The following is a 57671-nucleotide window of genomic DNA, read 5'->3' on the forward strand; positions in this document are numbered from 1 at the left end:
AAATGGATGTCCATCGCGCCACCTCCGCATCCTCGGACCGCCCCGAAGGGCAGGCTATATGCCGGTATTGCGGCAATCCGCGGCGGGTCACCGGGGGTCTTGTGAGCGGTCTGATCGCGCGGGCGGCGACCGGCACTTCCCGAGGCGGTTGCGTTGTGCGAACATGCGGTGTCGGTTTTCAGTCTCGGCCCGGGTCTTCCGCGCCACGGAAGGACCCATGACCAGCAACGACGACCGCGACTGGCGCACCCGACAGTTCGGCGAGCAGACGCACCGGCAGCAGGCCTATCCGCAGCACGGGTATCAGGACCACGGCTACCCCAACCGGGGCTACCAGGGCCAGGGATATCAGGAAACGCGGTATCAGGACCAGGCGCATCAGGACCAGGCGTACGGCCAGACATCGTGGGTCGAGCAGCAGCAGGCGACACCCGAGCACAAAGAACCGCCGACGCCTCCCGCACCGCCGGCGCAACGCGTGTGGCCCTGGGTCCTGCTTGCGGTGGCAGCATTCGTGATCGGCGCAGTACTCGGCGCCGCCGGCATGTCGAGCAGCAAGAAGTCGGCGTCCAACACCCAGACCGTGACGGTTCAGGCACAGCCGACCACCGAGACGCAGACGACGACCATCACCGCGAGCACCACGACCACCACGTCATCAGGAACAAGCAGCAGCGCAACGAGTTCCGCCGCCTCGGGACCGCGCACCAGCTTCGGCGACGGCACGTGGATGGTCGGCTCGGGGATCGAGCCCGGCACCTATTCCACCGATGGCGGCGACGGCTGCTACTGGGCTCGGCTCGGCGGGCTCTCCGGTGCCACCGACGACATTCTGGCCAACGACAACGCGTCCGGCCCGGCAACGGTCACCATCTCCGGTACGGATGCCGCGTTCCAGAGCCAGGACTGCGGGACCTGGACTCTCATCCGCTGACGGCGGCGCGGAACTCCGGCGATTCAAAGAACGGCGCCACCCGTCGGCGCAGCATCCCGTCCAGGTGACCACGCTCGTCCAGGCGGGAAATCACCAGCGGCGCAAAGCGGATCGCTTCCTCGATGAGATCGTCCCGCTCCACCCCGAGTTCGGACAGCAGTTCCACCAGCGCGGTGTCGCCGTACTTGTCGAAGACATGGTCGATGCCCTCGTCCAACAGCGCGCCGAAGTACTCAGTATGCCGGAAGTCGCGCCAGAACTCGAAGATGACCACGACGATGTCTTCGATATCGCCCTCGGAGACCAGGTCATTGAAAATGCCGACGGCACTGTCGCTGTGCTTGCGCCACAGTTCATTCGCCGTTCCGAGCACCAGATCGTCAGTGCTGGAACGATTTCCCTTCACCACGAACTTCGCGCCCGTGCGGGTCACGCGCTCGACGACACTGTCGATCGTCGGTCGCAGCGACTGCACGGCGCGGGAGGTGCCGCGGCGCAACTTCTCCGGCAGTCCCGAAGCTTCGTCGACGTCGCCCGACTCGATGGCGGAATCAACCGCGCGCTGCATGATCTCGACGCAGATGTCGATGGTGACCGGGCTGTCGAGGATCCGGCCGATGAGGCGATGCGTGATGTCGAGGTCGGCTATCGCGCCGGCCAGCTCACCGAATCGGCGCTCATCGATCACGTCGCCCATCCGGGTCTCATCGTTGACCGTGTGGGCATGCAGCCGGGCGGCAACCTCCCCCACCAGCTCGGGGATGGCACCCTCGACCGGTACCTGGATCGCGTACTTGTGCGCGACATCCTTGACCAGCTGCCGATCCATCGACTCGGTCAGCGTCATCGTGGCCGGGCCGGCGAGATAACTGTCGACCTCATCGATGACGAGCTGCTCGAACTCCCGGGAATCCAGGAGTTGCCGCTTATGGAACTCGACCTGCGCATCGAGCAGGCGCTGGGCGAGATCTGAATGCGTGTCGTCCGGCATGCGCTCCAGCCTGGCGTATTGCCGGGAGCCCCGCAAACCTCGCGGCTTGTCGGACCTGCCTTGCCGGTGGCCGCTGGTCGCGCCCGCCGGCCGTTCGGCTCATTGCGCCGGCCGGTGCCCGCGCAAACCCCACCTCATACGGCATTTCCGCACCTGTTTCAGGGTTGGAAATGCCGTACTGGGTGGGGTTTAGGCGTTCCGCGGAACGCGGGAACTACTTGGCGACGGCTTCGCGCTCGTCCCAGACGTCCATCAGGTGGGTGAGGATGTCGGTGGCCATGCCCAGGCCGCCGAGGTGCGATTCACCGGGCATCACGTGCAGCTCGGCATCCGGGAGCAGGTTCACCATGTGCTCGCCGTGTGCGAACGGGACGATGTGGTCTTTGTCGCCGTGCCACCAGCGGACCGGGACCGTGACGTCGCTGACCTTGAAGCCCCAGTCGCGTGCGAACACGATGGCGTCGGCGAACGGCGCCTCCATGCGCCGCGATCCGCCGTGCAGCAGGTCGTCGAGGAACATCGCACGAAATTCGGGGCGCGCCAACAGCTCTCGGTCGCCCTGCGGCGACAGTCGACCGTAGACACTGATCGCGGGCTCGGCGACTGGACGGGCGACGCTCAGCAACGAGCTCACGACCTTGCCGATCGGCGCGCCGGCCACCTGCAGCATCGGAGCTGTCCACAGCGCGAGCCGCGGGAAGCCGCCCTCTGCCGCTTCAGAACCGACCAGCGGCGCGACACCGCCCAGCACGCCGGCCACCATCACCCGCTCCGGCGCCGCATGGGCGACCGCCAATGTGTACGGGCCGCCGCCGGACAAACCGATCACGGCGAACTTGTCGATGCCGAGCGTGTCGGCCACCGTGAGCAGATCCGGCGCGAAGTCTTTGATCGACTCGTAGCGATATGGGGTCGACGCGCCCACGCCAGGACGATCGACACCGATGATGCGGAGCTGATGATCTTCGCCGAATTGCCTTGCCTCGGTCGGGATTTGACGACGGGCACCCGGAGTGCCATGCAGCCAGAAGACAGCCCGCCCCTTAGCGGATCCGAACTCAGCGAACCCGATGCGCCGGCCGTCGCCGACGGACACCGAACCCTCGATCTTGGGGCGGTCGATATCGATCATGAGATAAGCGTGACACAGAATTAACTCCATCGGATTTGACAACCGTCCAAACGAGCTTTGACCGATACACCCCAATTCGACCGATGCCGTGCCACGCATCGTCGGTCGGCTGCCCCACGTCCCGTCCAGCACCCGGTGCGGTGGCGGAAGTGTGCGCGGCAGGCGCGGCGAGCACCTCGGATTCGATACGCAGTAACGCAAGACGTGCTCGGAGTAGCTTGGACGCGATGGCCGCATTCTTTGTCTGGGACTCCAGCATCATGACAACACGTCGCCGGCCGTGCAGCGTGGACGACGCCCGACAGCTAGCACTACACCAAAATTCGTTCCACTCCAACAGAATTGATCAAGCGTGAGGAGACGAACCGTGACCACCACCATCGCCGAAATGATCGTTGCGGGTTTGGCCGACTTGGAAGTGACCCATGTCTGGGGCGTCGTGGGCGATGCGCTCAATCCGATAACCGACGCGATTCGACGTGACGACCGAATTGAGTGGATGGGCGTCCGGCATGAGGAAGTGGCGGCGTTCGCGGCCGGCGCACAGTCGCAACTGACCGGCACCATCGGCGTCTGCATGGGCACCGTCGGGCCGGGGTCGATTCATCTGCTGAATGGGCTGTACGACGCCAAGAAGTCGCATGCGCCAGTACTCGCGATCTGCGGTCAGGTGCCCAGCCCGGAAATCGGCAGCGACTTCTTTCAAGAAGTAGACAACAACGTGGTGTTTCGCGACGTGGCAGAGTTCTGCGCCACGGTGACATCGGCCGAGCAGATGCCGCAGCTGCTGGAAGAAGCTGTGAATGCGGCCGTGTCGCGCCAAGGAGTGGCGGTGCTGACCGTTCCGGGCGACGTCGGCGGACTCAAGCTGCCCAATAGCACTGCGCATCCACACTTCGTTGCCCGCGACCGCACGATCATTCCGGGCCAGGCAGAGGTGACGGAGACCGTCGACATCATCAATGCCGCCGACAAGGTCACTCTCCTGGTCGGGATGGGCGCGCGCGAAGCACGCGCTGAGGTCCTGCAGCTCGCCCAAACATTGCAAGCACCAATGGTGTTGACGCTCAAGGCGAAAGAAGGACTCGAACACGACAACCCCTATGAAATCGGCCAAACGGGCTTGTTGGGCAACCCGGCCGCGAACCTCGCTCTTGAACGATGTGACGTGCTGTTCATGGTGGGTACCGATTTCCCGTATCGCGACTGGTACCCGAGCGGCAAGACGGTGATCCAACTCGATACCCGGATCGAACACATCGGTCGACGCACGTCCGTAGGGACCGCCCTCGTCGGGCACTGCGCGCCCGCGTTGCGGGAGCTGCTGCCGAAGTTGCGTACCAACTCGGACGACAAGCACCTGAGCAAGTCTCAGAAGGAATACCAACTGTGGCGTACCGCGCAGCAGCGGCTCACCGATCCGACGCACGATCGGAAGCTGGTCGGGCGTATCCGCAAGCACCTCGACAACCCGGATGAGTTGATCCGGCCGGAGTCGGTGGCCGCATCGGTCGATCGCCACGCCGCGGACGATGCGATCTTCACTTCCGACACCGGGATGTCCACGGTGTGGCTCGCGCGGTTCGTCACCATGAGTGGCACGCGCCGGCTGATCGGTTCATTCAACTTGGGGTCCATGGCCAACGCGATGCCGCAGGCGCTCGGGGCCCAGGCGCTCGACCGTGGGCGGCAGGTCGTAGCCTTCTGCGGCGACGGCGGGTTGATGATGCTGCTCGGCGACCTGCGCACCGCGGTTACCTATGACCTGCCGGTCACGTTTGTGGTGTTCAACAATGGCCGGCTCGGCATGGTCAAGCTTGAACAGGAGCAGGGTGGGCTACCCGAGTTCGGCACCCAGCTCGACAATCCCGACCTCGCCGCGGTCGCCAGCGCCATGGGTCTGGAATCGTTTCGGATCACCGACCCGGATGACGTTGACGAGAAGATCAAAGAGGCACTTACCCAACGCAAGCCGGTCCTGCTGGACATCCTCACCAATCCGGAAGAAATCTCGCTCCCACCCGCACCGACGGTCGACCAGGCATGGGGCTTTGCGATCGCCAAGGCCAAGGAGACGCTGAGCAGCCGCGAGTAGTCCGCTGGTTGTCGGACTACAGCGCTAGCTTGATCAGCTCGGCCGCAGAATGCTCCCGCATCCGGCCGGACCGAGCAGATTGGACGGCTGGGTCATGAAAAAGACACTCGGATGGATCATCGCGTTCTTGGTCCTGTTCACGATCCTGATGCTCGGCGGTAAGACCGCCATGGACATCGTCGTGTGGTTCATACTCGTCGTGGCCGGGTTTTGCGCGATCATGTTCGCGCTGGGCGCGCTGATGTGGATCGGCAAGGCCACGCGTGTAGTCGGCCATGTGATGGACCGCAATGATCCGCGATCACCGAACTACCAAGGCGGCCAACGTGGCTGACACCGACACGGTGAAACGTAAGTCATTTGCCGGTTCCGCTGCTGGACGAACTCGACCAGCCTTACTCAAACTTCGGCAATCTCAGGGCCTATGTTCTAATGCGGGTGGGACATCGAAATCAGGTTGGTCAGATTGGATGCCAGCCCAAAGCTTCCGTTCGTCCACTGCTTGAGCTCACACCGACCCGGTGGACCTAGTGCTGGAGTCCGTTCCATCAGCGAACGGAGCTTGGTCCGCGCTGCCAAATCTACTGATGGAGGCAATGAGGTCAGACCATCGGGTTGCCGAATTCATCAGCAGATCCCAGCGCTTTTGTCGATTGCTCTAACAATTGCGCTATCCAAGCCGTCATCTCCGCGCCACCCATGATGGAGTCATCGACAAACGCCATCTCACGGAGCAACCGCTGTGTGCTGTCACGAATCAGGTCGCGGCGATCAACTGTGCCATTGGCGACGGCCTTTAGGTACAGCTCGACGAATGTCGAAACCAGTAACGGGTTGGTGCCGATAGTGTTTGCCCGCTCGGTGAGCTGATTGAAATCCGACTCCAGCAGCTGATCGACGGCCGACGGCGCGCCTTGCAGTTGGACAGCGCGCCACCATTGACGCCCCCACGTGTGCCTTGTCAGGTCCGACCCGATCCAGCGTTCACGGTTCCACCGACCGGACTTGCCCACCCACTTCCATCTCCAGTGCGTCACGTCGGGTAGCAATGCGATCGCGCACCACGACCAGACCTCACGCGAACCGGCCTCTGACCAATTCATCGGCATCAGACCTGGAAGCTGGCGGAACACCGCCGCGTCGAACTCTGCTCTCGCACGATCGCCTGGGTCCGTGCCCTGCTGAAAGCCGTGCCGCACTTTGAATCCGAACCCGGCGGCAGTCTCTACAACCGTGTTCCGGAGCACTTGAATCTCGGTCTTGCCAGCTCGCTGACCGATCCCGCTGAACGCGTAGCTATCGGTTGAGAGATCCTTCTCGGGTCCAGTGTCATCTCCCAGAACCTCCAGCCTCGTCTCCGCCTTCGACCGGTCCAAGCGCGGCCAAATCAGGGGTTCAGTCACGGTCAGAACACCCGCCCTGCGGCCAGCCCGCGCGCCATCCCCTGGAACACGCTGCTTCGACGACCGATCTGGTTCGGTTCACTAAGGTCACCGAGGTCGACATCACCGGTTTGTTCGATCAGGGAGAAGAGAACATCTCCAACAGTGCCGGTCTCAAAGTCGCCGCCAGCGAGATCTCCCAGCGACTTCATCGCATACGCGAGTTCGAGAACCACTTGCATCACACCGGAACTCAGCTCGTCCAACAATGCCTGCTGCTCGCGATTCGGCTTCTCGGACTCTATCGCCTTAATGAGGGGCTTGTCTTTTTCGTTGACCAGTACCTGGAACGTTGAGCTGAAATCAGCGTCAAGATCGGTACTGGTCTCCACATGCCAAGACGCGCGGCTGTCATATGGTCTCGCGTCGAAATCGACCACAGCCATCGGAAACATTGATCCTTCGCCTTCAAGGACCACCGATATGACGTCGGTATAGAGAATCGAACCCCGCCGATGCGGAGTCCCCGGTGCTGGACGATCGATGTCGGCAAGCAGGATCAGTGACGTCGACAATCTGATCGTCCCGCCGATCTCGTTCCCGGGGAGTGTGACGGACACTTCGTTCCGAGGTTCCAAGACTTGTTTTGTCAGCACCCGGCGCCGAATCTTCGAGCTGTCGCTCATCCAGGTCACTACGAGGCCGAGTTCCGATTGCTCAGGGAGACCGCACCGCTGACGAACTGAGTCCAGATTCATCGTGACGCCGCGAGATACGTTGAGATCGGTCCCTGACACCCAGTTGTCTACCACCGCACCTAAAGGAGTCGATTCACCACGCATGTCCAATGTCCACGGCTGCATTTCGATTGCATCCGAGTCCGGTACCAGATACGGAGCGACGAAAGACTTCGCCATCCCTACCCTCCATCCCGAACAGTCACCCGCACCGAGACATCATCGAGTGCGCGGGCCCGCGCGGTCCACCGTCCGGGCCTCATATGGGCGGAGTCCAGCACCGGGCCATCGATACGGTCGTTCGCGTTCCCATCGAAGTACCAATAGAGCACTGCGGTCTCGGCGGCACCCGCAGGCGCATCGAACGGATTCTCCTTCCGCCCGCTCGCGAGGATGACCGACGCTTCCGCTGTGAGGAGCAGCCCCTCGGGAACCGACTCGGCAATCTCGACCTCGCAGTCCACGTAGGCGATCTGGTCCGATACGACAACATGCGACTGCCGTCTCACTTCGTAGGCGGAAGCACGCTTTCTCCCAGGTCCGGAGCCGGCCGATTTCCCCTTCGCCGGCGTCGGACGCGTGCCTGCGGCGCCGGCGACGAATGCGCCCAAAGAACTCGATAGCCTACCCAGCCCTTGGACTGCCTTAGATCTGGTGCCACTCGTTGCCTCGACCTGTTGGCGACACTGGTCGCCCAACCACGTCTTGGATCGCTGGACAATCCCTTTGGCCGGCCCGACCAATGCTCCAGTCTCCCAACCGTCGTGGGTCGGCGGCTCCGCCTGCGCGAAGAACTCATCGACCGTCGCCGATGCCACGAAGGCCCCGACATACCCGATATTGGTAGTCGACATCGGCTCGCCCGGGAAGTAGTCGACGATCAGCTCCGCCTGCCGCATTCTTGCTATATGCCGGTACGGCGCCTCGATTGGGGCCGTCGCCTGCATGCTCTCCCACACCGAATTGCGATCACCGTACATACTCGGCATGGTTCTCTCGATAGAGAGGTGGCCAAGGAAACCGTACTTCTTCATATGACTCGCCATCGTGAAGTCAGTACCTTCTGCAGCCCGCAGGTTGACGAGCGCGCTCTCAAAGCTCGAGAACACCGGCATGTCTTTCAGTTCAGGGAACTCATACTCGACGCCGTTCACCTCGAGTTCGAAATCGATGCCTGCTTGATTCGGCGTACCGACCAGCTTCGGCCATAGATACCAATAGATGTGCGCGCGCAACCGAGCAGCGAGGAGCTCGACATCGCCATCGATTTCGTCGAGCTCCAAATTCGGAAGAATCACCGTGACATCGGTGCCAGTGATTCCGTCACGAAACCCTGGCAACCCGAGCTGGTCTGCGATCTGGGCAGCCGCATCGCCTGTAACCGGATCCGGAATATCATCGTTGATGGCTCCCCACCAATGCCGACCGGTGAACCTGCGACCCGTGCCATCAGTTTCAATACCCCCCAACGCAGCACCCATCAGACGGCGGCTGGACTCGTCGCCGTCTGTGTTCAATGTGTCAACGAGAATCGCACCGGCCTCGCTGATGCGGTAGAAGATCCCCTTGCCGAAGCCGTATGTGCCTCCGCCCAGATCCTTGTCTCGAGGTTCACCGACATTGCGTATGAACTGGACGAAGTTGGCGACCTGATCTGGCTTGTCCGGTTCATCTGACCTAAGCGGACCACCCAGTCCACTCGTGCCCCTATCGGAGACGGTCAGGATCCAAGAATCAGAGTGAAGGCCTGCGAGCAATCCGCGCTCTTGGTCGGAATCGCTCGATGCTCCGATCCAATGTCGCCACTGGATCGCGTCGCTTCCAAGCTTGCGAAGGCTGATCTTGAATAGGATCCGGTCGCCGGTGCGCGCATCCCAGCTGTTCTGGACGGCCTCTCTGACGAGGATCGCAAATTCCGGCAGGCTCGGTCTTCCAAGTGCCCTCTTGATGCCCTCCGCTGTGCCTCCGCCTTCAGGAGGGAAAGGCTGCGACCACCATCTGATCGCCTCACTCGACATTGCGTACTCCTTGGCAATCGCCCACGGCCGAAAACTTGAGATACGGCCTCAACTCCGCAAGGTCGAGGTCATAGCGCACTGACGATACGGCCGGCTCCGCGCCTTCGCGAAGATCAGACCTGTCAATGCGCGGGAAATCCGAATTGACTGAGCCGATGAGCGTCGATTGAATCGTGAATCGCGTCGCGTCGACGTCAGTGTCAGACACACCTAACAACGCGGCCCGGTCTCGAATTTCTGGCGCACCTTCGGCTACGCTCAAAATCTCCCCGAGTAGCTCAGCCACCGTCTTTCCCGAAGAGTTCTCGACGATCTGCCGGATGACCAGGTGCAGGGGCTTGTCATCTGAAAGCGCGAGTTGATCCAGGCCATGAATCGTCAAGGCTGTCGAGTCCTCGCCGACCGACTTCACCTCGATCGATGCGCCCGGTAGCTCGAAGTCGTGGGGCTTCCTGTTAGGGCCAGTCCACCAATCCGGCCGGAAGCCCTTGACGTTCTCAACCAGTTCTTGCAGGACTGATAGCTCGCCGAACGCAGCCAGTCGTTCCTGATACGTCAGAGCCCTCGACTCCGCCAGCGTTGCAAAGAGTCGACGCCACGCAGCCACTGCCGCCGCAGCAGCAGCCGCGGCGTCCTTGGCGCGCCCGACGGCCTCCACCACATCAGCTATCACCTTGTCGAACTGGCCGTTCAGCACCTCGACGCGGCAATGGATATCCAGGTACAGCCCCTCAATTGTGTCCTTGCGGCCGCCACTGAATCGAAAGTTCCTCGCGTATACGGCAAGCGGGCTTCGTGTATTGGTCGCAAGCTCCTCCACGCTCTTTGGCACCAGCAGGTGATGGTCGCCCTTCTCGTCCACCGCGAGCGCAAGATGTCTGCCACCGGCTCGCACGGGGAGGTTCTTCGCCCGCCAGCTCTCGTCGACCTCCGTCCCCGATCGCCCGATATCTGCCCAGTCGATATCTCCTATGCCAAATCGCCCGGCCACCGCTATGACTCCCACATTTCGTCGTGGGTATCGATTTCCTCAGCGTGGTCAGCCAGCTCGACCGATAGGTGCGTCGACTTCACCGAATCGACACCAGCGACCGAGTCTGCGGCCCTTGGAAATACGAGCGCCAATCCCATAACCGGACCAACTGCATCCATATTCTCGCGTACTTTTGCACTTCGATCCGAGCCCGGCTCACTTTCGGGATCGATCGGATACAGGACAAGCAAACCCTTCGATCGCGTCTGCTCATTCTCTATGCGCCGAAGTTTCAGGCTCGCCTCAGTAAGTTTCCGAGCCTCCGCAACACTCAAACCCTCGATGTCGACGACAAGGTCTTCCTTACTCATCAGGGTCTTAATGTCGGCGATCGATCCACTGTCTCGGTATGGCGCACGCTGCACGGTCTTGATTTTCGCACTTCCAACCTCACGGAGGCCGCCTGTGCCCGACATCAAAGCAATATTCCACGATGTCAACTGCGCTTCGTCAAGCGCGTTCTGCTGCTCGATATACTTGAGGATCATCTTGATGTTCATATCCGCCTGGTCCGGCAGAACGGAGAAATTCTCGAGGAATGTGCGCACACTCGATACTGTTACATTCTTGAACAGGCGGCCACCATTCGGCAGGGTGCTCTGCCCCATTCTAGACGAGTCGGCAAGCAACCGTTCGGCTGCCATCCAATTGTTTTCCAGCCAATCTTTATCATAGCGCTTGAAGAACCGCGTCTGCAATCGCGCGCCGGCGTACGACGTGCGTTGCGGTAGCGCCGCACCCATCTTTGCGGTCACCCGCAGCGTCGGGTGTGTCCGTATCTTCACCGCCGCCTCTTGGGGTGTGATGTTCTGAAGCTCGTATACGGCCATATCCTGGCGCATCTCATGTTCCACGAGAGCTAGATGCCTGAAAGCGTGCTCCAAGCTCTTTGTAGTCCAGATCCGCGGAAGATCTTCGTAGCCGACTCTGAATCCGAACCAGCGCCCCATCTGGAGCAGCGTGTCATATGTGTTCGTAGGACGAATAAAGAGGCTCGAAACCAGACCTTCAAGGGTAATTCCCCTAGAGAGCGTATTCCCGCCGATCGCGATGATAGTGTTAGTCGTCCCATTTTCGTAGTTTAACCGCTCGTCACTACGATAATTGTCGACTATAATCTTGATATCCGCGATCACTTCAGGAATTTTTTCAAGAATCGCATCGAAGCTTTCAGCTCGACGTCCCCAATCTTCGGCCGGGACTCTTGACGTCTCATCAAACCACTGCGAACGCAATTCACCGATAATTCCAGCATCCATTACAGACCCCGATACCGCCTCACTCAGCATCTCGATCTCGCGATCGATGACCGGAACATATTTATCGTGAACCGCCGTCTGGAATGAGGTATGGATCAGCATCGAGCTATCACCAGCGTCGCCGCGCACCCACCGGGCGGCTGTCGCCAGCACGAACCATCTAAGCGCTAGACGAAGTCCATCGGTAACCACAGGAACGAAGCCATCGACTTCCCTTTTCGACATCGGCCGAAGCTTGAACTCATCCTCATCTGGGATGCTGCGCACCATGTCGTAGCCGTCGACATCAGCCTGGCCTACCCCCGGGTCATCACGACCGAAAAGCATTTCCGGCCCGAAGTACCCTTTCGGCTGCGGCAGAGGGTAAATAAAGTCGCGCGGATATAGGTCGTCTTCATCCGATGGGTCGATGAAGACATTCGCGAAAGGAGTGGCCGTATAGCCTATGTATGTTCCGCGTGGCATCAGAGCGAGAATATCTCGGATCAACGGGTTAATTGTTGCCGTTTCCACCGAGGCCTGGTCCGCCTCGTCATCGATCACGAGTACAGATGCAGCCTTAAGCGCGTTACGCGCCTCCGGGCGGCCTAGCCACTTCAAGAGCTTTTTCAGAACTGCCGCATTCTTCTTGACGACCAGTAGTGAGGTCTTGTCGTGTGCAGTAAGGAACTGCACTGCGTCCTGTTTGTGCGGACCGGTCTTCGCGTCGACTCCGACCTTCGTAAGGTCGAAGTCGCCACCGAGGCCGGTGATGGTGAACCAACGCTCGGAGTTCCCCTCGACCAGGTCTTCGTTCAGTCGCTCCTGCGTCTGCTCACGCAATGCATTATGAATGCCGGCGAGGACAATTATCATTCGGTAGTTCCGATCGGCCAATTTTGCCGCAACCGCCGTGAAGTTCGTTGTCTTGCCGCTCTGAATGAAACCCACGACAAGTCCTCTTGCGGACCGCGGAGGCCCCGACGGCGCCGGAGTCAACCTTACGATCGTGTCCGACGCGCTGTTGAGCGAAGGAATCAGCGATTCGCGCCCCTTTGTGATCAACTTCTGACGGAACTGAGCCCACCGCGGGTCTGAGGGCAACGCCCCTTGATACCAGGACTCTTCATGGCGCGGCTTCAATACTGGACCGCCGGTCTGCACTTCGGCAACATTGGAGTTGAACCGGGCTGCCAACTGCTCAGCGGTCTCCTCGTCGATCATCCCGGCCCCGACAAGGTAGTCCGCAGCATTCTCTGCACCACCGTGCTGCATCGCCCAATTAGCAAACACCTCGAACAGATTTTCGAGATCCCTGGTCATACTCCCCCTTCAGTGAACCTAGTTGGCGTAAGAGCTGGTCTGGCCATACAGAAAATTACGCTTTGACTGAAATCCTGGCGGGCCGGCCTGAGCGTTCAGCCGGAATAACTCTCTCGAGGAGAACACGATCGGACGTTGCTCCATGATGAATCGCAGCCAGTTCGACAGAGCGGTCCGGCGAACCCACGAGCCTTGTCACAGAGTCCGCGCCGAAGCCATCACCGACTACCGTCGCCCGCAACCGCTTTGCCGTCGCCCGGGTTGGAGCGCCCCACGCCCCAACCCGGGTTTCGAAGAACTGATCGCTCAGTTCCGGAGCTGCGCCCACCAGCCACGCCAGCACATGCGCCCCTAGTCGCGGTGGGATCGCGTTGCCGATCTGCTGGGAGATGTCGCTCCCGCTCCATGGGTAGTCGATAGGAAAGGTTTGCAATCGACCGGCCTCCGAGTGGCCAAAACGTCGCTCGCCGCCTCCGCCCATCTTCACCCTGTTCCGAGACACCTTGCCGGTCACCGTGAACGCGGGTTGATCGTGGCGACGACGGCATCGAGTACTCGCATCTCCACCTAGGGAGTAGTTCGAGATCACCGTGAACGGTTCATTCCAGGCAAGCGCTTCACCCATGCTGATCCACTTAGGTCGGCCAGTCGAGGGATCCAAACGCGGTCGTGCTCCTGCCGACGTCACGCTGTACTTCTGATGCGTCGGTTGCGGGAGGTTGACATTCATACCGTCTACTTGCCAGCGCGCCGCGAGGACCGCTCGACGGCGCGTCTGCGGGACTCCGTATTCCTCGGTTCGCAGCACAGCAACATCTGCCCCATACCCTTTGCTCTCGAGCACCCGCGCCATCGCCTCCCATACCGGCTTTACCGCTGGCACTTGCTCTAGCAGAATCGCCTCAAACGGTCGCCCGGCATCCAGCGCGAGAAGCGCCCAGATCAAGGGCTGCAGCACTAGTCCGGTGCGCGGATCGTCGTGCTGCTGCACCTCCTCGTTGACCTCATTGACCCGGCCGTCGCCCAACATCTCGACCAGCTCGATCACGCGTGCCAGAGCCCGGCGACCATGACCCTTTCCTGCAACAGTGAACGTCTGGCAGGGCGGCCCCCCGGCCAACACGTTTATCGATTCGGTGAAATCGGTTGGCTTCCATTCGGTTACATCACACAAGATGGAACTGAGGCCCGCCGCTTCCCGGGTTTCTACCGCGGACTCATCGAACTCGATGCCGATCGAGGGAACGCCCAGCCAATGGGCCGCGACATCCAAGCCGCCAGGACCAGCAAACAGGTCCACGATCATCGGAGACTCCAATGGCGGCAGCTGCCCAGTCCTGTCGTCGGTCATGGAATGCACATTAGCCGGCACCGCCGACACGATGTGGGCAGCGCGCCGGCCATATTCGGACAAAATCTCGGTCAGTCCACGCGAGCAGACCTCGCCTCCGGACGAGCGACGCTAGCGTGGTGAGCGTGACATCGTGGGCGAGCTCGGAGGGATCCCGACGATCCATGCAATCGAATCGACGTCGCGATACGCAGCCCGAGGTCCGAGTGCGCCGACTCCTGCACGCCGCAGGCCTTCGCTACCGAGTGGACTTCGCGCCCCTCGGCGGGCGGCGCCGCGCCGACATAGTGTTCACCCGCCGTCAAATCGCCGTGTTCATCGACGGGTGCTACTGGCATGGATGTCCCGAGCACGCAACTCTTCCCAAACGCAATGCCGACTACTGGCTGCCCAAGCTGAAGCGCAACATTGAACGCGATCGGGAGACCGACGCGTCGCTTCGAGCAGCGGGATGGCAGGTGCTGCGCTTCTGGGAACACGAGGACCCTGATGCAGTCAGCAGTTCGATCATCGACTCAATCCGCAATCAATAGTCGCCCGAGTAGGGCCCGCCGCACTGCGCTTCGCGCCGTACCCGCGTATCAGCATCCATTGGTCAGCGCCAGACCCGAGGCTCGCATGACTCGGTGCGTCACCGCCTCGGCCACCTCAGCAGCGGAACCGACGATCCGTACCCGCTCCCGGGCCCGCGTGACCGCCGTGTAGAGCAGCTCCCGGGTCAGCAACACTGATCCTTCCTCCGGGAGCACTACGGTGACGGCGTCGTACTGGCTTCCCTGGCTCCGGTGGATTGTCATGGCATAGACGGTCTGCACGTCCGAGATGGCGGTCGGGTGCATGAGGATCGGATCGCCGCCACGTCCGAAGGCCGCCATCAGCGATTCTCCCTGCGCCACAATCACGCCCGTGTCGCCGTTGTAGATCCGCGCCTCGTGATCGTTCTGCGTGACCATCAGCGGCTGGCCGGCATACGGATGCGCCGGATCGAGGCGAACACCGATGCTCTCCCCCACCCATTCCATGGCCCGCTGCGCCCATTGCTCGACGCCGTACGGCCCCTCACGGTGCGCACACAGCAGTCGGTGCCGCTCCAACCCGGCCAACGCTGCTGCAACGTTGCCTTCTAACGCAGCCGCAGTCACCTCACCTGACGACTCAACCACGTCGTCACGCAGCCCCGCCAAATCATCGGGCGCACACAGCGTTACCTGATCGGACTCGGCAATGATCCGCAGCACCTCATCGGCGTCCCCAACCCGAATGGCCTCGGCAACCGCCGCAATGTCGCCGCCGAACCGCCGACCGCGCGTCAGCCGGATCACGCCCGCACCCAGTCGCGATCGCTCCCCATCTGTTAAGGCTTCCGCGCCCGATGCCGACAGATCCGCAGAAACCAGTTCCTCCACAACTGGATTCACCGATCCGACCAGTGGCCGCGCGACCAGGTCGGCCAGCACCGCACCCGCATCAACCGACGTCAGCTGATCCGGATCGCCGACCAGGATCAGCCGCGTATCTGCGCGCACCGCCTCCAGCAGCCGGCACATCAAGGTCAGCGACACCATCGATGTCTCGTCGACGACGATGACGTCGTACGGCAGCCGGTTGTGCGCGTCATGCGCAAACCTGTTCTTGGACCCCGGTTTCCAGCCCAGCAGCCGGTGCAGTGTCATCGCCGATAGCTTCGGCAGTCCCAGCTCCGCGGCCTGCTCAGCGACCGCCTCCTCGAGACGCGCTGCCGCCTTTCCGGTCGGCGCCGCCAGGCCGATCCGCAGTCCTGCACCCTCGGATTGCAGCAACAGCGCCAGCACCCGGGCGACGGTATGCGTCTTACCGGTACCCGGCCCGCCCGCGATCACCGTCGTCCACATCGACGCGGCCAGCGCCGCCGCAATACGCTGCCGATCGGGTGCCACGGCGCCCGCGAACAACGCATCGAGATCCGCTGCCGATACCCCCACCGCCGGGAACGATGAACCTCGCGCATCGAGGATGTGCCGAATCGACTGCTCCTGCAGGTAGTACCGCTCCAGATAGAGCAGCCACCCGTCATCGGTCTGCACGAGCCGCAGCGGCCGCAGCTCACCGCGATCCGATCCGTTCACGAGCACGCTGTCCGATACCGCCGCGACGATCTCGTCCACCGTCGGCCAGGGCAGCTCGTCGATATCGCCCTCGAAATCCTCGATACCGATCTCGCGCAGGCGATTCAGATCCAGGCATACCGAGCCGGCCCGCACCGCGCGCACCGTGAAGGCCGCCGCCAGGTCCACGGTCGGATCGCTCGAGTCGGCCAATGACGAGAGCCGGAGCGCCACATGGATATCCGATGCGGCGAGGATTCCCGCCTCGTTGAATTCGCGAAGCGCGCCGCTCGCGCGCTGCACCACCAGACTCATCCGAACAACTCCATCTGTCCGGCGTCCGGGTCGGGGGCCACGGTCACGCCCGCAAGCAGGTCCGACAGTTCGACGATCAACGCGGCCGGCGGTTCCCAGTCGAACACTCCGCAGCCGTCCGGCGTATCCGGCCCCGCCATCCCGCGTACGAACAGATAGCGGACGCCACCCAGATGCACCGCCGGATCGTAGTCGGGCAACCGCCACCGCAAGAAACGATGCAGCGCAACGCAGTACAGCAACGCTTGCAAGGGATAGTGCGAGCGGAGCATCTCGCCGGCCATGGCGTCACGATCGAAGTTCCGTACGGTCAAATCGCCGGCGACGATCCGGTTGGTCTTGTAGTCCACCACCACGTACTGGCCGTCAACCCGCAGCACCGAGTCGATGCTTCCGGTCAGGTAGCCGCGCAACGCCGTCGGCTCCAACTCGCGGAGCAGCGACGGATACGACGCCAGCGAATCGCCACCGGGTAGCAGCCGTGACAGCAGACCCGCGATGTCATGCAGCGTCACTTCGGCAACCGTCTCGTCGCCACCCGCAAGCGGCAGCTCGAACTCTAACTCCGCCAGATGATCTCGCGGGGCCACCTCGGCAAGCGTGAACCCGCCACAGGGCGTGCGCATCGCCAGCCCCAGGGCGTGTGCCAGCGCGTCCGGGTCGATGTCGAACAATCGCTCCGCGACCGCCTCCCGGCACTGGGCGCGCAGTTCGGCATCCAGATCGGCCGCGGCGGTGTCCACGAACTCCAGCACTTCATGCACCAGCGTTCCGAATGCGGCGCCCGCGGGCAGCCCATTCATCGGCGACGGTAAGGCATCGTCCTCCCCGGCGTCGACAGCCGGTATCTCCGAATCCGATTCGTCATCCTTGACGTCTTCCTCGGCTTCGCTGCGTACGCCGGGCGTCTCGTGTGCGGCGGCCGTCAACGCCGAATACGACGTCCGACGCCACTCCATGTCGAGCGTCCGTCGCAGCCGCGCGACCGCCAACTCCTCGACGACCACGTCCGAGTCTTCATGCGCCTCGACCTGATCCGTGACGTCGACCTTCTCTACCGACACGAATTCCGGCGTCCACGCCTCAAGCCTCTCGGCGACCTCCGCGTCCGACGGCACCTTCGTGCTGTTCGGCAATGTTGGGTCGTCGTGCTTGCGGCCGAACAGCATTCGGTGCAGCGGTGCGGCCGGCGTCGAGAACGCCGGCGCCCACCAGACGACCACCTGGCTGCAGGCCCGGGTCAGCGCGACGTACAGCAAGCGCAGCTCTTCGCCCATTCCCTCGTTGTGATGCTGCGATTGCCGTTGCGCATATCCGGGCGCGTCCTTGCCGCCGACGTCCAGCATCCGCTTCCCGCTCGAGTCATGGAACAGCAGCACGTCCTCGTTGGGGTTCTTCGGAGCGTCCCAACCGAACGGCACGTAGACGATGGGAAATTCGAGCCCCTTACTGCGGTGCACCGTGGCGATCTGTACCGCCGCCGCGTCGCTGTCCAGGCGGCGGCTGCGTTCCTTGGCGTCGCCGATGACCGGGTTCTTGATGCGCGCGGTGAGCCAGCGCGACAACGCGGCCAGGCCCAGCCCGTCACTGGCGGCGACCGCGTTGAGCAGCTGGCCGATGTGCCGCAGGTCGGTCAGAATTCGCTCGCCGCCGGTCTTTTCCAGCAGCCGCGCCTCCAGCGACCGCTGCACAGACACCCGTTCGGTGACGGCCGCCAATCCCGACGTGACAAACAGGGCGGCCAGGTCCCGCAGCTCCGACGCCACCTCGGCGACCGCATCGTCGCCACCGGAATCCAGATCGCCGACGGTCAAACCCCACAACGACGTCAGCGCGGCCAGTCGTGCCCGATCGGGCCGCCGCGGCTGTTCCAGAGCCTCGAGAAGCCAGAGCCATTCGTGCGCGGCATGGGTTTCCCACACGCTGGCGCCACCCGCGAGGACTGACGGAACACCGCATCGATCGAGCGCATTGCGCACCATTTCGGCCTGCACACCTGTACGAACGAGCACCGCGATATCGCCGGCGCCCACCACACGACCGTCGAATATCGGTGCGCTGCCGAGGAATCGGACGATGTCTCGCGCGACATCGTTGGCCACCGTCCGTCGTTGCGCGCCGATCGCCGGGTATCCCGACTTGTTCTTCGGGCCCGCATGATTGCGATCGCGGTATCGCAGCCGCAATGCCGGACGCCCGTCGATCCGCGACTTCTGTTGGTGCGCCTGCACCGAGTGCGCGACGATCTGCGAATGGCCCAGCGCCAGGCCGCCGTACACCTGGTCGAGGGCCCCGACGAGTCCGGAATCGCTGCGCCAGTTGGTATCGAGTACCCGATGGTCGTCCGCGACAGCCACAGCATCGAGATAGCTGAGTACCTCGGCGCCGCGGAACGCATAGATCGCCTGCTTGGGATCGCCTACCAGCACCATCGGCAATTGACCGTGAAAGAGCGTCCGGAAGATGCGCCACTGCACCGGATCGGTGTCCTGGAACTCATCGACCAGCACCACCCGGAACTGCCGTCGGATTCGCCCGGCGGCCACCGGCCCCTGCTCCGGGTCGCGCAATGCGTTGTCCAGCAAGGTCAGCAGATCGTCGTAGTCGCGCACCCCTTGCCGCAGCTTGCGTTTCGCGACCTCCTTGCGCGCCGCCTTGGCGAATGTGACGCGATGCCATTCGGGCGTCTCGGCGTCGAATTCGGCGACCAGACCGGCCTGCCGGTCCCCGATCACCGCGACGGCCAGCTTGTGCGCCAACACTGGTTTGATCGGCGGATTGTCGGTGCCGCTGTACGCGCTCAGGTACAGGTCATCGACGACCTCGCTGATCAGGTCGGTCGCGGATTCGACCACGGTGTAGTCATTGTCGGTATCCCCGGCCACACCCAGCCCGTCCAGCATCCGTTGGCAGAAGCCGTGGGTGGTGACGATGGTGGCGGAATCGAAGTCCGAGAGCGCCCGCTGCAGCCGCCCGCGCCGCGCCGCGACTTCCTGTGCCGTGCCGGTCGCCAGATAACGAACGAGCTCGTCGTCGGACGACTCGGGATCGGCCAAACCCGCGGCGGTGGAGACGATTCGGGCGTGCGTACGATCACGCAGTTCCTGCGTCGCGGCGCGACTGAAAGTCACGAGCAAAAGCTGCGACACGTCGGCCAGACCTTCGGCGATATACCGCGTCGCCAGACCGACGATCGCATAGGTCTTGCCGGTTCCGGCGCTGGCCTCGAGCACCGTTGTACCGGTCGGCAATTCACCGGTCAGGTCGAATGCGAGTGGTGTGATCACGGGCGCCCCAACGATTCCGCGTCCAACAGCGGCGCCCACACCCGGTAGGCGAGAACGCCGAAGCGGGTCGTGTCGTCCGACCATCGACGTTCGTCCAGCCAGGGTTCGTCAGCCGTCAGAGTCGTGAACGGCAGCTTCGTCCCGCCCAGCACGTAGCTGAAGAAGCGGTCGTCCCACTCGCCGAACATGTCCGACCACGTCTTCGCGGCCCCGTCGAGCGCCTCGTCCTCCGGACTGCCGCCGTGCCGCCGGTTCGCGTACTCGGCAGCGGTGGCCACCGGTATCGGCATCGGTTGCCGCAGGCCGCGATCGCGCAGGTCGATCAGCTGAGCCAGCAGCTCGGCCGCATTCTCCGGCGCGATCAGTTCCGAACGCCAGGCCGGTGTGGTCCGATACGGGCCGCGACCGAGCGTCACCGCCTTCCACTCCCGGTCGGCGTGGGTCGCCTTGAGCGCCAACAACTTCACCCACGCATCCAGCCGATGCTTGGCGCCCAGACGCGAATAGATCGTCCGCACGACCACCCCGTCTCGAACGTCGGTCACCGTGCCCGTCAGCCGACGCCCGTCGAAATCGACAGACACGTCGAATGATTCGGCCTCCGTCGCGTAGTACCGCTGCGCCGCATCGACCAGATGGTCGACGGCGCGCGTGACCTCCGTCAAGACCTTCTGGCCCAGCTGGAACGGCGGCAATGTGCCCCGCCGCCACTCCGCACCCCGGAACTCCGCAAGATCGTGACCGGCGAGCCGAGTCGCCAGCATGCGATCGCCGAGACTCCACTTCTGCAGCCCATCGAGCTCGATGCTCAACGCGTCGATGATGTCCTCGTCGAGGTCGGTGATACGGATTCCCAAGCGCTGCCGCAGGAGTCCCTGCGCCGGCTGCACCAAGAAGGCCGCCAGCTCGGCCAGGTTGATATCGCCCGCGTCCGCCGCCGGCAGGCTGATCTGCGCCACCGGCCGCTCGGGCACCTTGTCGCCGAGGTCGGACAAGGCACCCTGATAGGCGGCGGTGTCGAAGCTGAAGGGCGCCTTCGCGTCGAAGTTACTGGGGTGAAACGGCTGCAGCGGGTGATGGCGCGCCACGTCGCCCGCCTCGACGCCGGCCGTGGCCGCGACAGCATCGATGATCTCCGCCAACGGAATCGCGGGCGCCTTGCGAGCGCCGGTCACCGGATCGGTTCCGCTGTAGCAGCAGATCAGCTTCTCGGTCGCCGCCATCACCGCGTCCAGCAGCAGCTGCCGATCCTCTGAGCGCAGATCGCGTTCGCCGACAAGCGGGTTCCGGGCGAGCACATTGTCGCCGTCCACCGCGCCTGCCCGCGGGAACACATCGTCATCGAGCCCGATGAGCGCCACCACCCGATGCGGCACCGATCGCATCGGAACCATGGTGCACACCGTCAGCTCGCCGGTACGGAAGTTGGATCGGGTCGGCCGCGGCGCCAACCGCTGCGCCAGCATCGCCCGCACATCGGCGAGGCGCAGCTCCGCCGTCGGATCCGCCATCGTCAGAGCGCCCAGCTCGCGCTGCGCCTGGGCCAGCTGCCAGGCGTCCGCCATCGGTACGTCGGTCAGCCACTCCAGTCCGCGTGCGAGCGTCTGTTGCCACTGCTCCGCGGTCGCGGGTCCCTGCAGATCCCGCACGATCGCGGCGAGCCGATCGGCGAATTCGGCGAATTTCCCAGCCAATTCGATGTCATCGCCGCCGACATCGTCGAGTGGCAAGGCCCGGCCGAGCCACTGTGATCGCGTCTCGTCGGCCGCGACGCCCAGGAGAATCCGATCGATCGCGGTGGCGAAGGTGTTCTGCTCGAATCCGTCCAACCCGAACGCCGCGCGTTGCCGCTGTCCCAGGCCCCAGCGCGCGCCGGCCGCATCGGTCCACTCGGCCAAGCGTTCCAGATCCTCGTCCGAGAGCCCGAACCGGCAGCGAACCGGCGGCGCGGCAAGAAGATCGAGCACCTGGCTTGCCGTCACCCGGGCATCCGCCAACTCGACCAGCGTGCCGACCACCGCCAGCACCGGATTCGTCTGACGCAGACCACGATCGGCGAGCCGCACCCGCAGCTGATGTCCCGGGTGCCCGAGGACTCCTTGGCCGAACGCCGCCCGGATCAACGGCGCGAACGTTTCGATATCGGGACACATCACGACCACGTCGCGCGGCTGCAGCGTCGGATCGTCGGCGAACGCATGCAGGAGCGCCTCCCGCAGCACCTCGACCTGCCGGGCCGGTCCGTGGCACGCATGCACCTGCACCGAACCATCAAGCCGAGCAACAGCTTTCGGCGGCTCGTTGCCTCTGATCGCCCCCTGCAGGCCGCCCAGTAAGGATTGCGGCAGCTGCGCGCCGCCGTGGTGCTCGGACCGCTCCCCGAACCGCGACTGCAACTCGCGTACGTCCCGTGCGAGACTCGCCAGCAACGGATTGTTGGCGGCCTTCACCGACTGATCGTCGTGCCGTCTCGTGACCGGCTCATGGTCGCCCAATGCCTCCCACAACGCCGGGCTGGGATGCGGGAGCCAGAGATGCACGTCCCGATGTTCCCCGAGCGCCCGCAGGACGCGCAGCTGGTCAACGGTCAGCCGGGTCGGCCCGAATACCGAAAGCCGTTGCGGCAGATCGACACAATCAGGTTCGCCGGCAACCCGTTCGCACGCCTGTTGCAGACGTTCGGGAACGCTCGGCACCCCTGCCCGTTCGGCGACCGCCCGCCACAGCCGCGGCTGCCACATCAGGTCCTCCGGCAGCGGTTCGCCGGCGCCATCGTCATCGATGCCCGCGGCCCAGTTCAGGACCAATTGCGGACGTTGACTGGCATACCCGCGGAAGAGGTCGGCCACATGCGCCGCGACGGCCCAGCGTCGGCCCCTGCGTTCCTCATCGGCAACGCCGGCACCGGCCGAATCGTTCTCGGCACCGAGGTGGCGTGCCAGCATCGCCGCCCACGGCTCGCGGATCGACGCATCGATCGCCGCCAGCACCGTTGCGATCAGCCGGTCCCGCTGCCAGGGGTCGGCATCGACGGCGATTCCAGTCGCCTCCCCGACCACACGATCGACCAGCGCCGCCGGACTCGGAAACTCGATGTTCGCCGCTACCCCGTCGCCGTGCCCGGCCGCGCCCAGCACGGACGACAACCGCTGGCCCAACCAGCGCTCGACCCCCTTGGCCGGCACCGCCACCACATCAGGGTCGAACGGGTCGCCGGGCGACGATCGCAGGACCTGCGCCAACGCATCTGCAAGCGTGTCGGCCCGCTCGGCCCGGTGCACCGTCAACATCGCGTCCGATCCTATCGACCGTGCCCGACATCGCGGTGCGACATGCGACAATCGATCGGTGACCTCGGTGGTGCCCGCTCGACACCTGTTGCGTGCCAAAGACTTAGTCGACGCACGCTATTCCGAGCCGATCTCTGTCGATGACATGGCCGCCGCGGCGATGCTGTCGCGAGCGCATTTCTCCCGCGAGTTCAGCAAGACATTCGGCGAATCGCCCCGCGACTACCTGCAGACTCGGCGCCTGGAACGCGCCGCGGCGCTGCTGCGCAACACCGACTACTCGATCGCGGACGTCTGCATCGCGGTCGGGCTGCGCAGCGTCGGCTCGTTCACCACCAGCTTCAAACGCACCTACGGCAAGACGCCGGCAGAGTATCGCGCGTCCATGCCGCCGGCGTCCCGCCGCGCGCGGATCCCTACCTGCATGATTCGGCAGGCAACGCGCCCGATGCCCGATTCCCGGATCTAGAACGACGATCCACAGGACAGCACATGGGGAGAAGACGGCTCCCCGACCTGCGGCCTAGCGTCAGACGCGACACATCCGACCGCCGCAGAAAGGCACCGTCATGAAGATCGCCACCACCCAGCTCTGGGTCCACGACCAGGACGCCGCGCTGGAGTTCTACACCAAGAAGCTGGGTTTCGAAGTCCGCGAGGACGTCCGGCTCGAGGAGATGCCGGGATTCCGCTGGCTCACCGTCGCGCCACCCGGGCAGGACGATATCTCGATCGTGCTGATGTCGATCCCCGGTGAGCCGATGCTCACCCCGGACGGTCAGAAGGAGATCCTCAATCTGGTTGGCAAGGGCTTCGCCGGCGCCGTGTTTCTCACCACCGATGACGTGTACGCCGACTACGACCGGCTCGCCGCCGCGGGCGTCGAGTTCACCGACAAGCCGGAGCAGCGTCCCTACGGCATCGACTGCGGTCTCCGCGATCCCTCGGGCAACACGCTGCGCCTGACACAGCTCACGGACTTCTGACCATGTGCCGCTGCAGATCCGACGTCACCGATACCGGCGCCCGAGCACCGATCGGCCGTGCACGTCAGACCGATTGGGTGTCCTTGACCGCCTGGGGGATGCTGCCGCGGCTCGGTGGGACCGGACTGCGCACGGCGAGGCACATGCCGGCGGCGACGATGCACAGCCCGGCGGCGATGAAGAACGCCATGTCGTAGTTGCCCTGTTGGTCGCGCAGCCATCCGGCGCCCGCCGCCGCGATGGCTGCGCCGATCTGATGGGATGCGAACGCCCACCCGAACACGATCGGGGTGCGATCGCCGAAGTAGTTGCGGCACAGCGCGATCGTCGGCGGCACCGTGGCCACCCAATCGAGGCCGTAGAAGATGATGAACACCCACGTCGACGGACCGGCGTGGGCCGACAGCAGCGACGGCAGCAGTGCCAGCGACGCCGCGCGGCCGGTGTAGTAGATGCCGAGCAGCAGCCGCGGGTCGAACCGGTCGGTGAACCAGCCCGACGCGATCGTGCCCGCGACGTCGAAGATGCCGACGGTGGCGAGCAGACCCGCGGCCATCGTGGTCGGCATGCCGTGGTCATGGGCCGCCGGAATGAAATGGGTGCCGATCAGGCCGTTGGTCGTCATCCCGCAGATCGCGAAACTCCCAGCCAGCAGCCAGAAAGCCGGCGTACGCAGGCCGAGCGCCAGCCCGTCGAAAGCAGCCCGGAAACCCGCGGTGGCCGCGGCCGGGGCGTCGTCAATGTCAGCGCCATAGGGTCCGACTCCCTTATCGGCCGGACGGTTTCGCATGAACGCCAGTACCAGCGGCACCGTGGCGATCGACGCGATCGCCACCAGGCCGGCGGCCCAGCGCCAGCCGTAGTGCGTGGTGACGGCGGCGACCACCGGCAGGAAGATCAGTTGGCCGGTCGAGCTCGAGGCAGTGAGCACACCGGTCACCAATCCGCGACGGGCGACGAACCACCGGGTCGCGACGATCGCCACGAAGCCCATCGAGATCGAACCGGTGCCGATGCCCACGAGCACTCCCCACAACAGCACCAACTGCCATGACGCCGTCATGAAGATCGACAGGAACGTGCCACCGGCGATCAGCACCATGGCGCCGGCCAGGATCGGCCGCACGCCGAACTTGTCCATGAGCGCCGCCGCGAACGGCGCGGTCACTCCGAACAGCGTCATATTGACCGACATCGCCAGCCCGATCACCGCATGCGACCAGCCGAATTCCATATGCAGCGGATCCATGAACACGCCTGGCACCGAACGGAATCCTGCCGCCGCCAGCACCGCGACGAATGCAGTGGCGGCGACGATCCATGCCGGGTGGATGCGTCGGCCCGGCGCGACGGAAGTCGTCATGCGGTCCAGCGTCGCGGAGATCGGCCATGACGACAATTGGCAGGAATGCCAATATATGTCAAAATCATGCCATGACGCATTACGTGGCTGTGCTGGTGTTGGAGCAGCTCATCGGTTTCGACGCGACCATCCCGTCGCTGGTCTTCGGCCAGGCCGACGACCGGTACGAGGTCGTGACCTGCGGCCTGACCGGTGCGCCGGTCGAATGCACCGGCGGATACGCGATGACGCCGCAGGCCGGTCCCGAAGCGCTGGCCGAGGCCGACACCGTGATCGTGCCGGGCACCCGCTACCCCGCCGCCCGCGAACGCGGCGAGCTGACACCGGAACTGGCCGAAGCCTGGTCGACCATCCGGCCCGGCACCCGCATCGTGTCCATCTGTACGGGCGCCTTCGTCCTCGGGGCCGCCGGCGTCCTCGACGGGCGGCCCGCCACCACCCACTGGGCCAAGGCCGACGACTTCCGCCGGCTCTACCCATCGGTCCTGCTCGACGAGTCGGTGCTGTTCGTCGACGATGGCGACGTGCTGACCTCCGCCGGTCTGGCGTCGGGAATCGACCTGTGCCTGCACATGATTCGAGCCGATCACGGCACGATGCTGGCCAACGCGGTCGCGAAGTACTGCGTGGTGCCGCCGTGGCGCGAAGGCGGCCAGGCCCAGTTCATCGAGCGTGCCGTTCCCGAACCCCGGGACGAGTCGACGTCGACCACCCGACAGTGGGCGCTGGCCAACCTCACCGAGCCGCTGTCGGTGCAGCAGTTGGCCGGACATGCCCGGATGAGTGTTCGCACCTTCAATCGCCGGTTCCGCGAGGAGACCGGGCTGCCGCCTGGCGACTGGGTCCGCCAGCAGCGGCTCGCAGCAGCGCGCGAACTGCTTGAGTCACAAGATTTCTCGGTCGACGAGGTGGCCCGGCGAGCCGGTCTGGGCACCGCCGCCAACCTCCGGCATCACATGCGCCGCGGACTCGGCATGAGTCCCCTGCACTACCGGAAGACCTTCCAGGGCACCTGATACTTCGGGTGCCTGGCGTCAGCTCAGCTGCGACCGACCGCGCTCGATGACCGATGCCGCGTCCTTGGCGACCGATTTTCCGGCCGCACTGGCGAGCCATACCTTGGCGGTGTCGGCCTCGGTCTGCACCTGCGGCACCAGATGGTGGTCACGCACCCGGTTGTAGGAGCCGAGCAGACTCGCCACAGCCGCGCGATTGTTGGAGGCGATGTCGGCCGCCAGCTGTTTCGCCGCGGGCAGCAGCTGCTCATGCTCGACCACCTCGGTCACCAGGCCATGCTCGTATGCGGACTGCGCGGTGACGAAGTTGCCGCTCAACGACATTCGCTTGGCGAACGCGAACCCGACCATCTCCGGCAGCCGCACGGTCAGGCCCCACAGCGGCATCATGCCGACCCGGGCATGGGTGTCCGCGAACCGGGCTCGGTCGGACGCGATCAGGATGTCGCAACCCATCGCGAGTTCAAGACCGCCGGTGACCGCGACGCCATTGATCGCGCCGATGATCGGCTTGCTGATCGGCGTCCACGGGTGACCGGTCGGAACCTCGTCGAGGTCCATGTTGCCCCAGCCGCCATCGGCACCGATGACCTTGAGGTCGACACCCGCGCAGAACGCGGGATCGGCGCCGGTCAGGATGACCGCGGCGACATCGTCGTCGGCGTCTGCCGCGGCGATCGCCGACTGCAGCCCACGAATCAAGTCCGGGTTCAATGCATTTCGCGATTCCGGCCGGTTGAGGGTGATGATGAGCGTCGCGTCGTCGCGCTCGGTGAGAACCAGATCGTCTGCCATGGGCGCAGTGTACGCCTGCCGACGGACGGTCATCCGGCTTTACTGCGACGACCGTCGAACACCGTGTTCTTGCACGAACACCGTGTTCATCGCTTGACGAATATTGTTGTCCCCCATCTGGTTATCGGCTGTCGGACCCTCGATCTAGCGTTCCTCGCAACATCGATCGAAGGGGGCATACCGTGTGCGACATCCATCCCGAGTGCGACGGTCCGGACGGCATGATCGGCCATGCGCTGGAACACATCGGCCGCGGCAGCTGGGGCATCACCGGAGTGCTGGGCGACCGCTGGGCCGAGCCGTTCGCGTACACGGCCGGACTCACCTCACTGGGCCACACCGAGCTGGTGATCACCGGGATCGAGCCGGTGGGTGCTGCCCACATCCTCAACGTCGTCGCCGAGCAGCTCGTGCACGGCGACGACGTCGGGATCGGGTCCCAGGTGCTGGTCGAGTCGTTCGACGCGCATCCGCTACACCTGCTCGAGGTGCGGGACGTCTGGCCGTTGGTGGTGTGCCGGGCGATCTACTCGGAATTCGAAGCGATGCAGGTGGTGTGGTCCGACCATGACGGGCGGTTTCCGTGGCACGGCGAGTATGCGTACGGGCCTTCCCGGCAACCGCTGCTCGGCCCGCCGCCACGCAGTCACGGCGCGGCGGCCTGACACCCGGACGGTTGCCGTCAGCCGTTTCGCAAACCTGGCGCCGGTGAGTCCAATGGGGCTAGCGTGACGATGTGCTGCCGGTAATCGACCTCGCTGAACTCGATACCGCGGCCGGCCGCGACCGGCTGCGGGACGTGACCCATGAGGTGGGTTTCTTCTACCTCGTGGGTCACGGGATCGAGCCGAATTTGATTGCGCGCCTTCTGCAGGTGACTCGCGAATTCTTCGCCCTGCCGGACGCTGCCAAGGACGCCGTGCGCATGATCCGCAGCCCGCATTTCCGCGGCTACAACCGACTCGGCGGCGAGCTGACCAATGGGCAGACCGATTGGCGCGAGCAGATCGATATCGGGATCGATCGGGATCCGGTCGCCGGGGCCGAGGACTACATGCGGCTGCAGGGTCCCAACCAATGGCCGGCCGAACTACCCGAATTGCGTTCGGTCGTCACCGAGTTCGGCGACGCAATGTCTGCGGTGTCACTGACGCTCCTGCAGCGATGGGCACAGTCGCTCGGCTCGCCGGCGGACTTCTTCGACGCGGCGTTCGGGCACTCCCCGGCAACGCTGATCAAGCTGATCCGCTATCCCGCGCGCCGTGCCGACTCACCGCGTGGCGATCAGGGTGTTGGCGCGCATAAGGATTCGGGTGTGCTGACGCTGCTCCTGGTCGAGCCGGGCTCCGCCGGCCTGCAGGTCGAGGCGGCGGACGGCGGCTGGATCGATGCGCCGCCGGTCGACGGCGCGTTCATCGTGAACATCGGCGAAATGCTGGAGGTGGCCACCAACGGGTACCTGCGGGCGACGCGACATCGGGTTATGACGCCGGTCGGCGCGCCGGAGCGAATTTCCATCCCGTACTTCTTCAGCCCGGCACTCGATGCGGTCATTCCCACGATCCAGCTGCCGTCAGAGCTGCAGCCCAAGGCCCGCGGCGTCGAACGCGACCCGGCGAATCCGCTCTACAACACCTACGGCGAGAACACCTGGAAGAGCCGGACCCGCGCACACCCGGACGTCTTCGAACGCTGGTATTCGGACGAAGCGCGCACAAATGGAAAGCAAGCTTGACAGGCGCTAATGTAAAGCCTACTTTCCATCAGTGTGCGGAACGACGTTCGAAGCCTGCGTACCGCCAGCGGACTGTCCCAGGCCGAACTCGGCGCAGCCCTGGGAGTCTCGCGCCAGACGATCAATGCGATCGAGGCCGGGCGCTACAGCCCATCGCTCGCTCTGGCGATCGGTATCGCACGCCACTTCGGCACCGCGGTAGAGGAGGTTTTCCATGTCGAGTGCTAAGCAACGCAATATCGCACGCCGCAACTTCAGCAAGTGGGCCACGCCTGCGCTCGGAGTCGTCATCGGACTGGCCTACCTGGGAGTCATGCTCGCACGCGGCAAACCGGCGCTCGGCTTCGTCATGCTCGGAATCATGCTCGTCTACGTCGCGGCCATGCTCTTGCTCAGCCGCAGGACGGAGACCGGCGCCCTGCTCCGCGGTACCGCGAACGACGAGCGGCAGCGAGACATCAATGCTCGCGCCCTGGCGATCACCGCGCAGGTGCTGGTCGTCACCATTCTTGGCGGCGTCTTCTACAGCCTCGCGGCCGGCAGCTCCGCGGCCGCGATCTGGTGCGGACTCGCCGCGGTCGGTGGAGCCACGTTCGTCATGGCGATCATTGCGCTCAGCCGGCGCGGATAGCCCGATAGCAGCATGCCGAAACCGTTTGGCACACAGAAAATTTCGGCTGACCGTGCATGAATCCCGCTGAGCGAAGCATTCGAAAAGTGCGCGCTGAGGGATTCGAACCCCCGACCGCTGGTGTGTAAGACCAGAGCTCTAACCACTGAGCTAAGCGCGCGAGTGCCTCAAGAATCTAGCGCGGCCAGTGCTTTCTCCCAAAGTCCCTGGTCACGAAGCTCGCCGGGCTGCATCATCTCCGAGAAGCGGATCTGGCCGACCCGGTCGATCACGAAGGTTCCGCGGTTGGGGTAGCCCTTGTCCTCGTTGAGGACGCCGTATTCGCGAGCCACCGCACCATGCGGCCAGAAGTCGGACAGGATCGGAAACAGGTAGCCCTGCGCGGACGACCACACCTTGTGCGTCGGCGACGATCCGACCGACACGGCGATGAACTCGACGTCATCGTTCTGGAATCGCGGCAGGGAGTCGCGGACGGCGCCCAGCTCCCCTTCGCAATTGCCGGTGAATGCCAACGGGAAGAACACCAGCAACACGTTCTTGACGCCGCGGAACTGTGACAGCGTCACCAACCGATTGTTCTGATCGCGCAGGGAGAAGTCAGGCGCCACCTGGCCAACCGGTAGGGGGCCGACCGGCGGCGAGCCGGCCTGCCGCGTCATCGCTTGGCCGAACGGGACTTCGGTTGCACCAGACGCGATCCCGACCAGTCGCCGAGGTTCACGGTCGAGGTCTGGGTCAGTCCGGCGGTCGGCGCGGCCTCGGCGATCTCGCTCGGGTCGACGTATCCGTCGCTGCCCGTCTTCGGGGAGAACACCCACACACAGCCATCGTCGGCGAGCGGCACGATTGCATCCATCAACGCATCCACCAGGTCGCCATCGCCGTCACGCCACCAGAGCACGACGACATCGATGACCTCGTCGGAGTCGTCATCGAGCATCTCGCCACCGATGGCGTCCTCGATATCCGCCCGCAGGTCGTCGTCGGTGTCCTCGTCCCAGCCCACTTCCTGCACCAGCGTGCCGGATTCCAGGCCCAGCTTCTGGGCGCGATTACCTTCCGCGGCAACCAACGGTGGATCCTCCTAAGATCACGTCCGCGTCCGCGGACTCGAGTTCAATGACTGGGTTCTTCTCGCATCGCGAAATGCTGCCCACCAGCGAACAGGGTCGGGGCCCAACTTGCAACCCCTGTGGCGCGATTTCACGATCGTCACGATATCGGCCTGGTCGCCGTGGTCGACGGTGCCGACGTGGTGGATGGTGCCGATGTGGTGGATGGGCTGCTCGACGTCGGTTGACCGGACACCGTCGGCGCAGCCGATGTCAGTTCGGCGAGCGAGGGCAGGCTCGGCATCGTCGTCACCGAACCTGTGGGCGTCACGAACGCCTGGCACAGCGTCGAGACGCGGCGGCGCGAATCTGTCCACTCACTGGCCGGCTTGGCCAGGCGGAACCGGTCTTTGTTCTTGATCCCCGTCTCGAGCGTCGCGGTCTTGTCCAGAAAGTTGTCGATCTCATCGCGCACCTGCTGCGGGATGGTGACGTTCAGCTTGGCCCGGATCGCCGACACTCCGGAGTCGAACTGGCCGACCGCGATCAGGTCCGCGCCGCCGAGCCGGTCGTAGCTCTGCACCTGGTTCAGCTTCGTGACGAACTGGTTGTAGCCGTTCACCATCGGGACCACCGAGTAGAACCACTGCGAGCACAGCGTGCCCGACGCCGACACGGCCTGCGATCGGGCCACGGACGCCGACAACGACGCCTCCTGCAGCTGCGAATGAGCGATATCGCTGCTGCGCTGCGCGGCTGAATCGTCAGCTCCAGAACTGCACGCCGCGATCACCAGACCAGTGAGTACAGCACCGCTGACGGCATACGCCGCGCGCCTGTCCCACCGCATCCACTCGCGATTCATCCCGGTGATCATGCCCTATGCGATCCGGCCGGGGCCAGACGCCACGGCCGGTGACCGGCAGGCTTCCGCGACGCCGCGACGGCCGCCCACCGACGACTCAATGACCACAGAGCGGTACTCGCGTCACCCTGGCGCGGTGAGATGAGGCACGATAAAGGAGCAATCGTGGTCCGGGTCATCCGCCCGGCCGCCATCGCGCGCCCGCACCCATGGGCGACAGCAGTGACCGTCCCGTCGGCCACCCCCGACCGGGAGAGCCAAGGAGAGATGCGCGTTGACAACACCAGCAACCAGCCAGCCGAACGATCGAGTGCGGGTCATCCGCGAGGGCGTCGCCTCGTACCTGCCTGACGTCGACCCCGACGAGACCACCGAGTGGCTCGACTCCTTCGATTCACTGTTGGAACATGCGGGTCCCGCCCGCGCCCGCTATCTGATGCTGCGGCTGCTCGAACGCGCCGGCGAGAAGCATGTCTCCATCCCCGCGCTGACATCGACCGACTACGTCAACACCATCCCCACCGAGAACGAGCCCTGGTTCCCCGGCGACGAGGAGACCGAGCGTCGCTACCGCGCGTTCATCCGTTGGAACGCGGCGATCATGGTGCACCGCGCCCAGCGACCCGGAATCGGTGTCGGCGGACATATTTCGACGTATGCATCGTCCGCCTCGCTGTACGAGGTCGGCTTCAACCACTTCTTCCGCGGCCAGGATCACCCCGGCGGCGGCGACCAGATCTTCATCCAGGGTCACGCCTCCCCCGGCATCTACGCCCGCGCCTACCTCGAAGGCCGCATCGACGAGCACCGGATGGATGGTTTTCGTCAGGAGCAATCACATGCGGGCTTCGGCGGCGGCCTCCCGTCGTACCCGCACCCCCGGCTGATGCCCGAGTTCTGGCAGTTCCCAACGGTTTCCATGGGGCTGGGCCCGATGAACGCCATCTATCAGGCACGGTTCAATCACTACCTGAAGGACCGCGGCATCAAGGACACCAGCGACCAACATGTCTGGGCGTTCCTCGGCGACGGTGAGATGGACGAGCCGGAATCGCGTGGCCTGCTGCAGGTGGCCGCGACCGAGGGTCTCGACAATCTCACCTTCGTCATCAACTGCAACCTGCAACGGCTCGACGGCCCGGTCCGTGGAAACGGCAAGATCATCCAGGAGCTCGAGTCGTTCTTCCGCGGTGCCGGCTGGAACGTCATCAAGGTGGTGTGGGGACGCGAGTGGGATGCGCTGCTGCACAAGGACCGTGACGGTGCGCTCGTCAACCTGATGAACAGCACTCCGGATGGCGACTATCAAACCTATAAGGCCAACGACGGCGCCTTCGTCCGCGATCACTTCTTCGGCCGCGATCCGCGGACCAAAGAACTGGTCCGCGACATGTCGGACGACGACATCTGGAACCTCAAGCGCGGCGGTCACGACTATCGCAAGGTGTACGCGGCCTACGCCGCGGCGATGGCGCACAAGGGCCAGCCGACGGTGATTCTCGCGAAGACCATCAAGGGCTACACGCTCGGTAAGCATTTCGAGGGCCGTAACGCGACCCACCAGATGAAGAAGTTGACGCTGGAAGATCTCAAGGATTTCCGCGACTCGTGCCGCCTCCCGATCTCGGACGCCGAGTTGGAGAAGGATCCGTACCTGCCCCCGTACTACCACCCCGGCAAGGAATCTCCGGAGATCGAGTACCTGCTTGCCCGACGTGAGGCACTGGGCGGCTTCCTCCCGGCCCGACGCACCGTCGCCAAGACGCTGCAGCCGGTCACCGGCCCGGTGATCGCGGCCACCGCAAAGGGATCCGGCAAGCAGCAGGTCGCCACCACGATGGCGCTCGTCCGCATCTTCAAGGAACTGTTGCGCGACAAGGAGATCGGCAAGCGCATCGTGCCGATCATCCCCGACGAGGCCCGCACCTTCGGCATGGACTCGTGGTTCCCCTCGCTGAAGATCTACAACCGCAACGGGCAGCTGTACACCTCCGTCGACGCCGATCTGATGTTGGCGTACAAGGAGAGCGAGGCCGGCCAGATACTGCACGAGGGCATCAACGAGGCCGGTTCGACCGCGTCGTTCACGGCCGTCGGTACCTCATACGCCACGCATGACGAGCCCATGATCCCGCTGTACATCTTCTACTCGATGTTCGGTTTCCAACGCACGGGCGATGGCCTGTGGGCGGCGGGCGACCAGATGGCACGCGGCTTCGTGATCGGCGCGACCGCAGGTCGCACGACGCTTACCGGCGAGGGCCTGCAACACGCGGACGGTCAGTCCCCGCAGCTGGCGGCCACGAATCCGGCTGCGGTGACCTACGATCCGGCGTTCGCGTACGAGCTCGCGCACATCGTCGTCTCCGGGCTCAAGCGGATGTACGGCGACGATCCGGAGAACATCTTCTTCTACATCACCGTCTACAACGAGCCGATTCATCAGCCGGCACAACCGGATTCGCTGGATGTCGAGGGGCTGCTCAAGGGCCTGTACCTCTACCAGCCGGCCCCGGCGGGCAAGCAGTACCCGGCCAATATTCTCGTGTCCGGCGTCACGATGCCCGATGGCCTCAAGGCGGCGCAGCTGCTTGCCGACGAATGGAACGTCGGAGCCAACGTGTACTCCGTGACGAGTTGGGGCGAATTGGCCCGGGACGGCATCGAGCACGAGAAGGCCGACCTGCAGCACCCCGGCGTCGATCATGGTCAGCCGTATCTGGCTACGGCCCTGGCGAATTCGTCCGGTCCGTTCGTCGCCGCGTCGGACTACATGCGCGGCGTCTCCGAACAGATTCGCCCGTGGGTGCCCGGCACGTACATCACTCTCGGCACCGACGGATTCGGGTTCTCCGACACCCGCCCGGCCGCACGGCGGTTCTTCAATGTCGACGCCGAATCGATCGTGGTGGGTGTGCTTTCGGCGCTGGCCCGCGACGGAAACATCGACGTGTCGGTGGCCGCCGAGGCCGCGGCCAAGTACCGGATCGACGACGTGCTGGCGGCGCCGAAGCAGGTCAGCGACCCCGGCGTCGCGTAGACCGCGGTCCCAGGGCCGCTCAGATCGGCGGCCCCGGGACCGCGGCTAGTCCTTGTGGCGCGCAGGCGAATCCGGACGTCGTCGCATGGCCTCGTCGAGCTGCCGCGCAATGCGCAGCAGCGTCTTGATATCGCGTTCCGGCAGCGCGGCGAAATCGTCGGGCGCCGGATCCTCGACGCTGGAAATGGTCGCCATCATCGCGCGGCCGGCGGGGGTCAACGACACCATGCGCGACCGGCGGTCCGCCGGGTCGACGTCGCGGCGGACCAGTCCGCGGTCGGCGAGATCGTTGATGGCCACGGTAGCGGCCGGCCGATCCATCGCGGCCGCATCGGCGACCTGTGACAGCGACATCGGCGCGTCGACCAATGACAGCCGCCGAATGATGCGAATCTTGCTGAACGGCAGCCCGGTTCGATTCATCGTCGCGCGGCGCCAGGCATCACGATTGTCGATCACATAGCGCGCCAGCAGATGCCACGCCTCGTCGGCGGGATCCTCCTGCTCAGGCATCGCGCCCTCCTCCGCTGCCGGCCGTCACCAACGGTCTACCGGCAGGCTCGGCGAGCAGATGACCGATCGACTCGCGGGTGTGCTGCGCCCACCCGGTGGTGGACGCCATGCCGATCAGCCCGATCAGGACCGCCAGCGCGACAGTCACCCACCACAGTGGCCGAGCGTAGTCGGTGAAGTCGCCGTGCCCGGCGACCGCGCGGCCCGCCACCGCTCCACAGAGGGCGACGCCGATACTCACGCCCAGCTGGCGGCTGGTCGACGCGACCGCGGACGCCGCGCCGGCGCGATCGCGCGGCATCCCGCCGACCGCCGAGGTGGTGATCGGCGCGTTGACCATGCCGAAACCCGCACCGAACGCGAAGAAGGTGATCAACAGCTGCCATATCGGCGAATCGTCCTTCATCAGCACCAGCCCGACCGCCCCCACCGTCATCAGTACCGATGAGCACAGCAGCGACGGCCTGGTGCCGTACCGGCCGACCAGGCGGCCGGACAGCGGCGAGAGCACCAGCGCCGCAACGGCAATCGGCAGATACATCAGACCCGCATCGATCGCCGACCAGCCGCGTTGGTTCTGCATGTAAATCGACATCATGAAGAGGAACGCGCCGTAGGACGAGAAAGCGCACACGGCGATCGCCGTGGCCGACGAGAACGGCACCGACCGGAAAAATCGCAGGTCGATGAACGGGTCGGACACCCGATGCTCGTACCAGATGAACACCGCCATGGCGACGACCGCGATCGTGAACGCCGCCACCGGCATCGGGGTGCCCCAACCATTGCGCGGCCCCTCGATCAATCCGAACACGGCGCCGGCCATGAAGAGCGCAAATGCGAGCTGCCCCACGGGATCCAGGGTGCGCAGGGTCGTGGACTTCGACTCCGGGACGAAGATCGCCGTGAGGATGATCGCGGCGGCGCAGATGGGCAGATTGATCCAGAAGACCGATCGCCAACCGACAGTGTCGACCAGCCAGCCGCCGACGATCGGGCCGATCGCCATGGAGATGCCCACCACCGCACCCCACATCCCGACCGCCCGGGCCCGCTCCTTCACATCGGTGAACACCTGGGTGATGATTGACATGGCCACCGGGTTGAGCATCGAACCGCCGATGGCCTGCACGAGTCGGGCTCCGATCAGCACGCCGACGGTCGGCGCGATGCTGCACAGCAGCGACCCGAGGGCGAAGATCGTCAGCCCCACCTGGAACACGCGCCGCCGCCCCAACCGATCTGCCAGCGCACCCGAGAGCATCAGCAGCGTTGCCAGTACCAGCGTGTAGATGTCGATGACCCACTGGAGGTCAGCGGCGTCGGCGTGGAAACTGCGACGGATCGACGGAAGCGCGACGTTCACGATCGTCGCGTCCATCGAGACGATCAACAGGCTCATGCAGCAGGTCGCCAGGATTATCCGTTTCCGTTGGGGCGACAGTTCATTCATTCCGTTAATTGTAGAACTATAAATATTTTGGTCAACCCCGAGGCCTCAGGCGGACACGAGCGTCTCGCCGTCCTCAGACGACGACTCGACGATCACCTGCTCCTCGCGCGCCACCTCGGCGTCCGCCGCGGCGAATGCCTTATGGGCGGTAGAGAGCACCACTGCGGCCATCAATGCGACACCGGCGGCAATGGCGAACGGCACGTGCAGATTCAGCGCCTCGACCAGCTTTCCCGCGGCGTACGGTGCGAGGCCGCCGCCGATGAAGCGGACGAACCCGTAAGCGGCCGACGCCACCGAACGCTCGACCGGCGAGACGATCATGACTGCCTGCGTGGTCAGGGTGTTGTTGGTACCGATGAAGATTCCGGCGATGACCACCGCACCGATCAGCACCGTCTGGTTGGTCGGCCAAATCGCGATGACCGCGAGATCGACCGCGAACAGCGCCAGGGCGGCGTACATGGTCGGCCCGGTCCCGAATCGCTTCTGCAACCACGGGGCACCGAAGACCGCGAAGATCGCCACGAGCACGCCCCAGCCGAAGAAGACCCAGCCAAGGTCGATGGCCGACAGCTTCATCGGGAACGGCGCGTAGCCCAGCATCGTGAAGAACGCCCAGTTGTACAGCAGTGCACCGACTCCCATGGTCGCCAGTCCGCGGTGTCGCAGCGCCTTGATCGGCGCCAGCAGCGATGTCGGATGTTCCGGTTTGGGCGTCTTCGGCAGGAACACGACGGTCGCCAGCAACGAGATCGCCATCAGGACGGCGACGCCGTAGAACGGTCCGCGCCAACTGATGTTGCCCAGGATTCCGCCGAGCAGCGGGCCGGTCGCGATGCCGAGGCCGAGCGCGGTCTCGTACATGATGATCGCGCTGGCCAATCCACCGCTGGCCGCGGCAACGATCACGGCGAGCGAGGTCGCGATGAACAGTGCGTTGCCCAGTCCCCAGCCGGCGCGGAAGCCGATTATCTGCGAGACCGAGCTGGAGGATCCCGCGAGAGCGGCGAATATGACGATCAGCACCAATCCGCTGATCAATGTCTTCTTGGGTCCAATTCGACTGGAGACCGCGTTGGTCACCAGCATCGCGACCGCCGTCACCACCAGGTAGCTGGTGAACAGCAGTGTCACCTGCGACGGCGACGCGTCCAGCTTGGACGAGATGGCGGGCAGAATCGGGTCCACCAGGCCGATGCCCATGAAGGACACGACACAGGCGAACGCGACGGCATATACCGCTCGCGGCTGATGCAACAGACCGTTGATTCCACCGACTCCGGTCGAGGACCTACTCATGGTGTCTCCCTTGATATCTCCTGTAGCGATTCGCGCAGCAGGCCCGACAGCCGGTTGAGCGCGGGAAGCGCGTCGACCAACTGGCGACGGTGCTGCGGATCCTGGTTTTCGACGACGTCCGCCACGCGGCGGGCAAGTTGTTCCCGCCACGCGGCGACGAGCTTCGCCCCCTGGTCCGTGATGACGACGCGGGCGGCGCGCGCATCGTCGGGATCCGTCTCGCGGGTGACGAACCCCTGGGCCGCCAATCGCTTGATGGCCGCGGTCATCGCGGGCTGACTGACGTGTTCGGCCTCGGCGAGGGCGGTGATCCGAGCCGGCCCGTCATCGACCAGCCGACGCAGCAACGAGCCGCCGGTGCGGCTGACGGTCTGACTCACGTCGAACGACCTGCTCACCCGGACCAGTTGCTCGATGGCCGCGGCCACCTCAGGTACATCGTTAGCCATACGTAATAAAATATCACTCTTTTATATAAAAGATCAATGTTTTCTTGGTGCCGCGAGTCCCGGCGCCTACCGGCGGATGCGCTCCACCTCGCGATCCGGTTCGCCTAGATTGAAGAGATGACCGACGGGACCCCTGCACCGAAATCCGCCAGGGGCGACGCCGGCACCAAGGCGTCCTCGGTCGATGACGCGGGCAAAGCGGCCGCCGCCGGGGTCGAAGAACGGCTACGCCGCCGCAGCGCGCGACTTCCGGCTCCCGCCGATGTGCATGATGCGCTGCCCGATGCCCTGCTGCGACGGGTCAAGCAGTACAGCGGCCGACTCGCAACCGAGGCCGTGCATTCGATGGCCGACCAGCTCCCGTATTTCGCCGACCTCGAAGCCGGACAAATCGCCAGCGTCCAGTTGGTCGTGCAGTCGGCCGTGCAGAACTTTGTCGAGTGGCTCCAAGACCCTGAGGGCAACGTTAAGTTCACCGTCCAGGCGTTCCAGGTTGTGCCGCAGGACCTCGCCCGACGCATCACCCTGCTGCAGACCGTCGAGATGGTCCGCGTCGCAATGGAATTCTTCGAGAAATGGCTGCCCCTGCTGGCGCGCAACGACGCCCAGCTGCGGGCACTGACCGAATCCGTTCTCCGCTACGGCCGGGAGATCGGCTTTGCCGCGGCCTCTATCTATGCATCCGCCGCCGAATCCCGAGGCGCCTGGGACTCCCGAATGGAAGCCCTGGTGGTGGATGCGGTGGTCCGCGGCGACAGCGGCCCCACCCTGCTGTCCCGAGCCGCGACCCTGAACTGGGAAACCGACGCGACGGCGACGGTCTTCGTCGGCACGCCGCCGCCGGAACAGAACGTGTCGGTGCCGCTGGCGATCCACAACACCGCGCGTCAGTACGACCGGGCCGCATTGTCGGTGGTGCAAGGCCCCTACCTGGTGGCGATCGTGGCCGGCCCGATCAGTTCTCCCGACAAGATCGGGACCGACGCCTTCGTCCAGGCACTCCTGAACAACTTCGCCGACGGACCGGTCGTCATCGGCCACACCACCCCGGACCTGGGCTCGGCCCACGCCAGCGCGATGGAGGCGATGGCCGGCATCGAGGCCGTCGCCGGCTGGCCCAATGCCCCGCGGCCCGTGCTGAGCTGGGAGTTGCTACCCGAACGAGCCCTGCTCGGCGACGAGGCGGCGGTGCACACGCTCACCGAGTTCATCGTCAAGCCACTGGCCAAAGGCGGTGACACACTGGCCGCCACACTGGATGCATATCTGGACTCCGGCGGACTCGTCGAGGCCTGTGCGCGTTCACTCTTCGTCCATCCGAATACTGTCCGATATCGACTAAAGCGAATTTCCGAGATCACCGGTCGTGATCCCTTTAATCCTCGAGATGCGTACGTTCTCCGCGTCGCGGGAACAGTCGGACGACTGACGCAAGCCCGACGCGGATCGCTTACTATTTCCCCACCAATAACATCAGGCACAAGCGAAGCCGAAAACCGGGTCAAGTGACCTACACCACAAAGAAACTTGTAACGAGTCTCATTGTGATGACGATGGAGGCACATCCGCGTGCACTTTTGTGGGATCCCCACAAAAGCCTGAGCTGAGGTTCATTGCGTACGACACCCCATAAAAGGGCCTCCGGGGTGTTCAGTATTCAGGTGCTCTCATTGCTCTCGCCCGGACAGGGCTCGCAGAAGGCGGGGATGCTCACCGAATGGTTGGCACTCCCCGGCGCGGCAGATCGTGTCGCAACGTGGTCGAAGCTGACCGGACTCGAACTCGAGCGCCTCGGTACCACTGCCACCGATGACGAAATCACCGACACCGCAGTAACACAGCCGCTGGTCGTCGTCGCCTCGTTGCTCGGCCACGCCGAACTCAGCTCGCGCTACTCCGTCCCGGCCGACGTCGTCGTCGCGGGTCACTCCATCGGCGAGTTGGCCGCAGCCGCAGTCGCCGGCGTGATCAGTGCCGACGAGGCCGTCACCCTGGCCGCCACCCGCGGTGCCGCGATGGCGAAGGCGTGCGCGCAGCGGCCGACCACCATGGCCGCCGTCCTCGGCGGCAACGAGGACGAGGTGCTGGCCCGACTCGAGGAGCTGGAGCTCGTCCCCGCCAACCGCAATGCCGTCGGCCAGATCGTGGCCGCCGGAGCCGTCGACAAGATCGATGAGCTGCTGGCCAACCCGCCGGAGAAGGCCCGCACCCGCAAGCTCGCGGTCGCCGGCGCCTTCCACACGCACTTCATGGCCCCGGCCCAGGAGGCCGTCGCCGAGGCCGCGGCCGCCATCACCCCGTCCGAGCCCACGCACACCCTGCTGTCCAACTCGGACGGTCAGCCCGTCTCCTCGGGCGCCGACGCGCTGGCCAAGATCGTCAACCAGGTCACCCGGCCGGTCCGGTGGGACCTGTGCTCGGCATACCTGCGCGACCACGAAGTCAGCGCACTGATCGAGTTGCCTCCGGGCGGCACGCTCGCCGGAATCGCCAAGCGCGAACTCAAGGGCACCCCGAACCGTGCCCTCAAGGTCCCCGCCGATCTGGAGGACATCACAGAACTTGGATGACCGACCGCGTCCGGCACATGCCGGAACGGTCAACCCGGAAGGTGAATCGCCTCGTCCAACGGCAGCGCCCGCTGCCGCTCCGGGAAGCAAGTGGAAACACAACAGAGAAGGGACCACCAAAGTGGCCACCGTACCCAGCCAGGAAGTTCTGATTGCCGGCATCGCCGAGATCATCGAAGAGGTCACCGGCATTGAGCCCTCTGAGGTGACCATCGACAAGGCGTTCATCGACGATCTGGACATCGACTCGCTGTCCATGGTCGAGATCGCGGTCCAGACCGAAGACAAGTACGGCGTCAAGATCCCGGACGAGGATCTCGCCGGTCTGCGCACTGTCCGTGACGCCGTCGAATACATCCAGAAGCTCGCCTCGGAGAACCCGGAGGCCGCTGAGGCCATCCAGGCGAAGATCGACGCCGACAAGGCCTGATAGCCCGTGGCTGACTCTCTACGTGACTACTCCACCCTCGGAGGGAACTTCCCCAACGTGGTGGTGACCTCCATGGTCGCCACCACATCGGTGGGTGAAGATCTCGACTCCACCTGGAAGGGTCTGCTTGCCGGCGAGAGTGGCATCCGCGAGCTGACGGACGATTGGCTGGACGAGTACAACCTGCCCTGCCGCATCGGCGGCAAGCTGGTGAACGACCCGTCCACCGAGGTCACCCGCATCGAGGCGCGGCGCATGGCGTACGTCGAGCGCGTCGCCTACGTGATGGGCAAGCGCCTGTGGGATGACGTCGCCGGAGCCCCCGATGTCGACAAGGACCGCCTCGCGGTCGTGCTCGGCACCGGACTCGGCGGCGGCGATGCCCTCGTCGACGCCGTGCAGATCATGGAGTCCACGAAGAACTACCGCAAGGTGTCTCCGCTGGCCGTCTCCATGGCGATGCCGAACGGCCCGGCCGCAGTGGTCGGGTTGCACATCGGAGCCCGCGCAGGTGTCACCACCCCGGTGTCGGCATGCGCGTCGGGTGCCGAGGCCATCGCCCACGCTTGGCGGTCGATCGTCATGGGTGACGCCGACATGGTCGTCACCGGCGGCGTCGAGGGCCACATCGATGCGGTGCCGATCGCGGCGTTCTCGATGATGCGGGCGATGAGCACGCGCAACGACGATCCGGCCGCGGCTTCGCGTCCGTTCGACAAGGACCGCGACGGTTTCGTCTTCGGCGAGGCTGCTGCACTCATGGTTATCGAGCGCGAGGATCATGCGCTGGCTCGCGGCGCACACATCCACGCACGGTTGCTCGGCGCCGGTATCACCTCCGATGGTTTCCATCTGGTGGCGCCGGATCCGAGTGGACAGGGCAACGCCCGGGCGATGACCCGTGCGCTGCAGACCGCCGGCTTGTCCAAGACGGACGTCAGCCATGTCAACGCGCACGCGACGTCCACCGGACTCGGCGATACCGCCGAGGCGTTGGGCATCAAGGCCGCGATCGGCGATCACCCCTTGGTGTACGCGCCGAAATCGGCTCTGGGTCACTCCATCGGCGCCGTCGGCGCTCTGGAGTCGGTGCTGACCGTGAAGTCCATCGAGGACGGGGTCATTCCGCCGACGCTGAACCTGGAGAACCAGGATCCCGAGTGCGACATCAACGTCGTTTCGGGTGAGCCCCACTACGGGCAGATCGATTACGCCATCAACAACTCATTCGGATTCGGTGGGCACAACGTGGCGCTCGCCTTTGGGCGCTACTGACCGACCGAGTAACCAAGGAGACTGACGATGACCACCATGGCCCCGATCGCGACCAATGAGGATCAAGCCGACCCGCGCGATCCCCTGCTGCGGCTGACGAACTTCTTCGACGAAGGTTCGATGTCGCTGTTGCACCCGCGTGACAAGTCCGGCGTGCAGGCTGCCGCCGGTCGGGTCAACGGGGTCTACACCGTCGCTTACTGCACCGATGGCACCGTCATGGGCGGCGCCATGGGTGTGGTGGGCTGCAAGCACATCGTCAACGCCATCGATACCGCCATCGCCGAGCAGGCGCCGGTCGTCGGTATCTGGCACTCGGGCGGGGCTCGCCTCGCCGAGGGTGTCGAGGCGTTGCACGCTGTCGGCGGTGTGTTCGAGGCCATGGTGCGGGCATCTGGTTATGTCCCGCAGATCTCCGTTGTTGTCGGCTTTGCCGCCGGTGGCGCCGCGTACGGCCCCGCCCTGACCGACGTCGTCATCATGGCGCCGGAAGGTCGCGTCTTCGTGACAGGTCCGGACGTGATCAAGACCGTCACCGGCGAGCAAGTCGATATGGAAACCCTTGGCGGTCCGGTCACCCACGGCAAGAACTCGGGTGTCTCTCATATCACCGCCACCTCCGAGCCGGACGCCCTGTGGCGTGCCCGCCGGCTCGTCGGAACTTTCAGTCAGCAGGGACATTTCAGCCGCACGCAGGCCGAGGCCGGCGACACCGACCTGAAAGCCCTGCTCCCCGAGTCGAACCGGCGCGCCTACGATGTGCACCCGGTCGTCGAGGGCCTACTGGACAAGGACATCGCCGCCGACGGCGAGACCGAGATCTCCAGTTTTGAAGAGCTGCAGGCCAAATGGGCGCCCAGCATCGTGGTCGGCTTCGGTCGGCTGTCGGGCCGGAGCGTCGGCGTCATCGCCAACAACCCCCTGCGCATGGGCGGCTGCCTGAACACCATCAGCGCCGAGAAGGCCGCCCGCTTCGTGCGGCTGTGCGACGCGTTCGGCATCCCGCTGATCGTCGTCACGGATGTCCCCGGCTACCTGCCGGGACTCGGCCAGGAGCTCGACGGCGTCGTCCGTCGCGGCGCAAAGCTGCTGCACGCCTTCGCCGAAGCCTCAGTGCCGCGTGTCACGCTGGTCACCCGCAAGATCTACGGCGGCGCCTACATCGCGATGAACGCACGGGCCCTGGGCGCCACCGCGGTCTTCGCCTGGCCGGGCGCCGAGGTCGCCGTGATGGGCGCCAAGGCCGCCGTCGGCATCCTGCACAAGAAGGCGCTGGCCGCCGCGCCGGAGCACGAGCGCGAGGAACTGCACGAGCGCCTGACCGTCGAGCACGAGGCCATCGCCGGCGGCATCGGTCGCGCGCAGTCGATCGGCGTCGTGGACGAGGTCATCGACCCGGCCAAGACCCGCAGCATCATCGCGGAGGCGCTGGCATCGGCCCCCGCTCGCCGCGGACGCCACAAGAACATCCCGCTGTGATCGACTGATCGCAGCGCTTCCCCGAGGGACCCCGGAATCCGTTATGGACCGGGGTCTTTCGCTTCTCGGGCCCGCTTTTCCCACAGCTGAGCGTATTCGCGACTGGTCTCTGGTGTTGGAAGTGCACGCACGAGTTGGATCTACCCCGGATCGGGCCCCGTCGCGGCGAGACGGGATGGGTTGTTAGACCACTGCGACCAGGACCCGGGGAACAGCGCCGCCTCGAAGCCGGCGATCGCCAGCGCGGCAACCTCGTGCGCGGCGGTCACACCGGATCCGCAGTAGGCGGCCACCGGTGTGCCGGCGGCGACGCCGAGCTCGGTGAACCTCGCCCGCAGATCCGCCGCCGAACGGAAATGCCCATCGGCCGTGAGATTTTCACCGGACGGCGCACTGAGCGCACCCGGAATGTGACCAGCCCGCGGATCCATCGGTTCCTGTTCGCCGCGGTAGCGTTCGCCGGCCCGCGCATCGAGCAGGACGCCGTCGAACTCGGCGACCTCGTCGATCGTCATCGTCGGAAGCTGCTGCGGTGTAAGCACCATCGATGACGGTGCGGGCGTCGACTCGTCCCCGGTCTCCAGCTCCAGCCCGGCGGACCGCCACGCTTCCAACGCACCGTCGAGCAGCCGTACGTCGGCCACCCCGGCCCATCGCAATAGCCACCAGGCACGCGCCGCCGCCTGGCCGCCGAGGTCGTCGTAGCAGACGACACTGCTGTCGGGCTCAATCCCCCAGCGCCGCACCGACTCCTGTAGGTCAGCAACATCCGGCAGGGGATGCCGCCCGGCCGCGGCCGTCGGCGTCGCCGCGAGGTCGGCATCCAGGTCGACGTAGATCGCGCCCGGGATGTGTCCACCCCGGTAATGCTCGCGCCCATCCGGATCGCCCAGCTGCCAGCGAACGTCGAGGACCACCGGCGCGGTCAGCGTCCGCAGTTCGTCGACCGAGATCAGTACGGAACCCATGGACTACCAGTACCACGGGCACGCGGTCGACAGTCCCCACAGACGACGACAGACCCCACTCGATTTCGAGTGGGGTCTGTCGTTGGGAGTGGGGTGTGCGACCTGGGGCTAGCCGACGCGCTGCTTGAGCCAGGTGACCTCGGCGCCGACGCCGCCCATCCGGTAGGGCTCCAGCGCCTCGTCCCAGGCGGTGCCGAGCGCGGCATCCAGCGCGCCGCCCAGGCCCGCGCCGTCGGCGTGGTTCTCCAGCAGCGAGCGCAGCTGCATCTCGCCGAGCATCACGTCGCCGTTGGCGCTCATCGATCCGCGCCACAGACCAAGACCGGGTACGTGGCAGAAGCGTTCGCCATCGACGCCGTCGCTCGGGTTCTCGGTGACCTCGAAGCGCAACGCCGACCATTCCCGCAACGCGTTGGTCAGCCGGGCCCCGGTGCCGACCGGGCCGACCCAGTCGACGGTCGCCCGCAGCAGGCCGGGATCGGCCTCTTGGGCCGACCATTTGAGATTCGCGGCGGCGTCCAGGGTGGACGACAGCGCCCACTCGACATGCGGGCACAACGCAGCCGGCGACGAGTGCACGTACACAACACCCGTCGTCACGTCCGCAAACTGGTTCAAGTTGCGCACCTTCAACACCTCCGGTCTCGACGAGGAACGTCTTCCCCAACGGCCTTGCGAGACTCAGGTGCAAATATCACATTATTGAGACCGATTATACCCTATGAGACGCGTGTTGCGCTAGTGAATGTTGTTCATCGTGCGAATTTCCGTCACGACGGTGTCGTTGAAGTCGGCCCAGAGCGGCTTGGCCCAGGCGCCGAACGGGCGATCCGTGAGCACCACGCACGACGCGCACAACACCGGATCGACCCAGAGGAACGTGCCGGCCTGACCGAAGTGGCCGAACGTCTGCGGACTGTTCGATGCGCCGGTCCAGTGCGGCCGCTTGCTGTCGCGCAGCTCCGGCCCCAGACCCCAGTCGTTGGGCCGCTGACGGCCATACCCGGGGACGAACCCGTCGATCCCGGGGAACTGCACCGACGTCTGCTGCGCGTGCAGCTCCGGCGAAATGAGGCGCGGCGACAGCAGCTCGGCCGCGAGCCGCGACAGGTCGGCGACCGTCGACTGAGCGCCGTGCCCGGCCGGTCCGGTGAGCGCGGTCGCGGTCATACCCAGGGGCTCGCAGACCGCCTCGGCCAGATAGTCGGCGAAACGGATCTCTGTGGCGGACTCGACCGTGTCGGCCAGCACCTCGTAGCCGGTGGACGAGTAGATGCGTTGCTCGCCCGGCGCCGCTCGGATCTCGTCGGTGGTGAAGTCCAGCCCCGACGCGTGCGCCAGCAGGTGTCGCACCGTCGATCCCGGCGGACCGGCCGGGGTGTCGAGCTCGACCGCGCCCTCTTCAACCGCGACCAGAACCGCGTGGGCCACAAGAAGTTTGGTGACCGATGCCAGCTCGTACACCCGCCCGGAATCGCCGAACGCCGCGATCGTCTCCCCGGAAGCGGAGACGATCGCGGCGCCGGCGTTGTCTACCGGCCACTCAGCGATGGACTGAAGGGCCGAGGATCCGGGTGTCGAATTCACCCGATCACTGTAGTCAGCGGGCTTAACGGTCCGCGTCGGTGTAGCGGATGACCCCGCGAATGTTCCTGCCGTCCAGCATGTCCTGGTAGCCCTCGTTGATCTGGTCGAGGCTGTACTGGCGGGTGATCATCTCCTCGATCTTCAGCTTGCCGATCTTGTACATCGACAGCAGGTTCGGGATGTCGAGCTTCGGGTTGGCCCCGCCGAAGATGCTGCCCTGCAGGTTCTTCTGCAGCAGGGTGAGCATCGCGAGGTTGAGCGTCACCTCGGTGTCGAGCATGTTGCCCATGCCGGTCAGCACGCAGGTGCCGTTCTTCGCGGTGATGCTCAGCCAGGTGTCGACGTCCTTGCCGAAGACCTCGCCGACGGTGACGACGACCTTCTGGCACATACCCCACTCGGTGGCGTTGCCGATCTCGTTCATCGCCTCTTCGACCGACGCGAAGGCGTGGGTGGCACCGAACTTGAGGGCCTGCTCACGCTTCCATTCGACGGGGTCGATCGCGAAGACGTTCCGCGCGCCGGCGATCACGGCACCCTGCAGCGCGGCGGTTCCGACGCCGCCGACACCGATGATCGCGACGTCCTCACCCGGACGCACGTCGCCGCTGCGGGTCGACGAGCCGTAGCCGGTCGGGATGCCGCAACCGCACAGGGCCGCGACCTCGAACGGGACGTCCTTGTCGATCTTCACCGCAGAGGCCTCGTGGACCACCATGTACGGGCTGAAGGTGCCGAGCAGGGTCATCGGGTACACCGGCTGGCCGTCCGCGGTGTGGATGCGGAAGGTGTGGTCGGAGACGGCCTCACCCTGCAGCAGCATGGCGCCGAAGTCGCAGAGATTCGCGACGCCGGCCTTGCAGGACTTGCACTTTCCGCACGACGGAATGAACGACAGGACGACGTGGTCGCCGACCTCGAAATCGGCAACACCCTCGCCGACCTGCTCCACGACGCCGGCACCCTCGTGACCGCCGAGGATCGGGAAGCCGCCCATCGGGATGCCGCCGGTCATCAGATGATGATCCGAGTGGCACATGCCCGCCGCTTCCATACGGATCTTGATCTCGTGCGCCTTCGGATCGCCGATCTCGATCTCTTCGATCTTCCACGGCGTGTTGAGCTCCCGGAGGATGGCGCCCTTGGTCTTCACAGTTCAGTACCTCTATTCGAATACCATTGCGGCCGGACCGTATCCGGCAAGTGATCGACGGCTCGCGCCGCTTCCGTAAGCGAGCGTAGTCATATTCCCGCAAAAATGGAACACGTTACAGTTCTCAGCGCGCCAGACCCGCATCCTTGCCTCCGTACTGCGCCCGCAACGTCGGCTTGACCACCTTGCCGCTGGGGTTGCGCGGCAGCTCGGGCATGACGACCAGATCCTTGGGATGCTTGAACCGGGCCAGGTTGTCGTTGAGGTAGTCCTCCAGTTCCGCGAGCGTCAGCTCATGCTCCGGCTTCAACGCGACAATCGCGACGGGCACCTCCCCCCACTTGTCATCGGGCCGGCCGATGACCGCGGCCTCGAGAACCTTGGGATGGGCGAACAGCACGTTCTCGACCTCGGCGCAGTAGATGTTCTCGCCGCCGGAGATGATCATGTCCTTCTTGCGGTCGACGACGTAGATGAAACCCTCGTCATCCTGGCGGACCAGGTCCCCGGAATGGAACCAGCCGCCGGCGAACGCATCCGCGGTGCCCTGCTCGTTCTGCCAATAGCCGGACATGAGATTCGGCCCGCGATAGACGATTTCCCCGACCTGCCCGACCGGCACGTCGTTCATCTCGCCGTCGACGATGCGGGCGGTCACGGCCGGTACCACCTTGCCGACCGACCCCAGCTTGCGCAGCGCGTCCTTGCCCTCCAGCGCGCAGGTGATCGGCGACATCTCGGTCTGACCGAACACCGCGTAGTTCGCCGCCTCCGGGAAGGTCTCGGCCATCGCCTTCAGCACGGTGTCCGACGCGGGCGCCGCACCCCAGATCATGGTGCGCAGGGCCAGCTTTCGCGGGTTCGCCTGTTGTGCGGCGCACACCGCCTGCCATTGCGCCGGGACCATGAAGATCGAGGTGATCTGTTCTTCGGCGAGCATGTCGAGCAGCGCGTCGGGATCGAACGCCCCGAGCGGATGGATCACCGAGCAGCAGCCGAGATACAGCGACGGCGCCATCGCACCGAGCGCGGCGATGTGGAACATCGGAGCCGGGAAGGCGCCCTTGTCGCCCGGGCCGGCCGTGCCCAGCTGGATGCAGGTGCCCACCTGCGCCTGCAGATTGGCGTGAGACAGCATGGCGCCCTTGGGTTTACCGGTGGTACCCGAGGTGTACATGATCATCGCGGTGGTGTCTTCCGGGATGTCGATTTCCGGGAGGTCGGACGCATCCTCGGCGACCAGGTCCGCATACCCCTCCGACCCGTCGCCGGCCATATCGCCGACGACGATCGTCAGATCCACACCGCCGGCCGCCTCCGCGGCGCCCGACGCCAGCGGGGCCAGCATGGTCTCGGTGACGATCGCCTTGGCACCACTGTCGGTGATGAGAAAGGCGATCTCGGCCGGTGACATCCGAATGTTGACCGGCACCGCGATGGCGCCGATGATGTTGGCGCCCAGCACCGCTTCCACATATTCGGTGCGGTTGAGCATCACCATCAGGATGCGGTCGCCGAACTGCACGCCGCGTCGACGCAGCGCCGCCGCGAAGGCATGCGTCCGCCGGTCCAGATCCGCCCAGGTGGTCGCCTGCCCGACGAACCGCAGGGCCTCGGCATCCGGCATCATCTGCGCGTGCCGGCGCACGTGGTTGTTCCAATGGTTTCGGCGCGAGCGTTGCGGTTCGGCCAACGATGCAGACATGCTTCTCCTTGCGAGGTGAGCGGATGATGAAAAGTTCAGTTATTTGGCGCTGAATTGCGCTATGGCACTCCGGAATTCGGCGGACTGGAGCAGCTCGATCTGCCCGGACCGCTCGCGCGCGAACGCATCCTCCAGTCCCGCCAGACTGCTGCCGTTCAGCGCCGCCTTCGTCAGCTCCATCGCCCGACGGGGCTTGGCGGCAATCTTCCCGGCCGCCGTGTCGACGACGGCCTCCAGGTCATCGGGCGGCACGACGGCGGTGATCAGGCCCGCCTCGAAAGCATCGGTGGCAGAAAGCTTCTCGCCGAGCAGCGCGACCGCAGCCGCACGCGCCCGGCCCATCGCCGCCGCGACGGTGGCCGTGGCTCCGCCATCCGGCATCAGGCCGATGTTCACGAACGGCAGCAGAAAATAGGCCTTCTCGCTGGCATAGATCAGGTCGGCGGCGATGGCCAGCGACGCCCCCACGCCGGCTGCCGCGCCGTTGACCGCGGCGATCACCGGGACTCGGGTGTCGCGGACCGCGCGGGCGAGGTCGGACCCGCCATCGATCGTCTGCGCCGCGCGCTCGGCTGCTTCCTCGGCGTCCTTGGGCGGCTCGGCCTGTGCCATGTCGACGATGTCGGCGCCGGTGCTGAACGCCTTACCGACGCCGGTGATCACGACGACGCGCACATCCGGGTTCTCCGACCAGTCGGCCAGAGTGGCGACGAGCCGATCCGCCGTCGCACCGTCGAGGGCGTTCATCCGATCCGGCCGATCGATCGTCAGCCAACCGATTCCGCGTTCATCGAGGCGAGTGACCAGGCCCTGCTCCGCCATCTGAGTCCATTCCCCTTCTGAGCCGGCCGCCGATGCGAGCCGCGTCACATATCGGCAACTGTGCCGTCAGCGGCCGATCCTGTCAAGACGGAGCGCTCGGTAGGTCGGACATCGTGCAGGTCAACCGGCCGCGAGGAGGGTGTCGGTCAGCTGACGATGTCGAGACTGTCGATCAGCCAATGACCGTCGACCAGCTTCAGCGTCGACTTGATACGCGTCAGATATGGCTGGCCGTTCGGGTACATCTTGAGGATGTCCGGGTTGCGATAGGTCTGGTTCAGGAAGGCGACCACGACTGCACTGTTGGCGGTCATGGACTCGATGCCGACATCGGTGACGACACCTTCCGACGACGCCCCGGTCTGACTGACCGCCTGCTTCAGCTGTCCGCTGGCCAGCTGGGTCTGCGCGAACCCGCGGGTGGTCACCGCCCGCAGACGCTGGTCCCAGTCGTCGAGCTGATCCGCCTGGAAGGTGCCGAACTGGACGATCCCGTTCTTGGCCGCCTCCATCACTGCGGAGCGAGCGGCGTCAGTGGGCTGCGACTTGAGGTCGTGCACCTGCTGCTGCAGATCGGAGCGCTCCGTCCACAGCCAGATCGACAGCCCGCCGGTGATGATGAACAACCCGCCGAGCACCGTGATCAGACTGATCACGACCCCGCGCTTGGACCAGTCCACCTTCGGCATCCGGCCGGTGACCGACGAGACCCGGGCCGACCGGGCGTCCTTCTTCGCCTCGCGGGCGCGCATCTTCTCGCGGTTGAGGCGGTTCGACTCGAGGTACGCCTCGCCGTGGGATGCGTCCACCTCCGGCTGCGGCCCGTCCGGCGCGGCATCGGGTTGGTCGACCTCGGTCTCGTCGGCACGCTGGTCGTCGATCTTGTCGTCGGGCGAGTTGTCACTGGGGCTCATCGGCAACCAGGGTACGGCCCACGTCACACCGCAGTATATTGATCCCATCCGACCGAACGGTCGCTCGCTTAGCCCGCACCAGGAGTCTCAGATGCCACAGTTCACCCAGGAACAGACCGAATTCGCCGCCGCCGTCGCCGATTTCTGCAAGCGGGAAGTCGGAACGCGCGAGCGACGCGACGAACTCACCGATGGTGGCACCAAGCCGCACTCACCCGAGCTGTACAAGAAGATGTGCGACCTCGGTTGGGCCGGAATCATTCTCGACGAGGCTTACGGCGGTGGCGGCGGCGGTCACGTCGAGATGTGCATCTTCCTGGAGGAGGCCATCCGTGGCGGCGCACCGATCAGCGCCGCAGGCACCACGATGATCGCCGCGCTCGCCTACCAGCGATTCGCCAGCGAAGAGATCAAGCAGCGAGTGCTGTCCGGGACGGCTGCCGGCGACGTGCTGTCGATCTCGATGTCCGAACCCGGGGCCGGCTCCGACGTCGGCGCGCTGTCATGCTTCGCCGAGAAGGTCGACGGCGGCTGGAAGATCAACGGCCAGAAGACCTGGTGCAGCAACGCCCATATCGCGGCGAGCATTCTGCTGATCGCCCGCACCGACAAGTCGGGTAAGAAGCACGAGGGAATCACCCAGTTCTTCGTGCCGACCGATACGCCGGGTCTGCAGATCAGTCCGATCGACACCCTGGGCGGCAAGGAGGTCAACGACCTCTACTTCACCGACTGCTTCCTCCCGGACAGCGCCGTGGTCGGCACCGTGGGCAACGGCTGGACTCAGCTGATGAGCGGACTCAACACCGAACGGCTCATCGTCGGCGCGCTGCAGGTCGGGCTCGCCGAGCGGTCCTTCGAGTACACGCTCGACTACATCAAGAACCGCGAGCAGTTCGGCCGGCCGATCGGCTCGTTCCAGGCGCTGCGGCATCGGATGGCCGATCACGCGACCGACATCACCTGCGCGAAGGAACTCGTCTACAGCATGGCCCATGAGGCCGACGCGCATCCGGACAAGATGTTCGCGCGGGAGGCGTCGATGGTGAAGCTGAAGACCACTGAGGTCGCCAAGACGATGGCGATCGACAGCATGCAGATGATGGGCGGCTACGGCTACAGCACCGAATTCGAGGCCGAGCGGATCATGCGGTCCGCGATCATCGGAACCGTGGTCGGCGGGGCCAGCGAGGTGCAGCGCGACATCATCTCGAAGACCTACGGGCTCTGAGCGATTCGGCTAGCTGCCGAGGGGCTTCACAAAAGGGAAGGTGAGCGTCGGCCGGATCGGCACGCCGAGCAGCATCATCACCAGCCGGTCGATGCCCAGCCCCAGGCCACCGGTCGGCGGCATGCCGTAACCGAGTGCGCGCACGAAGTCCTCGTCGAGCTGCATCGCCTCCGGATCACCGCCCGCCGCGGCGAGTGACTGCGCCACGAGTCGCTGGCGCTGATCCACCGGATCGGTCAATTCCGAATAGGCCGTACCCAATTCGGCGCCGAACGCGACCAGATCCCACTGCTCGGTGAGCCGCGGGTCGTCGCGATGCGGACGCGCGAGCGGCGACACCTCGATCGGGAAGTCGTAGTAGAACGTCGGCGCCGTCGTCTGCTTCTCCACCAGCGCCTCGTAGAGCTTCATCACCAGTTGGCCCGCGGATGCGTCCTGCGCCGCCTCGACGCCATGCGTTGCACAGACCGCGGCGACCTCGCTGTCCGTGGACGTCGACGTGAGAGTGACTCCGACGGCCTTCGAAACCGCCTGATGCACAGTGATTTCCGGCCACTCTCCGGTGAGATCAACCGTCACGCCGTCACGTATCGCGACCGGGCCGCCGTTGATGGCGGTTGCCATGGCCACGATCAGTTCGCGGGTGAGCGCAGCCATCGAGCGATAGTCGCCGAACGCCTCGTACACCTCCAGCGAGGTGAACTCCGGGTTGTGCGTGGCGTCGGCTCCCTCGTTGCGGAAGTTGCGCCCCAGCTCGTAGATGCGTGGCAGCCCGGCCACCGCAAGCCTTTTCAGATACAGCTCGGGTGCGATGCGCAGCGTCAGCCGCATGTCATAGGCGTTGATGTGGGTGGCGAACGGCCGGGCCGCCGCGCCGCCGTGGATGGTCTGCAGCATCGGCGTCTCGACCTCGAGGAAGTCCTTGCCCTGCAGCGTGTTCCGGATGGCCGCAACCCCCCGCGACCGCTTCACCAGCAGCTCGGTAGCGCCGTCGGTGGTCAGCAGGTCCAGCGTGCGATTGCGGGTGCGAACCTCGTCGGACAGTTCGGTGCCCGGGGCCGGCACCGGGCTGATGCATTTGGCGGCCATCTGCCAGTCGCGCAATCGAATCGACAGCTCGCCGGTTCGGGTTGTGCATACCTCCCCCGTCACGCTCACGAGGTCGCCGGTGTCTGCGCCGGCCCGCAACGAGCCGTGCACCGCCCGATCCGTCTCGCGCGCATCGGACATCACCTGGATCTGCGCGCCACCCTCATCGAGGTCGATGAACACCAGCCCGCCGAAGTCACGCACACCACGCACCCGGCCGACGATCGAGACCGATCGTCCTGTCGTGGAATCCGGTGCCAGCGAACCGAATTCCGCACAGACCGCGGCGATATCAGTGTCTCGCGCGACAGCCACCGGATACGCGCTCATCCCCCACTGCGCCAGTGCATCGATCTTCGCGATCCGCGCGCGCTGCTGATCGCCCATCCGCTGCCCGCGGATCTGACGCCGGCGCGCGTCCCGCTCGATCTCGGCGACCGCGGCGAGGAACTCCGGATCGTCGCGTACCTCTTGGTCTTTCGGCACACCCGGGCCGGTGAGGAACGCTGGTCCGAGTTTGGGTAGGAATCCCTCGGCGATGCCGGTGGCGACCGACGCCCGCACCACACTCAGCGGCGGCTGATAGCAGAGCATCCGCGGAATCCAGATCGGGCGGTACTTCTGATTCGACCGATAGAGCTGCTCCAGTTGATAGAACTTCGATGCGAAGCCCAGCAACGAGTCGACCGTGCGAGTGACCGGGCCGGCACCGACCTTGTCGGCGTTGGCATACACCGACCGGAACATGGCGAAGTTCAACGAGATTCGGCTGACTCCGCTGTCGCGGCAATGGTCGACCACGCTTGCGACCATGAACTCGACGATGCCGTTCTCGCCGACCCGGTCACGCCGCATCAGGTCGAGCGAGATCCCGCGCTGTCCCCACGGGACGAAGGACAACAGCCCCCGGATCTGGCCGTCGGCGTCGTGCGCGGTGACCAGGAGACAGTTGCCGTCGACCGGATCGCCGAGTCGGTTGAGCGCCATGGAGAATCCGCGTTCGACGTCCTCGCCGCGCCACTGCTCCGCGAGCTCTTCGATCTGCGCCAGCTCGTCGGCGCTCAGATCCCGATGCCGACGCGCCTTTGCCGTGTACCCGGCGGCCGACACCCGATTGACTGCCTGCCGAACCGGTTTCATCTCCGGGCCACGGAGACTGAAGTTGTCGACGCTGATGATGGCCTCATCACCCATATCCAGGGTCCGCAACCCGGCGTCCCGATAGACCTGAGCGCCGTCGTCTCCCGCGGCCAGCACCACCGCGTGCACGCTGTGTTCGCGGCAGTTCTGCAGCCATGCATCGACCGCCGCCGGCCACGATTCCCGATCGCCGATCGGGTCGGCGCTGGCAACGCTGACGCTGCCGATCACCCGAAACAGCACCGCGGCCTTGCCATCCGGCGCGAAGACCACACTCTTGTCCCGCCGCGTCGCGAAGTAACCGAGCGAATCGTCCTCGCCGTACCGGGCCAGCAGCCGGCGAACCTCGATCTCCTCGTCGCGATCGAGGAACTGATTGGCGTGGTTCGCGCGCGAGAGCACTAGGAGCGCCAGCAACAGCGCGATCGTCGAGGTGATACCGACGATCGTGAACACCCAGTGATACCCGACATGGCCATGGAAAAACGGCGTGTTCTCAGAGACATGGTCACCGAACGTGGCCAGGATCGACCAGCGGACCTTCTCATGGATGCCCTGCAGCTTGTGCGGGAACGCCATCGTGAGGGTGAGCGCGACGCCGAACGAAATCACCATGCCGACAACGAGAACCAGCAGCGACATCGGCAGGGACCGGCGGGCCAGTCGGGCCGTGAACGCCGGCCACGACATCAAGAACGCGACGAACACGACCAGCCCGGCCGCCAGGACGGTCCACGCGATCGCGGGCGACTCATGCCAGGTCTCGTACAGGTGGTACTTGTGCGCGGTATGCCGCTCGGCGCGAGTCACGATTCCGATGAGGCTCAGGACATTCAGCCCGAACAGCGTGGCCATCACGCCGTAGGCCACCCGGAATCGCCGGCGGATCGCACCGGCCAGGATGAAGACCAGGCAGGCGACGTACAGACTGCGGTCGGCCGGGAAGCCGAGCGCGCTGACCGCGTCGGCCACATAGTCGATCGGCCGCCAGCTGCGGGTGACGATCAGGACGAGCGACAGGATCCCGGCGAGCGTGAGGATTCGACTCGTGGTGGTGGCGATGAACTCCGCCGCACGGTCATTGATCGTTACCCCAACCCGATTCGTCAACTCCCTCAAACACCTATCTGTGCGCTCATCGGTCCCAACATCGTGGCGAAGGCGGACTCGGCGAACTGCCAGGTATGGCCCCCGTCATGAGTATGCACCGCGCAATCGATGTTGACGGCCTTTGCCTCGTTGCAGAGCGTCTCTGCGGCCGACAGCTCCGATCCAGGCTTCTGGAAGCCCGCATTGTCGCGGCCGCCGAGGCCGGTGCCGCCACCGCCGGGGTGGCCGTGATGCTGGAAATGCGGGTGGTTCTTCATGTACTGCTGGAACCGCTTCGTCTGCGGGTCGTTCTTTCCCGACGAATCGTCGAACCAGCCCCAGACCCCGGTGTACGGGCCGTGTTTCGCCATCACCAACGTGGGATCGAAGGCGTTGTAGTCGTTGATGCTTCCGCCGAACAGCCGGTCGACGGTCTGATCCTTGGTGCCCGCATTGGGTGCCATATCGCCGGCGATATCGGCGAACGCGGTGAACAGATCCGGGTGCATCACGGTCAGATCGAGCGCGCAGGTTCCGCCCATCGACCAGCCGACGACGCCCCAATTCTTCGCGGCCGGTGACGCATCGAAATTCTTGACGACGTAGGGCCGCACCTCGTCGGTGAGATGGGCGGCGACATTGCCCCGCGACCCGTTGACGCACTCGGTGTCGTTGTTGAAACTGCCGCCGACGTCCGGGAAGACGAGGATCGGCGCCTTGCCGCCATGCTGCTTCGCGTAGTCGTCGATCGTCGCGATCGCATTGCCGGTGCGCAGCCAGTCCTGCGGGGTGTTGAACTCACCCGCGATCATCATGATCACCGGCAGCTGCGGCGGCGTGGGCCCCGTGAACCATTGCGGTGGCAGATAGACGTATTCGGTTCGGTGCGTGAAATGACTCTGATCCTTGGGCGTCGTGATCGACACGACCTTGCCCGTGGTCATCGGCCGGCCGCGATAGCTGTCGAGCTTGGACGCGTCGATCTGGTCGGGCAACGGGCCCTGCGTGAGCTGACCCCAGGCCTCCTGCACCGTCGTGTAGTAGCCCACCCACTGATTCAGCACCAGGGCTGCCGACGCGAACGACAGCAGGATTGCCAGCAGCGCCACCACCCGACGCCACCACGAGAAGCGGCGAACGCCGAAGAGGAAGACGGCCACCGCGAATCCGAAGATCGCAATCCACCACCACAGCAACGCCGGCGGCGGATCCGACGCCAGCCCCTCGGAATGCTCGTACCACATCGCCACCAGCAACAAGACGATGCCGACAACGACCGCCGCGGGGATCCAGATCGCCCACCAACGCTTCCGCCACACCGACATCGCGGCGCCGAGCGCGAAAGCGGCCACCAGCTGCAGGGTGATCGGCAACCAGCCGTCGAGCAGCGACACCCCGCCATGTCCATAGCCCATAATCAGCGAGTATCGCGGCGAATCCTGGCAAGTAGCTGGTAGGCCGCCGCCAGCCGCGGTCACGAACTCACAGGGATCGGGCGAATCCTCCGAATCGAGGATATGGCGGATATTTCATCGACCAACACATTGTGCGATCAATTCTGTTTGCGCAGGTTGCCCGACCGCCACAGGGCGGATCGACACTTAGGAAGTCGAACGCTCGCGGGTCTTCTCCGCATGCAGCGACTTCACTCGACGCTGCTCCCGCAGCACCAGCTGATAGCTCTCGCGCTCCGCGACCAACCAGTCCGGGTTCTCTTCGAGCAGCTGGTCGATCTGTTCGGTGGTCAGCGCGTCTCCGACGCCACCACGAGCCAGACCGGCGATTGAGATACCCAACTTGGCAGCG

49 protein-coding genes and 1 tRNA gene (2 of these 50 running past the window's edge) are annotated in these 57671 nt (G+C 65.0%); 18 read left to right on the plus strand and 32 right to left on the minus strand.

The window, feature by feature from the left end:
• Positions 1–14: the beginning of an NADP-specific glutamate dehydrogenase gene (gdhA, locus tag G341_RS0115710; RefSeq protein ID WP_018180117.1), read on the minus strand. The gene continues 1327 nt to the left of window position 1, outside the view; 14 of the gene's 1341 nt are visible here — the first part of the coding sequence; its start codon is at positions 12–14; the stop codon falls past the left edge of the window.
• 203 nt (positions 15–217) lie between these two features.
• On the opposite strand from gdhA, the gene G341_RS23100 reads away from it, so the two are divergent.
• A complete protein-coding gene (locus G341_RS23100) occupies positions 218–934 on the plus strand; it encodes an Rv1352/Rv1906c domain-containing protein (protein WP_018180118.1) in 717 nt (238 codons plus the stop codon).
• On the opposite strand, the gene G341_RS0115720 is transcribed toward G341_RS23100, so the two are convergent.
• The gene (locus G341_RS0115720; RefSeq protein WP_018180119.1) at positions 924–1925 is read right to left on the minus strand and encodes a hypothetical protein; all 1002 of its coding nucleotides are present in this window, start codon (positions 1923–1925) and stop codon (positions 924–926) included. The two genes, G341_RS23100 and G341_RS0115720, sit on opposite strands and share 11 nt — an antisense overlap.
• Positions 1926–2139: 214 nt before the next feature.
• Positions 2140–3057: an alpha/beta fold hydrolase gene (locus tag G341_RS0115725; protein WP_018180120.1), complete on the minus strand. Its 918-nt coding sequence runs from the start codon at positions 3055–3057 to the stop codon at positions 2140–2142.
• A 367-nt stretch (positions 3058–3424) separates the two neighbouring features.
• On the opposite strand from G341_RS0115725, the gene G341_RS0115730 reads away from it, so the two are divergent.
• A complete protein-coding gene (locus tag G341_RS0115730; RefSeq protein WP_018180121.1) occupies positions 3425–5152 on the plus strand; it encodes a thiamine pyrophosphate-dependent enzyme in 1728 nt (575 codons plus the stop codon).
• A gap of 94 nt (positions 5153–5246) precedes the next feature.
• Complete coding sequence (locus G341_RS0115735; protein WP_155826991.1) at positions 5247–5486, plus strand: hypothetical protein; 240 nt, start codon at positions 5247–5249, stop codon at positions 5484–5486.
• A gap of 268 nt (positions 5487–5754) precedes the next feature.
• Here the strand turns inward: G341_RS0115735 and G341_RS0115740 are convergent, their stop codons facing one another.
• From G341_RS0115740 to G341_RS22260, 6 genes are read right to left on the minus strand one after another with little or no spacing between them, the layout of a single operon-like run.
• Complete coding sequence (locus tag G341_RS0115740; protein ID WP_155826992.1) at positions 5755–6555, minus strand: DUF6339 family protein; 801 nt, start codon at positions 6553–6555, stop codon at positions 5755–5757.
• A gap of 2 nt (positions 6556–6557) precedes the next feature.
• Entirely contained in the window at positions 6558–7451 is an 894-nt protein-coding gene (locus G341_RS0115745; protein ID WP_043451654.1) for a hypothetical protein, read from the minus strand.
• A gap of 2 nt (positions 7452–7453) precedes the next feature.
• Positions 7454–9289 (minus strand): hypothetical protein, encoded by a 1836-nt coding sequence (locus tag G341_RS0115750; RefSeq protein ID WP_018180125.1) that lies wholly within the window; start codon positions 9287–9289, stop codon positions 7454–7456.
• Positions 9279–10280, minus strand: coding sequence for a PD-(D/E)XK motif protein (locus G341_RS0115755; protein WP_043451657.1), 1002 nt, complete (start codon positions 10278–10280; stop codon positions 9279–9281). Before G341_RS0115755 ends, G341_RS0115750 begins: the two co-directional genes overlap by 11 nt.
• Positions 10281–10282: 2 nt before the next feature.
• Positions 10283–12883 carry a Z1 domain-containing protein gene (locus G341_RS0115760; RefSeq protein WP_018180127.1) on the minus strand — a complete coding sequence of 867 codons (2601 nt, stop codon included), beginning with the start codon at positions 12881–12883 and terminating at the stop codon, positions 10283–10285.
• Between the two features lie 55 nt (positions 12884–12938).
• The gene (locus G341_RS22260; protein ID WP_018180128.1) at positions 12939–14234 is read right to left on the minus strand and encodes a DNA cytosine methyltransferase; all 1296 of its coding nucleotides are present in this window, start codon (positions 14232–14234) and stop codon (positions 12939–12941) included.
• Between the two features lie 125 nt (positions 14235–14359).
• Between G341_RS22260 and G341_RS0115770 the strand changes: the two genes are divergently transcribed.
• Positions 14360–14767: a very short patch repair endonuclease gene (locus G341_RS0115770; protein ID WP_081622573.1), complete on the plus strand. Its 408-nt coding sequence runs from the start codon at positions 14360–14362 to the stop codon at positions 14765–14767.
• A gap of 48 nt (positions 14768–14815) precedes the next feature.
• On the opposite strand, the gene recD is transcribed toward G341_RS0115770, so the two are convergent.
• Genes recD through recC form a run of 3 tightly spaced genes read right to left on the minus strand, consistent with a single transcriptional unit; the run spans position 14816 to position 23210 of the window.
• Positions 14816–16633: an exodeoxyribonuclease V subunit alpha gene (recD, locus tag G341_RS0115775; RefSeq protein WP_018180130.1), complete on the minus strand. Its 1818-nt coding sequence runs from the start codon at positions 16631–16633 to the stop codon at positions 14816–14818.
• On the minus strand, positions 16630–19920 hold the full coding sequence (locus tag G341_RS0115780) for a UvrD-helicase domain-containing protein (RefSeq protein WP_018180131.1): 3291 nt from the start codon (positions 19918–19920) through the stop codon (positions 16630–16632). The genes recD and G341_RS0115780 overlap by 4 nt, the downstream gene beginning before the upstream one ends.
• On the minus strand, positions 19917–23210 hold the full coding sequence (recC, locus tag G341_RS0115785; protein WP_018180132.1) for an exodeoxyribonuclease V subunit gamma: 3294 nt from the start codon (positions 23208–23210) through the stop codon (positions 19917–19919). Before recC ends, G341_RS0115780 begins: the two co-directional genes overlap by 4 nt.
• A gap of 58 nt (positions 23211–23268) precedes the next feature.
• On the opposite strand from recC, the gene G341_RS22265 reads away from it, so the two are divergent.
• Positions 23269–23679, plus strand: a complete 411-nt coding sequence (locus tag G341_RS22265; protein ID WP_018180133.1) for a helix-turn-helix domain-containing protein — start codon at positions 23269–23271, stop codon at positions 23677–23679.
• Between the two features lie 100 nt (positions 23680–23779).
• Entirely contained in the window at positions 23780–24196 is a 417-nt protein-coding gene (locus tag G341_RS0115795) for a VOC family protein (RefSeq protein ID WP_018180134.1), read from the plus strand.
• Positions 24197–24260: 64 nt separating this feature from the next.
• On the opposite strand, the gene G341_RS0115800 is transcribed toward G341_RS0115795, so the two are convergent.
• A complete protein-coding gene (locus G341_RS0115800) occupies positions 24261–25559 on the minus strand; it encodes an MFS transporter (protein WP_051092853.1) in 1299 nt (432 codons plus the stop codon).
• Between the two features lie 71 nt (positions 25560–25630).
• On the opposite strand from G341_RS0115800, the gene G341_RS0115805 reads away from it, so the two are divergent.
• The gene (locus G341_RS0115805; RefSeq protein ID WP_018180136.1) at positions 25631–26575 is read left to right on the plus strand and encodes a GlxA family transcriptional regulator; all 945 of its coding nucleotides are present in this window, start codon (positions 25631–25633) and stop codon (positions 26573–26575) included.
• Between the two features lie 18 nt (positions 26576–26593).
• On the opposite strand, the gene G341_RS0115810 is transcribed toward G341_RS0115805, so the two are convergent.
• The gene (locus tag G341_RS0115810) at positions 26594–27370 is read right to left on the minus strand and encodes an enoyl-CoA hydratase (protein WP_026303748.1); all 777 of its coding nucleotides are present in this window, start codon (positions 27368–27370) and stop codon (positions 26594–26596) included.
• A gap of 182 nt (positions 27371–27552) precedes the next feature.
• On the opposite strand from G341_RS0115810, the gene G341_RS0115815 reads away from it, so the two are divergent.
• The 4 genes from G341_RS0115815 (at position 27553) to G341_RS0115830 (ending at position 29736) form a co-directional block, all read left to right on the plus strand.
• Entirely contained in the window at positions 27553–28035 is a 483-nt protein-coding gene (locus G341_RS0115815) for a DUF4262 domain-containing protein (RefSeq protein WP_018180138.1), read from the plus strand.
• A 71-nt stretch (positions 28036–28106) separates the two neighbouring features.
• Positions 28107–29105 carry an isopenicillin N synthase family dioxygenase gene (locus G341_RS0115820; protein WP_018180139.1) on the plus strand — a complete coding sequence of 333 codons (999 nt, stop codon included), beginning with the start codon at positions 28107–28109 and terminating at the stop codon, positions 29103–29105.
• Between the two features lie 33 nt (positions 29106–29138).
• Positions 29139–29333: a helix-turn-helix transcriptional regulator gene (locus G341_RS0115825; RefSeq protein ID WP_018180140.1), complete on the plus strand. Its 195-nt coding sequence runs from the start codon at positions 29139–29141 to the stop codon at positions 29331–29333.
• Positions 29320–29736 carry a DUF2178 domain-containing protein gene (locus tag G341_RS0115830; RefSeq protein ID WP_018180141.1) on the plus strand — a complete coding sequence of 139 codons (417 nt, stop codon included), beginning with the start codon at positions 29320–29322 and terminating at the stop codon, positions 29734–29736. Before G341_RS0115825 ends, G341_RS0115830 begins: the two co-directional genes overlap by 14 nt.
• A gap of 87 nt (positions 29737–29823) precedes the next feature.
• On the opposite strand, the gene G341_RS0115835 is transcribed toward G341_RS0115830, so the two are convergent.
• From G341_RS0115835 to G341_RS0115850, 4 genes are all read right to left on the minus strand, one after another.
• Positions 29824–29896 (minus strand) — tRNA-Val (locus G341_RS0115835).
• Positions 29897–29903: 7 nt separating this feature from the next.
• Positions 29904–30398, minus strand: coding sequence for a peroxiredoxin (locus G341_RS0115840; RefSeq protein ID WP_018180142.1), 495 nt, complete (start codon positions 30396–30398; stop codon positions 29904–29906).
• The gene (locus G341_RS0115845) at positions 30395–30811 is read right to left on the minus strand and encodes a DUF3052 domain-containing protein (protein WP_018180143.1); all 417 of its coding nucleotides are present in this window, start codon (positions 30809–30811) and stop codon (positions 30395–30397) included. The genes G341_RS0115840 and G341_RS0115845 overlap by 4 nt, the downstream gene beginning before the upstream one ends.
• A gap of 140 nt (positions 30812–30951) precedes the next feature.
• Positions 30952–31656: a hypothetical protein gene (locus G341_RS0115850; RefSeq protein WP_155826993.1), complete on the minus strand. Its 705-nt coding sequence runs from the start codon at positions 31654–31656 to the stop codon at positions 30952–30954.
• Positions 31657–31930: 274 nt separating this feature from the next.
• Between G341_RS0115850 and aceE the strand changes: the two genes are divergently transcribed.
• On the plus strand, positions 31931–34696 hold the full coding sequence (aceE, locus tag G341_RS0115855) for a pyruvate dehydrogenase (acetyl-transferring), homodimeric type (RefSeq protein ID WP_051092844.1): 2766 nt from the start codon (positions 31931–31933) through the stop codon (positions 34694–34696).
• A 45-nt stretch (positions 34697–34741) separates the two neighbouring features.
• On the opposite strand, the gene G341_RS0115860 is transcribed toward aceE, so the two are convergent.
• From G341_RS0115860 to G341_RS22270, 4 genes are read right to left on the minus strand one after another with little or no spacing between them, the layout of a single operon-like run.
• Complete coding sequence (locus tag G341_RS0115860) at positions 34742–35209, minus strand: MarR family winged helix-turn-helix transcriptional regulator (protein WP_018180146.1); 468 nt, start codon at positions 35207–35209, stop codon at positions 34742–34744.
• On the minus strand, positions 35202–36662 hold the full coding sequence (locus G341_RS0115865; RefSeq protein WP_043451661.1) for an MFS transporter: 1461 nt from the start codon (positions 36660–36662) through the stop codon (positions 35202–35204). The genes G341_RS0115860 and G341_RS0115865 overlap by 8 nt, the downstream gene beginning before the upstream one ends.
• Before the next feature lie 45 nt (positions 36663–36707).
• Entirely contained in the window at positions 36708–37964 is a 1257-nt protein-coding gene (locus G341_RS0115870; RefSeq protein WP_018180148.1) for an MFS transporter, read from the minus strand.
• Positions 37961–38413 (minus strand): MarR family winged helix-turn-helix transcriptional regulator, encoded by a 453-nt coding sequence (locus G341_RS22270; protein ID WP_081622567.1) that lies wholly within the window; start codon positions 38411–38413, stop codon positions 37961–37963. Before G341_RS22270 ends, G341_RS0115870 begins: the two co-directional genes overlap by 4 nt.
• A 117-nt stretch (positions 38414–38530) precedes the next feature.
• Between G341_RS22270 and G341_RS0115880 the strand changes: the two genes are divergently transcribed.
• From G341_RS0115880 to G341_RS0115900, 5 genes are all read left to right on the plus strand, one after another.
• Positions 38531–39922: a PucR family transcriptional regulator gene (locus tag G341_RS0115880; RefSeq protein ID WP_018180150.1), complete on the plus strand. Its 1392-nt coding sequence runs from the start codon at positions 38531–38533 to the stop codon at positions 39920–39922.
• Between the two features lie 152 nt (positions 39923–40074).
• Positions 40075–40983, plus strand: a complete 909-nt coding sequence (locus G341_RS0115885; protein ID WP_043451769.1) for an ACP S-malonyltransferase — start codon at positions 40075–40077, stop codon at positions 40981–40983.
• Between the two features lie 121 nt (positions 40984–41104).
• Positions 41105–41413 carry a meromycolate extension acyl carrier protein AcpM gene (acpM, locus tag G341_RS0115890; protein ID WP_018180152.1) on the plus strand — a complete coding sequence of 103 codons (309 nt, stop codon included), beginning with the start codon at positions 41105–41107 and terminating at the stop codon, positions 41411–41413.
• Positions 41414–41419: 6 nt separating this feature from the next.
• Positions 41420–42688, plus strand: a complete 1269-nt coding sequence (locus G341_RS0115895) for a KasA/KasB family beta-ketoacyl-ACP synthase (protein ID WP_026303751.1) — start codon at positions 41420–41422, stop codon at positions 42686–42688.
• 27 nt (positions 42689–42715) lie between these two features.
• Positions 42716–44167, plus strand: coding sequence for an acyl-CoA carboxylase subunit beta (locus G341_RS0115900; RefSeq protein WP_018180154.1), 1452 nt, complete (start codon positions 42716–42718; stop codon positions 44165–44167).
• A gap of 140 nt (positions 44168–44307) precedes the next feature.
• Here the strand turns inward: G341_RS0115900 and G341_RS0115905 are convergent, their stop codons facing one another.
• The 7 genes from G341_RS0115905 to G341_RS0115935 form a co-directional block, all read right to left on the minus strand.
• The gene (locus tag G341_RS0115905) at positions 44308–45135 is read right to left on the minus strand and encodes a sulfurtransferase (RefSeq protein ID WP_018180155.1); all 828 of its coding nucleotides are present in this window, start codon (positions 45133–45135) and stop codon (positions 44308–44310) included.
• Positions 45136–45243: 108 nt separating this feature from the next.
• Positions 45244–45762, minus strand: coding sequence for a DUF3145 domain-containing protein (locus G341_RS0115910; RefSeq protein WP_026303752.1), 519 nt, complete (start codon positions 45760–45762; stop codon positions 45244–45246).
• 111 nt (positions 45763–45873) lie between these two features.
• On the minus strand, positions 45874–46722 hold the full coding sequence (locus G341_RS0115915) for a serine hydrolase domain-containing protein (protein WP_018180157.1): 849 nt from the start codon (positions 46720–46722) through the stop codon (positions 45874–45876).
• A gap of 22 nt (positions 46723–46744) precedes the next feature.
• A complete protein-coding gene (locus G341_RS0115920; protein ID WP_018180158.1) occupies positions 46745–47875 on the minus strand; it encodes an NDMA-dependent alcohol dehydrogenase in 1131 nt (376 codons plus the stop codon).
• Positions 47876–47999: 124 nt separating this feature from the next.
• Positions 48000–49580 (minus strand): fatty-acid--CoA ligase FadD5, encoded by a 1581-nt coding sequence (gene fadD5 / locus G341_RS0115925; RefSeq protein ID WP_018180159.1) that lies wholly within the window; start codon positions 49578–49580, stop codon positions 48000–48002.
• Positions 49581–49619: 39 nt separating this feature from the next.
• Positions 49620–50402 carry an enoyl-CoA hydratase-related protein gene (locus tag G341_RS0115930; protein ID WP_018180160.1) on the minus strand — a complete coding sequence of 261 codons (783 nt, stop codon included), beginning with the start codon at positions 50400–50402 and terminating at the stop codon, positions 49620–49622.
• A gap of 146 nt (positions 50403–50548) precedes the next feature.
• Positions 50549–51316, minus strand: coding sequence for a hypothetical protein (locus tag G341_RS0115935; protein ID WP_026303753.1), 768 nt, complete (start codon positions 51314–51316; stop codon positions 50549–50551).
• Between the two features lie 91 nt (positions 51317–51407).
• Here G341_RS0115935 and G341_RS0115940 point away from each other — a divergent pair, with 91 nt between their 5' ends.
• The gene (locus tag G341_RS0115940) at positions 51408–52547 is read left to right on the plus strand and encodes an acyl-CoA dehydrogenase family protein (protein WP_018180162.1); all 1140 of its coding nucleotides are present in this window, start codon (positions 51408–51410) and stop codon (positions 52545–52547) included.
• Positions 52548–52556: 9 nt separating this feature from the next.
• Here the strand turns inward: G341_RS0115940 and lysX are convergent, their stop codons facing one another.
• From lysX to G341_RS0115955, 3 genes are all read right to left on the minus strand, one after another.
• On the minus strand, positions 52557–55886 hold the full coding sequence (lysX, locus tag G341_RS0115945) for a bifunctional lysylphosphatidylglycerol synthetase/lysine--tRNA ligase LysX (protein WP_018180163.1): 3330 nt from the start codon (positions 55884–55886) through the stop codon (positions 52557–52559).
• A 5-nt stretch (positions 55887–55891) separates the two neighbouring features.
• On the minus strand, positions 55892–57280 hold the full coding sequence (locus G341_RS0115950) for an alpha/beta hydrolase-fold protein (protein ID WP_018180164.1): 1389 nt from the start codon (positions 57278–57280) through the stop codon (positions 55892–55894).
• Positions 57281–57466: 186 nt separating this feature from the next.
• Positions 57467–57671: the 3' portion of a DUF5997 family protein gene (locus tag G341_RS0115955; RefSeq protein WP_018180165.1), read on the minus strand. The gene runs 191 nt beyond the window's last position; the window shows 205 of its 396 coding nt (coding positions 192–396); its start codon lies off the right edge, out of view; the stop codon is at positions 57467–57469.

This window comes from Jongsikchunia kroppenstedtii DSM 45133 (genome assembly GCF_000380485.1).
Classification (GTDB): domain Bacteria; phylum Actinomycetota; class Actinomycetes; order Mycobacteriales; family Mycobacteriaceae; genus Jongsikchunia; species Jongsikchunia kroppenstedtii.

What these genes read in the sequence shown, in the direction of transcription:
- recD (WP_018180130.1), bottom strand. Translation starts at nt 16,633, where the DNA reads ATGAGTCTGGTGGTGCAGCGCGCGAGCGGCGCGCTTCGCGAATTCAAC.
- G341_RS0115810 (WP_026303748.1), bottom strand. Translation starts at nt 27,370, where the DNA reads ATGGCAGACGATCTGGTTCTCACCGAGCGCGACGACGCGACGCTCATC.
- G341_RS0115800 (WP_051092853.1), bottom strand. Translation starts at nt 25,559, where the DNA reads ATGACGACTTCCGTCGCGCCGGGCCGACGCATCCACCCGGCATGGATC.
- G341_RS0115880 (WP_018180150.1), top strand. Translation starts at nt 38,531, where the DNA reads ATGACCGACGGGACCCCTGCACCGAAATCCGCCAGGGGCGACGCCGGC.
- G341_RS0115950 (WP_018180164.1), bottom strand. Translation starts at nt 57,280, where the DNA reads ATGGGCTATGGACATGGCGGGGTGTCGCTGCTCGACGGCTGGTTGCCG.
- G341_RS0115905 (WP_018180155.1), bottom strand. Translation starts at nt 45,135, where the DNA reads ATGGGTTCCGTACTGATCTCGGTCGACGAACTGCGGACGCTGACCGCG.
- G341_RS0115725 (WP_018180120.1), bottom strand. Translation starts at nt 3,057, where the DNA reads ATGATCGATATCGACCGCCCCAAGATCGAGGGTTCGGTGTCCGTCGGC.
- G341_RS0115870 (WP_018180148.1), bottom strand. Translation starts at nt 37,964, where the DNA reads ATGAGTAGGTCCTCGACCGGAGTCGGTGGAATCAACGGTCTGTTGCAT.
- recC (WP_018180132.1), bottom strand. Translation starts at nt 23,210, where the DNA reads ATGTTGACGGTGCACCGGGCCGAGCGGGCCGACACGCTTGCAGATGCG.
- G341_RS0115805 (WP_018180136.1), top strand. Translation starts at nt 25,631, where the DNA reads ATGACGCATTACGTGGCTGTGCTGGTGTTGGAGCAGCTCATCGGTTTC.
- G341_RS0115735 (WP_155826991.1), top strand. Translation starts at nt 5,247, where the DNA reads ATGAAAAAGACACTCGGATGGATCATCGCGTTCTTGGTCCTGTTCACG.
- G341_RS0115760 (WP_018180127.1), bottom strand. Translation starts at nt 12,883, where the DNA reads ATGACCAGGGATCTCGAAAATCTGTTCGAGGTGTTTGCTAATTGGGCG.
- G341_RS0115745 (WP_043451654.1), bottom strand. Translation starts at nt 7,451, where the DNA reads ATGGCGAAGTCTTTCGTCGCTCCGTATCTGGTACCGGACTCGGATGCA.
- G341_RS0115860 (WP_018180146.1), bottom strand. Translation starts at nt 35,209, where the DNA reads ATGCCTGAGCAGGAGGATCCCGCCGACGAGGCGTGGCATCTGCTGGCG.
- G341_RS0115900 (WP_018180154.1), top strand. Translation starts at nt 42,716, where the DNA reads ATGACCACCATGGCCCCGATCGCGACCAATGAGGATCAAGCCGACCCG.
- G341_RS23100 (WP_018180118.1), top strand. Translation starts at nt 218, where the DNA reads ATGACCAGCAACGACGACCGCGACTGGCGCACCCGACAGTTCGGCGAG.
- G341_RS0115750 (WP_018180125.1), bottom strand. Translation starts at nt 9,289, where the DNA reads ATGTCGAGTGAGGCGATCAGATGGTGGTCGCAGCCTTTCCCTCCTGAA.
- G341_RS22260 (WP_018180128.1), bottom strand. Translation starts at nt 14,234, where the DNA reads ATGACCGACGACAGGACTGGGCAGCTGCCGCCATTGGAGTCTCCGATG.
- G341_RS0115930 (WP_018180160.1), bottom strand. Translation starts at nt 50,402, where the DNA reads ATGGCGGAGCAGGGCCTGGTCACTCGCCTCGATGAACGCGGAATCGGT.
- G341_RS0115720 (WP_018180119.1), bottom strand. Translation starts at nt 1,925, where the DNA reads ATGCCGGACGACACGCATTCAGATCTCGCCCAGCGCCTGCTCGATGCG.
- G341_RS0115840 (WP_018180142.1), bottom strand. Translation starts at nt 30,398, where the DNA reads ATGACGCGGCAGGCCGGCTCGCCGCCGGTCGGCCCCCTACCGGTTGGC.
- G341_RS0115865 (WP_043451661.1), bottom strand. Translation starts at nt 36,662, where the DNA reads ATGAATGAACTGTCGCCCCAACGGAAACGGATAATCCTGGCGACCTGC.
- G341_RS0115935 (WP_026303753.1), bottom strand. Translation starts at nt 51,316, where the DNA reads ATGAGCCCCAGTGACAACTCGCCCGACGACAAGATCGACGACCAGCGT.
- G341_RS0115830 (WP_018180141.1), top strand. Translation starts at nt 29,320, where the DNA reads ATGTCGAGTGCTAAGCAACGCAATATCGCACGCCGCAACTTCAGCAAG.
- G341_RS0115850 (WP_155826993.1), bottom strand. Translation starts at nt 31,656, where the DNA reads ATGAATCGCGAGTGGATGCGGTGGGACAGGCGCGCGGCGTATGCCGTC.
- G341_RS0115940 (WP_018180162.1), top strand. Translation starts at nt 51,408, where the DNA reads ATGCCACAGTTCACCCAGGAACAGACCGAATTCGCCGCCGCCGTCGCC.
- G341_RS22270 (WP_081622567.1), bottom strand. Translation starts at nt 38,413, where the DNA reads ATGGCTAACGATGTACCTGAGGTGGCCGCGGCCATCGAGCAACTGGTC.
- G341_RS0115795 (WP_018180134.1), top strand. Translation starts at nt 23,780, where the DNA reads ATGAAGATCGCCACCACCCAGCTCTGGGTCCACGACCAGGACGCCGCG.
- fadD5 (WP_018180159.1), bottom strand. Translation starts at nt 49,580, where the DNA reads ATGTCTGCATCGTTGGCCGAACCGCAACGCTCGCGCCGAAACCATTGG.